Origin of the sequence: Bacillus sp. ISO11 (assembly GCF_003458115.1) — a bacterium.
In the GTDB taxonomy this organism is placed as follows: Bacteria; Bacillota; Bacilli; order Bacillales; family Bacillaceae_G; genus Bacillus_A; species Bacillus_A cereus.
Window position 1 is genome coordinate 1 of the sequence record NZ_QXCO01000011.1, and the last position, 57671, is coordinate 57671.

The window sequence follows — 57671 nt, forward strand, 5'->3', positions numbered from 1 at the left end:
GTTTTTCCACTTTCTGTACCATCTAAATATCGTTTCACCGCTTGGATTTTTTCTTTTGAAGAAAATTTAGCCATAAAAAATGCACCTCCAATTGTTAGACTGTGTCTAACAATTGGGGTGCACTTCAGTGCTGAGATGCACTTTGAACGGCTTTTTTTATGAGAATTGTTTAAGTGCTCTTTCGGCTAGTAAAGCAAAGTATTCTGCACTTATAGGCAGTGCCTCTTCATTAATTGTAAAAGCAGGATGATGCCATTCATGTGTACCGCTCGTTCCCATAAAGACGAATGAACCTGGTATTTCCTGTTGGTAAAATGAGAAATCTTCTCCAGCCATTGACGGACTAGGCGAGATGATATTAAGATTCATCTTTGTGGCAACTTGAGTAGATAAGTCTGTAAGAGCTTTATCGTTGTGAACAGCAGGAGGACCTGAATAAAAACAGAATTTCGTTTTTACACCTAATGCATCAGATACACCTTTAATAATACGCTCCATGAGTGCTGGAATCTTTTCACGTGTTTCAGTTTGGAATGTGCGAATCGTTCCTTCTAACGTAGCTTTTTCAGGAATCACGTTCCACGTATTTCCTGCATGAATATTTGTAACACTAACAACTGCATTATGAGATGAACTTATATTTCGGCTTACAATTGTTTGCAGTGCCATCACAATTTGAGAGGATGCGACAATAGGATCTACTCCAGCATCTGGTACAGCCGCGTGTGTACCAACTCCGTGAATTTCAATTTCAAATCGATCAACTCCGGCCATCAGTGGACCATCTTTAATGCCAATTGTACCTACTGGTAAATCAGGTTTATTATGCATGCCGAAAATCGCTTGCACATTACGTAAATGTCCAGCATCAATAACTTTGCAAGCGCCATTACTACTTTCTTCAGCTGGTTGGAATATGAAGCGAACCGTTCCATTTAGGGAAGATTCTCTTTCTTTTAATAAGAAAGCAGTACCTAAAATAGCAGCTGTATGAAAATCGTGTCCACAAGCATGCATTTTCCCTCGTACTTTAGATGCATAGGACAAATGTGTTTCTTCTTGAATAGGAAGGGCATCAATATCAGCACGAACTGCTACAATTGGTCCGTTTTTATTACCAGACACTTCAGCGATAATTCCTGTTTCTAAATTGGAATCAATGATAGTAATGTTTTTTTCTTCTAACCAATTTTTTATTGCTTTTGTTGTTTCGAACTCTTCATATGATAGTTCTGGATACTCATGTAAATGTCGACGGATGGAAATAAGTTTTTCTTTTAGTTGATTTGAAATAGATACCATGTAGTATGCCTTCTTTCTTCAGCAAAATATTTATCATAAGTATACAACAATAAAAGAGAGGATTCTCAAATGAAAATCCTCTCTCGTTTATCCCATAAAAGCCCGATTGGTTCAACTAATTAAAGTTTCACTTTATGCTGCGACTTTTTTATGCGTATGATGTTTACGATAACGTCCACGCATTGCGTATGCAATTTGCGGGATTGCAATCCCAATTAATATAAGTGATACACCGAACCATTGTGAAGATAGTACAGCCTCTTTTAAAACGAATACTGACATAATTGTTGTAACTGGTAGTTCCGCTGCACCAAGAATAGTCGCTAAGCCAGAACCGATTTTTGGAATCCCGATTGTAAAGGCAATAGATGGAATAACGATACTAAATGTTCCTAATCCTAAACCGTATTTCCAAAGACCTTGAGAAATGGCACCATTAAAAATAAATGTTGGTGGGAATACAATCATGACTAAAGTTAAAGCACCAGTCATTAAGAGAACACCGCGCGGTAATGAAGGTACTTCAACAGCAACTTTTCCGCTTACGAAAATGTATGTTGCGAATGTAACAGCAGATAATAAACCTAAAATGACCCCAGTCGTATCGAAAGCACCTACTGATTGTTCAAGTAAACCACTTGATAAAAATGTTCCTACAAGTAAGAAAATAACAGAAATAACTTTTTCTCTTGAAGGTAATGTTTTTGTTGCGACTGCTTCAATGATAATTCCGACCCAAACGAATTGGAATAAAAGAATAATTGCAATAGAAGCTGGTACAGTTTTTAATGAAGCATAATAAAAAATTCCGGTAAAACTTGCAGATGTTCCTGCAACGAATAAAAGTAATGCTTGCTTTAAAGGAACGCGATGTCTAGAAAATAGAAGTGTAATAGCAAGCAAAATAATCCAACCGAACAAATATTGGCTGCCAATTACCTCTCCAAGTGAAAATCCTTCTGCATATGCAAGCTTAACAAAAATAGCTAAAATTCCATAACTACACGCTCCTAATAAAACTAAAAGAGAATAACGAAGCATGAAAAATTCCTCCCATCTATATGAAGTTGTTCCGTATCGAAAATATATAACTAGAGGGAAGTATACAAAATTAGAAATAAAGGGTCAAATGAAAGAAAAGTATGACATTTTATAGAATAATAATAAAAGTATGATATTTATGCATAATCTTGAAATTTTTAATAGTAGAAGTATTATAAAATAAACTTTGCATTGTATAGAGATAGCATTTGAAAAAAATATTTTTTAAACCAATATGTATATAGACGTACTAGTAACGTGCTAATTATTTGAGAAACTATGTTACCTTTGTTATGGTAATAACAATTAAAGGAGTTTTATAATCCATTTGGGTTTTTTCTATATAATAGAAGGAAATGAAAACGTTTTATTAGAAACTGTGAGGAAGTGCGGTTTTTCTTATTGCCACGTTGTAAAAGTGATTTCACGAATTGTTCATAGTATTTTTATGTGTTTTTGTTACAATATTTAGGGAGAGGAGTGGAATGATGCAAGATATTAGTATTTTTTTAGCGTTTGGCGCCGGGTTCTTATCATTTATTTCCCCATGTTGCTTACCGCTTTATCCGGCATTTTTATCGTACATAACAGGTATGTCGGTTTCTGAATTGAAAGAAGAAAATGCAATGCTTCGCAAAAGAAGTATGATACATACAGCGTTTTTCTTACTTGGATTTTCAATTATATTTATTGCAATTGGATTTGGTACAAGTTTTATTGGAGGAATCTTTACTGACTATAAAGATTTAATCAGACAGTTAGGTGGTATATTTATCATCGTGTTCGGCTTAATTATTGTCGGGGTGTTTAAGCCGAAATTTTTAATGCAAGACCGTAAATTTACATTTAAAAATCGTCCAAGTGGCTATTTTGGATCAGTACTAATCGGATTAGCTTTTGCAGCAGGGTGGACGCCATGTACCGGACCAATTCTAGTGTCTGTAATTGGATTAGCAGCAACAAATCCAGAATCAGCAATGATATATATGATTGCTTACATACTTGGATTTGCAATCCCGTTTTTCGTACTGTCATTCTTTATTACGAAAATGTCTTGGATTAAAAGAAATAGTATGGCCTTCATGAAAGTCGGAGGATATATTATGATTGTTATGGGTGTCTTCCTATACTTTAACTGGATGACGAAAATTATCGTATATTTCTCAAGTTTATTTGGTGGTTTTACTGGTTTTTAGTATTATTCTGCGAAAATGTTGGAAATACTAACGGAAAAGCATATAATGAAAGTATATTTTGCATATAGCCACAAAAAAGGATGAGAAAATATGAACATAGTTCTTTTATCAAGTATCGTTGCTGTTTGTATGGCTGTCGGTGCGATGTTTATTCGTTTAAAAGCAGCTAAGAAACCTGCAACATTGAAAAAAATTATACTTCCACCATTTTTTATGAGTACGGGTGCATTGATGTATGTTTTTCCTGAATTTCGATTAACTCCAGCAGAAATGTTAGAAGCAATTGGTGTCGGTTTGATTTTCTCTATTTTTCTTATTAAAACATCTAAATTTGAAATTAGAGGACAAGAGATTTATTTGAAGCGTTCAAAAGCCTTTGTTTTCATATTAATTGGATTACTTGTAGTGCGGATTGTATTTAAAACCTACTTAAGTCAATCTCTTGATTTAGGACAACTTAGTGGCATGTTCTTCTTACTTGCGTTTGCGATGATTGTGTCATGGAGAATTGCAATGTATCGTTCCTTTACGAAATTACAGAAGGAAATGGAAAAAGAAGATGGTTTTTATAATGAAAAAGATATGAAGCTAACTTAAAAACTGTATATGTACCAAATAAAAAGACAGCGTCAAAGGCGCTGTCTTTTTTATCGAAAATAATATGAAGTTACTTTGCGAGTAAAGATCGATAGTTAGAATAATCAATCTTTTTTTCTTGTAGTTTTTTTATTAAAAATTTATGATCACGCTTTGGTGTGGCAATGATATATCCTTTAATAATTAAGTCTTGTGTAATTTGAGAGGCATTTTCTTGTAATGCAAGTTCCCCGATTTTTCCAGCGATCTTTGATTTTGCAACATCGCGAAATAGTTCTGGAACAGGACTTACAAGCTCTTCTAACAATTGTTTTTGTTCGTCAGCCCATAAATGTCTCGTTTTATTTATGTAGTGTTCTTCCCAATCCAAAATGGACATGCCGTCTTCTTTTGGTAAACGTTTTAAAAATTTTCTGAACATAAAGTATCCACCGATAGACATAAGCCCTAATAAAATAACCGTCCATAATACAATGAACCAACTGAACCATCCTTCGAGCACGCATATCCCCCCTTAATGATAGCGGTTTTCTTTTATTCATATTATATACAGTGAGATTCATAGAAAGCAAGAACGCTTGGTCATTTTGACCAAGCGTTATAGTTTAAACGAAGTATAGTTGTTCAACACATAAATTATTATTATCGTCTTCAACATACTCAATAATAAGTGTGCCAACTTTACGATCTTTATCTTCAGTTGTGAAAATAGAGTAAGAAGTAAAACGTGTTTTTGATAGGCCGCTTATATGTGTAGGTAAAGAAATGTAGTCGTTATCGCGGAAGAATTCCATCAGTTCAATATCCTCAAATTCTTTTCGGTCAACTTGTTTGTTTGTATAGCGGCGTTGAAGTTGTTTTAAAGATTCATTCCAAGAAATTGCTTTTGTGTCGTATACCATTGTTCTATCTCCTTACTGTATGTAATCACTAAGAACATACGTTCTAATCTAGTATACTCTTTTTATTAGAAAAGGGAAAGCAAAAAATAATGTAAGCTTGGATTTCCAAGCTTACATTATTGATGCGTCCGTCATAATCTCTATTTTTCATTATAAGTTAGATATGAATAAGAAACAAGATGATATATATAATGTTGAGAGTTTTCAAGATTCTGTATATTATAGGTGTACTAAAGTGTAAGGGAATGAGAGGTGTGGCATACGTAATTTCACTGCAAGGGCCGATGGCTAGCGGAAAAACAACATTAGCAAAAAGGTTAGAAAAGAGAGGGTTTCGAGTTATATATGAAAATCCATATCCAATTGTAGAGAAGCGAAAAAAATTGAATTTAGATATGAATTCAAAAGTAGGGTTTATTATGAATCAAAAAATGTTTATGGAAGCAAAAATAAAGGAGTTTCAAAATGTGAAAGATTCAGTCGTAATTTTTGATCGCGGACCAGAAGACATTGAGTTCTTTACACTCTTTTATCCAACGATTATAGGAGAAGAGTGGGATATAGAAACTGAATTGAAAGATGAATTATATAAATTAAGAGCATGCCGTTCGGATGTGATTTTTTACTTAGATGTTACGAAAAAGAATGTATATGATAGAAAAAATAATGATAGAACAAGAAACAGAAGTACGTTTGAAGAGCAATTTAAATTAGTAGAAACTGAAAAAGACTGGTATAAACAATTTCCTGTAACTTATGTGGACACGAATAGATTAACAGTGGACGATTTAGAGGTATATTTTATGGACTGGTTAAAGGAGAGAGAGCTATGAAAAAAATACTTTTATTTGTATACTCAACATTTGCAGAGTTTGAAATAACAGTAGCAACGGCATTGCTGAAAAATAAATATGAAATCATTACAGCGGGCTTAACTAAAGAATTGGTTATAAGTGAAACTGGATTGCAAGTGCAGCCGCATATAGAAGTAAGTGAAGCACGTGTAGATGAGTATGAGGGGATACTTATTCCAGGTGGAGAAGAAGGACAGTTGGAAGATGCAAAACCTCTTTTTTCAATCATTCGTCAATTTCATGAACAAGAAAAATTAGTGGCGGCAATTTGTGCTGGACCGTATGCACTAGCAAAAGCAGGGTTATTTAAAGGGATTTCTTATACTGCGACTATAGATTATCAAAAATTTGATTGTTTTCCAGTAGAAAATTTCGTGTATGAAGAAGTTGTGAAACACTCAAATATCATTACAGCACAAGGGCATGCATTTGTACCATTTGGAATAGCAATTGCCTCTTATTTTGGAGTGGCAGACGAACATAATACAGATTTTTATTGTGGTAAAGGTAATGTAGTAATGGAGAAACTTTTACGAGAAAACGTGTAAAAGCTAGCAAATGCTAGCTTTTTTCTTTTTGACATCGATAAATGGCTAACGTTTTTGGGTCACGCCATATACCGTTATGGAGAGATAATTCCTGGTTGATTTCTTCTGTTAGCCATTCTTTCATCTCGGCTTGAAGATACATATTATCGGGTATATTTAGCGACGGAAACATGCTAGAAATATAGTTTACAATCGGAGTAGCATGATGAAAAACGAGAGCATTATGAATAACTGTTTCTTCAACAGTTGGAAAAACAGATTGTAATATCTCTTTACCGTTTTCTAAACAAAATGGAGTGACTGATGATGTTGTTTTCGGTAAATCAAATGCGTCTAACATACGGTTACACATTTCAACTATACGAGGTAGTGTAACGCTAGAATTTGTTGTAGCTAAAAGTGTTCCGCCAGGACGAATTACTTTATGGAATCCTTGAATCGTTTTTTCAACATCTTTCACATGGTATAACATATGTCTTGCAATTATTAGGTCATAACAATTTGTTTCGAAAGGAAGTTTACTAGCATCCCCTCGTTTCCATTCTATTAAGTTATTTGTTTTAGCAGCTTCAGCAAGCATAGCTTCGGATTGATCAAACCCGGTTAATGGGCCTTTATGACCATTTGTTTGTAAAAGGGAAAGGAATTTTCCACTAGCGCACCCAACCTCTAATATATTTTCTTCCCCTTGAAGTTGTAAATGTTCAATGACGATCTTATCTAAATCTACGTGTTTTTCTTCGTAATGTGTATGTGTGTCGATGCGTGTTTGTAAATGGTTGCTAACGTTATATTGACGTTTTACATCATTCATTTTGTCACATTCCACCTTTGTGCAAAATTGTTGGATTGCATGTGTTAATACATCTGTTTTCTTTAAACCTTCGTAATGGAGTGCTGATTCAAACCTTTTAAGTAATTTCTCTTCAATTCGAAAATGAATATCTTTTCGTTTTGTCACTGAAATTTCGCCCCTTTGCATCTGTTAGTGAGACTATAGCATGCTTGGAAATTTTGTGTAAATCATTTGTGTACACAAAATTATGGGGATGAAAAAAATGTTTGAATATGATTTTAAACTATTGACGATTTAAACGTTTTCATATATTCTTAAATTAAGTAATATTCAAATAATTCAAAAGAAATGAGAGAGTCACATGCTTCTTCAAGGAACACATCGAATTGGTCGTATGGCCATGCTGTTGGCACTTGCGGATGAGAATGAAAGTCCTGTATTATCCATTCCAAAAGGTTGGAAGTATTGTACGGGGAAAGTGGGTTCGATGAATTCGCAAAAGGTTGTCGCAGCAATGGAAACAGCGGCTAAAAGCAACCAAGTTATTGAAACAGACGTTTACAGAGAAACACATGCACTTTATCATGCAATTATGGAAGCTTTGTACGGAGTGACGAGAGGTCAAATTCAGTTAGCAGACGTTCTTCGTACAGTAGGACTTCGTTTTGCGATTGTGCGCGGTACACCATACGACGGAAAAAAAGAAGGCGAATGGGTTGCTGTTGCATTATATGGAACGATTGGTGCACCTGTAAAAGGATCTGAGCATGAGGCGATTGGTTTAGGAATTAATCACATATGATTTGCCCATAGTCTATTAGTTAGAAGGGGGCCTTACTTTTTTAGGACAGAAGTCTGTCTTAAAAAGATAAGGTCCCCTTTTGCCTTTTTAAGGAGGAAAAATGATGATTACGTTAACAGGACATACATTGACAGTTGAAGAAATGAAGAGGTTATTACTGGAAGGAGAAGGTGTAACAGCTTGTCCAACTAGTATGCAAAAGGTAGCGGAGTGCCGCGAAGTAGTTGAGAAAATTGTAGAGGACGGAAAAGTCGTTTACGGAATTACAACTGGATTTGGAAAGTTTAGTGATGTGCTTATCCAAAAAGATGATGTAAAGGCACTTCAACATAATTTAATTCAGTCACATGCATGTGGGATTGGTGATCCATTCCCGGAAGAAGTATCGCGTGGAATGTTAATTTTACGAGCGAACACGATGCTTAAAGGAGTATCTGGTGTTAGGCCGCTTGTTGTAAATATGCTTCTTGAGTTTGTAAACCGTAAAATTCATCCAGTCGTTCCGCAACAAGGTTCACTTGGTGCAAGTGGCGATTTAGCACCTTTATCTCATCTTGCGCTCGTATTATTAGGCGAAGGTGAAGTGTTCTATAAGGGGAAACGCGTTCATGCAATGGTTGCTCTTACAGAAGAAGGGCTTGAGCCAATTGAACTTGAAGCAAAAGAAGGTCTTGCGTTAATTAATGGTACGCAGGCGATGACAGCACAAGGAGTTCTTTCTTATATAGAAGCAGAAGCAACAGCGTATCAAGCTGAACTAATTGCTTCGATGACAATTGAAGGGTTACAAGGCATTATTGATGCATTTGATGAAAATGTTCATAAAGCACGTGGTTATAAAGAGCAAGTGGAAGTAGCGAGCAGAATTCGTGACATTCTTCATGATAGTAAATTAACAACAAAACAAGGAGAACTACGTGTACAGGATGCCTATTCACTTCGCTGTATCCCGCAAGTACACGGTGCTTCTTGGCAAGTTTTAAATTATGTGAAAGAAAAATTAGAAATTGAAATGAATGCAGCAACAGATAATCCGCTTATCTTTGATGGTGGGGAAAAAGTAATTTCGGGCGGGAATTTCCATGGTCAACCGATTGCGTTTGCGATGGACTTCTTAAAAGTAGGAATGGCAGAACTTGCAAATATTTCGGAGCGCCGTATTGAGCGTTTAGTGAATCCGCAATTAAATGATTTACCACCATTTTTAAGTCCAGAACCAGGACTTCAGTCTGGTGCAATGATTATGCAATATGCTGCAGCGTCACTAGTTTCTGAAAATAAAACGTTGGCACATCCGGCGAGTGTAGATTCAATTCCGTCTTCTGCTAACCAAGAAGATCATGTAAGTATGGGAACAATTGCTTCACGCCATGCACATCAGATTATTCAAAATGCAAGACGTGTTCTTTCTATTGAGATGATTTGTGCGATGCAAGCAGCAGAATATCGCGGAATTGAAAACATGAGTACAGTGACGAAGAGCTTCTACCATCAAGGTCGTCAGCAGGTGCCATCTATTAAAAATGACCGTATATTCTCAACAGATATTGAAAATATTGCGCATTGGTTAAAAACGAATTATTCGATAAAAGAAAGATTAGATGTAAACGCAGCACTATAAAATGAGAAAAGGGAGAGATTGAAATGGAAAAAGTACAACAAACAATTCGCGCGCCAAGAGGTACAGAGTTACAAACGAAAGGGTGGGTGCAAGAAGCTGCACTTCGTATGTTAATGAACAATTTAGATCCTGAAGTTGCTGAAAAACCAGAAGAATTAGTTGTATATGGCGGAATTGGCCGTGCAGCTCGTAACTGGGAAAGTTATCAGGCGATTGTAGATTCATTAAAAACGTTAGAAAGCGATGAAACGTTACTTGTTCAATCAGGAAAGCCAGTTGCCATTTTTAAATCACATGAAGATGCACCTCGCGTTTTGTTAGCGAACTCAAACTTAGTACCAAAATGGGCAAACTGGGATCACTTCCGAGAACTAGAGAAAAAAGGTCTTATGATGTACGGACAAATGACAGCTGGTAGCTGGATTTACATTGGAACGCAAGGGATTCTACAAGGAACATATGAAACATTTGGTGAAGCAGCTCGTCAACATTTCGATGGTTCATTAAAAGGTACATTAACACTTACTGCTGGTTTAGGTGGTATGGGTGGTGCACAACCTCTTGCTGTAACGATGAACGGCGGTGTTGTCATTGCTATTGATGTTGATAAGCGCAGCATCGATCGTCGTATTGAAAAGAGATACTGTGATATGTATACAGAATCATTAGAAGAAGCGTTAACGGTTGCGAACGAGTATAAAGAGAAGAAAGAACCGATTTCTATTGGTTTATTAGGAAATGCGGCAGAAATTTTACCAGAACTAGTGAAGCGCAATATTACACCAGACTTAGTTACAGATCAAACATCTGCTCATGATCCATTAAACGGTTATATTCCAGTAGGCTACACGTTAGAAGAAGCAGCGAAACTTCGTGAAGAAGATCCAGAACGCTACGTACAATTATCAAAAGAAAGTATGACAAAACATGTGGAAGCAATGCTTGCTATGCAAGAAAAAGGCGCAATTACATTTGATTACGGAAATAACATTCGCCAAGTTGCTTTCGATGAAGGTTTGAAAAATGCATTCGATTTCCCAGGATTCGTTCCAGCATTTATCCGTCCATTATTCTGCGAAGGAAAAGGACCATTCCGCTGGGTAGCACTTTCTGGTGATCCAGAAGATATTTATAAAACAGACGAAGTAATTTTACGTGAGTTCGCTGATAATGAACATTTATGTAACTGGATTCGTATGGCACGTCAACAAGTTGAATTCCAAGGGCTTCCATCACGTATTTGTTGGCTTGGTTACGGTGAGCGTGCGAAATTTGGTCGCATCATTAATGAAATGGTTGCAAATGGTGAATTATCAGCACCAATCGTTATCGGTCGTGACCATTTAGATTGTGGATCAGTAGCATCTCCAAATCGTGAAACAGAAGCGATGAAAGATGGTAGTGATGCAGTAGCTGACTGGCCAATTTTAAATGCATTAATTAATAGTGTAAACGGTGCAAGCTGGGTATCTGTTCACCACGGTGGTGGCGTTGGTATGGGTTATTCACTTCATGCGGGAATGGTTATCGTTGCAGATGGAACAGAAGCAGCAGCAAAACGAATTGAGCGCGTATTAACTTCTGACCCTGGTATGGGTGTTGTTCGTCACGTGGATGCAGGGTATGACTTAGCTGTGGAAACTGCGAAAGAAAAAGGCGTTAACATTCCGATGATGAAATAAGGAGGAGAAAACATGCTGGACACTTTACTAATAAATATCGGTCAATTACTAACAATGGATCAAGAAGATGGCTTGTTAAGACGGGAAGCGATGAACACGCTTCCTGTTATCGAAAACGGTGCGGTTGGAATTGAAAATGGTGTAATTACTTTCGTTGGAACAGCGGAAGAAGCGAAAGGATTACAAGCGAGAGAAGTTATTGATTGCGGCGGGAAAATGGTTTCTCCTGGTCTCGTTGACCCGCATACTCATCTTGTATTTGGTGGATCTCGTGAAAATGAAATCGCACTAAAACTACAAGGAGTTCCGTACTTAGAAATTTTAGAACAAGGCGGAGGCATACTTTCAACTGTAAATGCAACGAAACAGGCGTCGAAAGAAGAACTTGTTCAAAAAGCGAAATTCCATTTAGACCGTATGCTATCTTTCGGAGTTACTACTGTAGAAGCGAAGAGTGGTTACGGATTAGATGATGAGACGGAATGGAAACAATTAGAGGCAACAGCACAATTACAAAAAGAGCATCCGATCGATTTAGTTTCAACATTTTTAGGTGCTCATGCAGTTCCGAAAGAGTATAAAGGTAGATCGAAAGAATTTTTACAATGGATGTTAGACCTACTACCAGAAATGAAAGAGAAGCAATTAGCGGAGTTCGTTGATATTTTCTGTGAAACAGGTGTGTTCTCTGTAGAAGAATCAAAAGAATTTTTATTAAAAGCGAAAGAGCTTGGCTTTGATGTGAAAATTCATGCAGATGAAATCGACCCTCTTGGTGGTGCGGAAGCAGCGGCAGAAATCGGTGCAGCATCAGCGGACCATTTAGTTGGTGCTTCTGATAAAGGAATTGAAATGCTTGCAAATTCTAATACAGTAGCAACTTTATTACCAGGAACAACTTTCTATTTAAATAAAGAAAGCTTTGCTCGTGGACGTAAAATGATTGATGAAGGTGTTGCAGTTGCGTTAGCTACAGACTTTAACCCAGGTAGCTGTCCAACTGAAAATATTCAGCTTATTATGAGCATTGCGATGCTAAAATTGAAAATGACACCAGAAGAAGTTTGGAATGCCGTAACGGTTAACTCATCATATGCCATTAACCGTGGTGATGTAGCTGGGAAAATTAGAGTTGGTCGTAAGGCAGATTTAGTTTTATGGGATGCTTACAATTATGCTTACGTACCGTATCATTACGGCGTAAGTCATGTGAATACAGTATGGAAGAATGGTAATATTGCATATACAAGAGGTGAACAATCGTGGAGCACGGCCACTATTTAAAGAAAAATGCAAAGTTTATTGATCGTGAAGTGACGAAATGGAGTGAGATGATTAAAGATTGGGAGGAAGGTGTGGAAATATTCGGTGCTGCCTTAATTGGAGCACCCCTTTCTAAACCGTCTATTAGTCATTCAGGAGCGAGTTTTGCGCCAAAAACAATTCGTGCGATGTTAGATGCATATAGCACATATGCAATTACAGAAGAACACGATATGAAAGAAAGTGTCTTATATGATTGCGGCGATATTACGATGCATGTGACGGATATAAAAGAAAGTCATAAACGAATTGCGAAAACAGTTGGGCATGTAACGAAAGTAAACCCGAACATGATACCAATCGTTCTTGGCGGTGACCACTCGATTAGTTTTCCGAGTATAACAGGTTTTGCAAACAGTAAAGGAAAGGTCGGAATTATTCAATTTGATGCTCATCATGATTTACGTAATTTAGATGATGGAGGCCCGTCAAATGGTACACCATTCCGTAGTTTACTAGAAAATGATGTCATTACTGGAAAACAACTTGTTCAAATTGGAATTCGTAATTTTTCTAATGCACGTGCGTACCATGAATATGCAATAGAGCATGGTGTAACAGTGTATACAATGAAAGACGTACGAGAGCGAGAAATAAAAGATATTATCACGGAAAGTATTGAAATATTAAGAAATCAAGGTGTGACTTCTATTTATATTTCTCTTGATATGGATGTGCTAGACCAAGCGTTTGCACCAGGTTGTCCAGCAATTGGGCCTGGTGGGATGGATAGTACGACTTTACTAGATGCGATTGAATTCCTTGGTAAAGAACTGCTCGTTCAAGGGATGGATATAGTAGAGATTGATCCAACTCTTGATTTCAGAGATATGACGAGTAGAGTAGCAGCACAAGTGATTATGAGTTTTCTTTTAGCGAGGGAAACGGTTAGTAAGCAGGTTAGTATATAGACGGAAAAGTAGATATTTATGCTTTATCAAAAACACATCACTACTGAAATGTAGTGATGTGTTTTTGTGTTAAAGGAGAATGAATGTATGTGGAACCGTTAATGGAATTGCGATTTTTATAGTGTATTGTGTAAATTTAATTTCTTGCTTCTTAAGTATTGACGCGTAAAATAATTTTATGATAAAATAAAAATTTTGATAAAAAACTAAAAGTGTGTTAAGCTTGAGAAGGTTACCATATATGGAGGTGGATTATTTGTTTCAAATTGGCGATAACATTGTTTATCCAATGCAGGGAGCAGGTATAATTAAAGCCATAGAAGAGAAGGAAATCTCAGGAGAAAAACAACAGTATTATGTTATAAAAATGTCGGCTAGTAATATGGAACTAATGATTCCAGCAGGGAGAATATTGAATTCGAATATACGACCAGTTACGGATATAACCGCATTAGCACACATAATGGATATTTTTCAACATGGGGAATCAGATAGATTACTTACGTGGAAACAAAGGTATAAATTGAACACTGATAAAATAAAGACGGGTAAAATGCAAGAAGGTGCTGAAGTTGTACGTGATTTAATGCGTATACAGAAAGAAAAAGCACTTAATGCAAGCGAAAAGAAGATGTTAGATAACGCATATGAATTTTTGATTAGTGAACTGGGATTAATTGAAGGTATCACAGAAAATCAGATAAAAAGCTTTTGTTAAGGTTCATTACAAATAATGTATTATATCCCAAAAAAGATCTTGAATTTTTTGGGAACATAATTATAGAAAATTTATCATTTCAAAGACATTCAACTCTTTCAAACCACTTTTAGAGCATTACCTCTATTGTTATTACTACAATCAAATCCATTTTTATTTTTTAATTTCATTTATGAATGTTCGAAGTTTAATTGAATACTTCGATAAAATAGTTACTTGATTTTTGCAATCCTGATTCACACTGGCACGGACGAGGAGCCGTAAGGATGAAAGAGAGGTAGGGCTTTCATTGTTTTAGGTATATAAGTTATTATTTTTAGAAGAATACCGAACCATTTTCACTTCTATTGATAAGGTGTTTTTTATTAAAGAGATAAACGAATTGACAGCCATATATGGTCAACAAAAAAGGTTTCCTCCTAAGGAAACCTTTTTAATATTATTTATAGCATTTTGTTTTTTGGATATTCGAATTTTTTATTGTAAAGTCGTAAAAATTGACGTTACTATCTAAAAGTAAGTATGATGCGATTATAGTAAGATTTTTTAGGGGGAAGAAAAATGACAAGTTCAAGTAATAAAGCAGCGAGTATTTATGAAGGAACAAATGTAAATGCTGGGGGATTTTTTGAAAACGTTGAAGAAACAAAGTTGTTTGATCCAATTCAAGTTGGAACTTGGTCTCTTCGTAATCGTATAGCGATGGCACCGATGACAAGATGCTTTGCAGATAATGAGACTGGAGCAGTTGGTGCTGATGTAGTGGAGTACTACAGAAAACGTGCTGCGGATGGAATTGGACTAATTATTACAGAAGGAATTGTCATTAGTCCGAGAGCAAAAGGAAACCCAGGAGTACCAGGTATTTATACACAAGAACAAATCGATTCTTGGAAACCTGTTACAGAGGCAGTACATAAAGAAGGCGGGACGATTATTGCTCAAATATGGCATGTTGGGCGTATGAGTCATCATGAAATAATTGGTGGTCAAATGCCACAAGCACCATCGGCTATCGCTGCAGAGGGAAATGTTCCACGCTTTCGTAAACCGTTTGATACGCCAGAAGCAATGACGTTAGAAGAAATACAAGAAGTGATCGGTCAATACGCACAAGCTGCGAAAAATGCGATCGAAGCTGGATTTGATGGAGTAGAAATTCACGGTGCACACGGATATTTAATCGATCAATTTACGTATGAGTTTGCGAATAAGCGAACAGATAAATATGGTGGTGATTTAAAACAAAGGTTAACGTTTATGAAAGAAGTAACGGCGGCTGTAATAGAAGCTGTTGGAGCTAATAAAACACTTCTTCGTTTCTCTGCTTTCAAAGGTGATAATCCTACTTATATGTGGGAAAATCCTGAGTTTGCAATTGAAACGTTCATAAATATGTTTAAAGAGGTTGGGTTAACGATAATCCATCCTTCAACGATGAATTATACGCAAGAGATTGCTGATGGAAAGAATTTTCATCAACTAGTAAGAAAATATTGGGATGGTACGATTGTTGGGGTTGGTAATTTAAATCCGAAAGAGGCCGAAGAAGCGTTGCAAGAAGGAACGATTGATGTAGCGGCATTCGGAAGACCGTTAATTGCTAATCCAGACTTTGTTCATCGAATTAAACACGCTGAAAGTTTAGTTGAATATGACGCGAAAGAGCATCTTGCTACGTTAGTATGAATAAAGATAAAAGGAGAGCACGTCGAGTGTTCTCCTTTTATTATGGAACTTCATAGGGGGAAGCGGGATGAGTGAAACGCTACTCGTTATTATTAGTATATTACTATTTTTAATGTTGCTTTTAATCGTCTTTTTTATCATTACATTTTTTATAAAAAAACGAACACACCATTCTATTTTAAAATTACATCCGTACTTAGGAAGAATGCGCTACTTACTGGAAAAGATAGGGCCTGAATTTCGACAATATTGGTTTGATCATGATACGGATGGAAAGCCTTTCTCACGTTATGATTTTCAAAGTGTTATGTTTTTAGCGAAATATCGCTCTGAAATACTTGGTTTTGGATCAAAACGAGATTTTGAAGCTTCTGGATATTATATTGCTAATACATTATTTCCGATATTAACTGAGGAATTAAGTGTGAATCTCACGCAAGAGCGGGAAGGTAAAAAGTACGTGATTCATAAAGAAGGGTTATTTTCAAGAAGAGAAAAATTGACAGCGGATACAACGAATCTTTGGCTGTACGAAGAAGATGATGCAATTATAGTCGGTGAGAACCGTAAATATCCGTGGAAGCTACATGGCATGTTTGGTGCATCTGCGACTTCTTACGGTGCGATTGGAGAAAATTATATTTTAGCGAGTGGTTTTGGAGCAAAAATGGCAGGCGGATCGTGGATTAATACGGGTGAAGGTGGCGTTATTCCAGAACATTTACATACAGGAGCGAATATCGTTGCGCAAATTGGTCCAGGGTTATTTGGATACCGTGATGAAGACGGTAATTTTTCAATGGGAAAATTCATGGAGAAAGCGAAAGAAAGTAATATTAGAGCATTCGAATTGAAATTTGGGCAAGGTGCTAAAATACGTGGTGGTCATTTAGAGGGACAAAAAGTAAATGAGAAAATTGCTTTTGTTCGCAACGTCCGAAAGGGAGAGACGATTAATTCACCGAATCGATTTTCATTTTTAAAGAATGCAGCGGATACACTTTGTTTTATTCAACAGTTGCAAGAAAACAGCGGTAAACCAGTTGGAATGAAAATTGTAATTGGTCAGCAGGAGCCTTTGGAAGATTTAATAAAAACAATGAAAGAACTAAACATTTACCCAGATTTTATTACAATCGACGGTTCAGAAGGCGGGTCAGGGGCAACGTATAAATCGATGGCAGATTGTATGGGACTGCCGCTTATTCCAGCATTACTTACATTTATTGATACAGCAAACCATTATGGTGTCCGTAACAAGTTTAAAGTATTTGCATCGGGTAAATTAATCACACCAGATAAAGTGGCGATTGCTTTAGCGATTGGGGCGGATGCTGTAAGTTCAGCCCGCGGATTTATGATGGCAAGCGGCTGTATTATGGCCCTTCAATGTAATTCTGGCCAATGTCCATCTGGTGTAGCCACGACGAATCCGCATTATCAAAAAGCGTTAGATCCGTATGAGAAGAAGTGGCGAGTCATGAATTATATTATTAGTATGAGATATAGTTTATTTTCATTAGCGGCAGCGGCGGGAGTGAAGAGCCCGCGCCATTTAACTAGAGAGCATATTGTGTTTAAAGACGAGGTGGGGAGAGTAGTTCCACTTTCGGAATTGTTTCCTATAGTAAATCAAACCTAAAAGTATATTTGATATGTAAGATTTTTTAGAGGAATAATCATATTTTTGGAAAGATTAGGAGTATAATAGGGAAGTATTTTTGAAAATGACTATTTTTAGGGAGAGATTCACTTGCAGCAAGGTTCGTACAGTATTACAATTTTTTTACTCGTCATAGGGCTCGTTATATTTAGACGCATGCGCTCTATGAATCGACCAATTAATAATAAAGGAAGACGACTACTATTGCCATTATTCTTTTTATTACCAGGTTTTTCTTTATACGCAGCACCGATACAACTTGCTGGTTGGCAAATTGGTATAGCTGCTGGGATCGGACTGTTATTATCAATTCCACTTATTATTTTAAGTGGGTATGAAGTCAGAGAAGATGGTCAAATTTATGCAAAAAAAAGTATCGCTTTTATTGCTACATTTTTAGTTATCGTTCTTTTACGTGCTTATTTTAGAAGACATTTACAAGGTCTAGATCCAAAGTCAATCGGCATTCTTTTCTACACTCTTGCGGTTTGTTATATAGTACCTTGGCGTATTGGATGCTATATGAAATTTCGTAAAGTATATGTAGAGAAAGCGAAATTTGAGACATCAATAAGCTAAAAGTCATACATTTGTATGGCTTTTAGTTTTTAAAATTTATCGGGTAATGGAATGAAAATAAGGTGTGAAAAAACCCTCTTTAATTTTCTGAATATTATTACTTTAATTTCTTGAAAAATCATTGTAATCCACTGGGATAAAGGCGTTTATAAAGGTTTTCACGTGTAATGAAAAGTGCTCATTCACTTGAAAGAACAAAAAATGTTTGTTAAGGTAGGGAACCATAAGCGAAAACAAGAAAATAGAAAAAGTCATTTTTCGAAATTTTGAATGGCTTATGGACTAAGGGAGAGATTTGGTGAAGATTGAAATTATGGTTTCGCTTGCTATTTATATGGCAGGTATGTTGTATATCGGATATTGGTCTTATAAGAAGACATCCGATTTATCAGATTATATGTTAGGCGGGAGGGGACTCGGTCCAGCAGTTACAGCTTTATCAGCTGGTGCTTCTGACATGAGTGGTTGGATGTTAATGGGATTACCTGGTGCGATGTATGCAACAGGATTATCAAGTGTATGGATTGCGATAGGTTTATTAATAGGTGCGTATGCAAACTATTTAATCATTGCCCCGCGTTTACGAACGTATACAGAAGTGGCAAATGATTCAATTACGATTCCAGACTTTTTAGAGAATCGGTTTAAAGATCGTACGAAAATACTTCGTTTTGTCTCCGCTGTCGTCATTTTAGTATTTTTCACATTTTATGCGTCGGCTGGTTTAGTTTCGGGTGGACGTTTGTTTGAAAATTCTTTTAACCTTGATTATAAAATTGGTTTATTTGTAACAGTGGGTGTCGTTGTTGCGTATACACTATTTGGTGGCTTTCTAGCCGTAAGTTGGACGGACTTTGTGCAAGGTTGTATTATGTTTATTGCGCTTGTACTAGTGCCAATTGTTGCCTTTACGGATGTCGGTGGTATAACAGAAACATTTAATACCATTAAGCAAGTCGATGCATCGCATTTAGATATGTTTAAAGGAACCACAATACTTGGTATTATTTCATTTTTAGCATGGGGCCTTGGATATTTTGGTCAACCACATATTATTGTCCGCTTTATGGCAATTACCTCTATTAAAGATTTAAAAACTTCTCGTAGAATCGGTATCGGTTGGATGACGATTTCAATTATAGGTGCAATGCTTACTGGTCTAATTGGTATCGCCTATTATGCTAAAAATAATACGACATTACAAGACCCAGAAATGGTCTTTGTAACATTCTCCAATATTTTATTCCATCCGTACATTACAGGATTTTTATTATCAGCTATTTTGGCTTCGATTATGAGTAGTATTTCCTCACAATTACTTGTTATTTCAAGTGCAGTAACGGAAGACTTCTATAAAACATTTTTCCGTCGTAATGCAAGTGACAAAGAACTTGTATTTATCGGTAGATTGTCAGTATTAGTAGTAGCTATGATCGCAGTTGTTTTAGCGTATCATCCAAGTGATACAATTTTAACACTTGTCGGTTATGCTTGGGCTGGATTTGGTTCAGCGTTCGGACCAGCCATTTTATTAAGTTTATATTGGAAAAGGACGAATAAATGGGGCGTTCTTGCAGGTATGATTGTTGGTGCAGTAGTTGTTATAGCATGGGTACAAATTCCAAGTTTAAAAGCAATTATGTATGAAATGGTACCTGGATTCTTCTGTAGTTTATTAACTGTTATTGTTGTAAGTTTATTAACGAAAGAACCCGTTAAGGCAGTTCATCGTGAATTTAATGAGATGGAAGCAGTACTGGAAGAAGAAAAGAAATGATTTGCAAAAAGAGTAAACGGTGAATAGCGTTTACTCTTTTTACATGTAAAATGAAAGTAAGGACTTATTGACAATAAAAAATAAGTAACTTATAATAAATCTTAAGTTCGAGATAAATAATGTTCATAATAAAAATTTATTATGGTTATAAATCGAACAAATATTTTTTACGAATTATCTTGAATTCAAGATAATTCAATAGATTAGACACCGATACGTAATTTTGTAATTAATATCTCGAATTCGAGATAAAATTATAATGACGGATTTTACTTTGTAGCATGGACAAAATTAATAATGAACTTAAATGTAAAAGAATTTTTATAATGAAATAAAAAAGGAGTGGAAGAAATGGAAAAGAAAACAATGGGAATCCATCATATTACAGCGATTGTAGGGCATCCACAAGAAAATGTAGACTTTTATGCTGGTGTATTGGGGTTACGTTTAGTGAAACAAACAGTGAATTTTGATGATCCAGGTACGTACCATCTTTATTTTGGAAATGAAGGAGGAAAGCCTGGAACAATTATTACGTTTTTCCCATGGGCAGGTGCTCGTCAAGGTATTATTGGAGATGGTCAAGTAGGAATTACGTCTTACGTTGTACCAAAAGGTGCAATGGAGTTTTGGGAAAATAGATTAGAAAAATTCGATGTTTCGTATACAAAAATGACTCGTTTTGGAGAGCAGTATTTAGAATTTGATGATCCGCATGGTTTGCATATAGAATTAGTTGAAAGAGAAAAAGGCGAATTAAATAATTGGAGTTTTGGAGAAGTTACACCAGAAGTAGCAATTAAAGGGTTTGGAGGTGCTGTTCTTTTATCTACACAGCCTCAAAAAACAGCTGAATTGTTAGAACATATTATGGGTCTTGAAAAAATTGGAGAAGAGGGTGAATTTGTTCGATTCCGTTCTTCTGCTGACATTGGAAATATTATTGATTTGAAATTATCAACAATCGGTCGTGGCCAAATGGGCGTTGGCACAGTTCATCATATTGCCTGGAGAGCGAGTGACGATGCTGATCAGCTAGACTGGAAAGAGCATGTGTCGCGTTTTGGATATCACGTAACTCCTGTACAAGATCGAAATTATTTTAACGCGATTTATTTTAGAGAACATGGTGAAATCTTATTTGAAATTGCAACAGATCCTCCTGGTTTCGCTCATGATGAATCGTTAGAGACGATGGGTGAGGAATTAAAGTTACCGGAACAATATGAACAACATAGAAAACAGATTGAACAAACGCTTTTACCATTTGAAGTGAGAAATTTAGATTAAAGTGATTGAAGGGGGAACAGGATTATGATGAAACATGTTTTTCAAAAAGGAAAAGATACGTCAAAACCAGTGTTGTTATTACTTCATGGCACAGGTGGTAATGAATTAGATTTACTACCACTTGCAGAAATAGTTGATCCGGAAGCGTCGGTATTAAGCGTTAGGGGAAATGTGTTAGAGAATGGGATGCCGCGTTTCTTCCGCCGATTAGCAGAGGGCATTTTTGATGAAGAGGATTTAATTTTCCGTACGAAGGAATTAAATGAATTTTTAGATGAAGCGGCTAAAGAATATAAATTCGATAGAAATAACATTGTAGCTATCGGTTATTCGAATGGGGCAAATATCGCAGCAAGTTTATTATTCCATTACGAAAATGCATTGAAAGGTGCTGTGCTTCATCACCCAATGGTACCAAGAAGAGGAATGCAATTAGCAAATTTAGCAGGGAAATCTGTGTTTATTGCTGCTGGGACAAATGACCCAATTTGTTCATCAGCAGAGTCAGAGGAATTGAAGATACTATTAGAAAATGCAAACGCGAATGTAACAATGCATTGGGAAAATCGAGGGCATCAATTAACGATGGGTGAAGTAGAAAAAGCAAAAGAGTGGTATGACAAAGCATTTTAAAAAAGAAGCATCTGCTAACGATTAGCAGATGCTTCTTTTTTATTTAAGACTGGATTGCAAGATGAGATGAAGAAAGTGGTAGCTCAATATCAACAATTGTACCTTCATTTAATTCGCTTGAAATGTGTAATTTACCATGATGTTCTTCAATTATTTTGTAACACATCATTAATCCTAGTCCTGTGCCTTTTTCTTTTAAACTATAAAAAGGTTCGCCTAGACGGGAGATACGATCTTCTGGAATGCCACAACCTTCATCGATAATTCGTATTAAGATGAAATTATCCTCTAATGGTTTTGTTTGGATGAAAATATTTCCGCCATTTGGCATCGCTTCTATCGCATTTTTTAATATGTTTATAAAAACTTGTTTTAATTGGTTGCCGTCACATTGAATATCATATACGTAATCAAAATGATCCATGATGATATGAACGCTATGCATAATTGCAGTCGGTAAAATAAATGTAACTACCTCTTCAATTAAAGTTTGTATGTTACAAGTTTGGATAGATAATACTTGTGGCTTAGACATCGCCATAAATTGACTCGTGATGGATTCCATTTGTGAAATCTCACTTAACATAACATCGATATACCATTTTTGCTCCTCATTTATTTCAGGGAGGAGCAATGTTAGAAAACCCTTTAGGGAAGTGAGTGGATTTCGAATTTCATGGGCAATTCCAGCTGTCAGTTGTCCGACTACTGCGAGCTTCTCAGATTTTCGTAGTAACTTTTCAGTTTCTTTTAGCTCAGTAACATCTCTCCCCATCACGATAAGACCTTTGCGAGAACCATCAGGATGATAAAGCGGAACTTTTGATATACTTAAGATTAAATCGAAATCATCTCTATGTATAATAAATTCCTCGCCATGAAGAATTTGTCTTTGTTGCCATGCTAGTTCATCGACTTCTTCACAATGTAAAAAAGCTTCTCGGTATGCTTCATTATATTGAATGAGTTCGCTATCTTTTTTCCCGTGGTAAGGTACATGATGGAAGTTGAAGCAAGAAAGTGCGTAGTCATTTGCCTCAAGCCAGCGCCCTTCATGATCTTTAAATATAACAAACGCAGGCATGGAGTTTACTAATGTACGTAATCTCTTCTCACTTTCTTTTAGCATATTCTCAATTCTTTCTGATTTTTCAAGTGGCTTCATAATAGCGTATACACCAGTAAGACGATTTTGAACAAAAATAGGAACTAGTTTTGTCACAACATCTAATAAGAATCCATTTTTATGATAAATAGATAAGATATACTCTTGTTGATTATCCGCTTCAGTATTCTTTATATTTTGTAATACTTGCTCAGAAATATGGGCTCCTAAAATGGAGGTAATATTTTTCTGTTCTAATTCTAAAGAAGTGTAACCTAATATTCTTTCGGCAGAAGGATTTATATGTAGAATAACTCCTTCTAAGTTTAATGAAATAATACTATCAGGATTATGTTCGAACAGAGATGCGTACATTTCTGTTAATGAACGATCTTGTATATGGTTTCGCAAACGTCTAGAAATGTTCGGATGACGTTTTTTTTGAGTTGGTGAATATTTTTTACGACTCATAATAGTTCCTCCGTACAAATAGCATCTAAAAAGATTTGTCTATTCATAACTATAATATAGATGTGATGTGTATTTCTATAAAAAATGGAAGTTATAGAATAAATTTTGTTTTTTTATTTTTTTTGCAAAGTGAATGCAGGATGGTAATAAGGGGAGCTTATATTGTTTTATAAACCTTTTGTAAGTTACAGACGGCTGTTTTCCGTATAACATTAGGGTAGAGGAGGGGGAGAGAAAATGAAAAATTATATTCAAGGGATTGATCACGTGCAAGTAGCTGCACCTGTAGAGTGTGAAGAAGAGGCGCGTGATTTTTATGGGAATAAAATTGGTATGGTAGAAATTCCAAAGCCAGAAGAGTTGAAAAAACGAGGTGGATGTTGGTTTAAATGTGGAAATCAAGAAATCCATATTGGTGTCGAGCGGAACTTTACACCAGCTAAAAAGGCTCATCCAGCTTTTTATGTGAATGAAATTAATGAATTTAAGCAAACACTTATAGAGCAAGGTGTAAAAGTGATTGATGATTATGCACGGCCAGATGTAATTCGATTTTACGTATCAGACCCGTTTGGAAACAGAATTGAATTTATGCAAAATAAAGACTAGGTGTATTCCCACCTAGTCTTTAACTTCTTCTGAAAAGTCCTAACACTTCTACAGTTTCTGTAATATTAACGAATGCATTCGGGTCAATTTCAGAAATTGTAAGTTTCATACTTGCTAATTCTTCACGAGAAACGACCGTCATAAGTACACGCTTTTTCTCGCTTGAATAAGCGCCTTCGCCATCAAGTAACGTTATTCCACGTACAACAGTTGAAAGAAGCTGTTTTTTCATTTTTTCTGCTTCATTTGTTACAATCATAAGTGTAACTTTACGATGTTTTGTATGAACAGCATCAATTACTTTACCAGTTACATAAATTGAAAGTAAGCTTGTAAGTGCAACATCCCAGGTGAAGAAGAATCCTGCGATTATTACAACGACTGCATTTAAAATAATAAGGAATCCGCCAAGTTTAATGTCTCGCTTGCGGGATAAAAGCATACCGATAATATCAAATCCACCAGTGGATCCATTACAGTTAAAAACAAGACCAATACCAGCTCCGGCGATGACACCTCCGAAGATAGAAGATAACAATGGATCTGTTGCTACGACTTTTACTGGAACGTAGTATAATGCAACAGATAATACAACTACAGAGACAACTGTGTTAAAAATTACTTTTTTTCCAAGACCTATGTACCCTAAAATAAGGATAGGTAAGTTTAATACAAAGTTAATAATGCCTGTGTTTACAGGGGTTACAATCCCTAAAATAATAGCAATTCCGCCAATTCCACTACTTAAAATTTTGTGGGGGATAAGGAAAAGATTAAAGGCAACCGCAATAATAATAGAACCGATAATAACACCAAGGAATCTGACCATTTCTTTCCCGTCCTTCACTGAAAAATTCATATTATTTCAAGATTATATATGATATTGAAAGTTTTGGGTAAAAACAGTTTATTTTGGTAAATTAGATTAATCGAAAGAATTTGAGTATTTTATCATTTGAAAGGGGATACAGTTGTGAAGATAAAAACATATCAACAGAAAAGCCCGTTGAAGCAAGAATGTGAGGATTCTTATTTTTGTAATAAAGATAAAAAGATTTATGGTGTATGTGACGGTGCAACACCACTTGTCCCGTTTCGTGATGAAAATGGACATAATGGAGCATACATCGCTTCGCATTTATTTGCAAATTATTTTACTGCATTACGAGAGAATCATAGTTTACAATTTGCAGTTGCCAAAGCAAATGAAGCATTACAAAGCAAAATGTTAGAATATGAAGTAGACACGAGAAAAAAAGAGCATTTGTGGTGCACATGTATCGCGGCAGTTCAAATAGTTGGTGAGAAAATTGAATATGCGCAGCTTGGGGACTGTATGATTGTCGCAACTTTTCAAAATGGAACGATGCAAGTATTAACGAAAGACACAGTTGAAGGAATTAGTAAACGAGCAAAAAGGAAGAGGGAAGAAGATCGTAAAAAAGGGTTATCTGTACCAGAAGAATATGTTTTTCAAGATGTGCGAGAACCGTTAAAATACAATCGTTATCTTGCAAATATGCCAAATGGTTATTCAGTTGCAAATGGAATGAAAGAAGCGATACATTATTTACAACATGGTGAATTAGATATAGATGAAGTGAGTGGAATTTTTATTTGTTCAGACGGGTTATTCCACCCAGATTGGTCATTAGAACAAACTGTTGCATATATAAGAAAGAATAGTATAAACGAATATGTAGCAATCATTGAAAAGCTGGAAGGGGAAAAGAGAATAAAACCAGATGATAAAACGATTATTATGATTGATTTTTAAGAGGAGGCAGTTCAAATGGAAATTAAATATGTCAATCTAACATTTCAAGATGAATTAGTTCCTTTAGAAAAAGTAAATCAACTGATTATCCACCATACAGCTGAAGATGGATGGGACGTGTATAAAACGCATGAATTTCATCAAACTGTAAGAGGGTGGAGCGGGATTGGTTACAACTATTTTATCGAAAAGGACGGAACTGTAGTGGAAGGGCGAGGTTTACATATTGGAGCGCACGCGAAAGACCATAACCGCCATACAATTGGAATATGTATGACGGGAAATTTCGATAAATACGATCCAACTCCTGCACAAGTGAATGCATTATATTCTTTATGCAAAATGTTTATGAAGCAATTTGCTATAAAGAAAGAAAATATACTAGGTCATAGGGAGTTAGAAGGAGTTACAAAAAGCTGTCCTGGTAATCGTTTTTCTATGGTAGAGTTAAGGAAGGTATTATCTTAAATATAGAGGAGTAACAACGATGATGAATATAAAAATAACAAATGATAAAAAAGAAGAACTTGTAGCGCAAATTCAGCAATTTTTCGTTGAAGAAGATTTAGATGAAATTGGACGTTTCCAAGCAGAGCGTTTAATAGAAGAAATGGTTAAATTAGTTGGACCATTTGCATACAATCAAGCAATTGGAGATGCAAGAAAGCTTGTAAGTGAGAAATTAACGAATATCGAAGAAGATTTATACGTGTTAGAGAAGAATGAAGGAAAATAAAAAAAGAGCCGATGGGCTCTTTTTTATTTTTCTTTCTTATGTTCTTTATATTCATGTACTTTTTCTTTCACATTACCAACTGTATCTTTAGCAGTGCCTTTCACCTTATCCCATTTTCCTTCAGCTTGTAATTTCTTATTGTCAGTTACTTTCCCGACAACTTCTTTTACTTCACCTTTTACCTTATCAATGGCACCTTCTACTTTTTCTTTTAAACCATGATCATGTTTAGTCATACATTTCTCCTCCTTGTAGTTTGATTAGAATTCTCTTTTCATATTGCAAGTTGAATGATGTATCTAGTAATAGCGTAACAAATCTAGTTGGAATATTCAAATGATTAATAGGATAGAAAAGGAATTGTCATAAAATGTTTAAAAATGTAACGGAAGGAGAAAGAAAGTAAATTATAATATGTCTTTTGCGGTCCATATTGATTTTGTATAAGCAATTTTCATGTGGGCACGTTCCATGTTATTTTGACTGCCGCTACCAAAGCGGGCTTGGCCAACTATTAAATGACAATTTGTCGCTATAGCTTTTTCTATTCTTTTTTGAATTAATGCAGTATGACAGCCGTTACGTTGAAATTCTGGCAAAGTAGCAGAAGCAGCTAATGATGCGACACCCTTATTTATATACAGGACACCAATACTAGCAGGGATATTTTGAACTTCAGCTATGAAAAAATGCCATCCTGGTTCATTGTAAAGAATTTCATTATTTTGGCGCACACCATCTGTTGTAAAGGATGGCATATTAAATCCACGTACATAAATGTCTGCAAAAATATCAAAATCATTTTCTTTTAGTTTTCGTATTGTAATATTAGAAGGAAGAAGTGATGAACCCTCTCTCGGTATACTATACAAAGCAGTATGGAAGCTAGATTGATAAAACCCTTTTTGAGATAAGTATTGAAATAATTCAGTTGTACCTTGTGCTGGGGTAATTTCAAAACGACAAGTGATTTGTAGTGATTGATAATAAGAGATAATTTCATCTAACTCATCTGTATTTGTAAATGTAATACCTTTTACCGTATTAAAAGCAGGACCAGCAATTATTTTTGATGAAAAGGCAGTGGCACTACCGAATTTTTTCATTTGCACTTGCATTGGGTTTCCGCTCATTGTTTGTAGTCTCTCTAATTTAGAAGAGAGCATATCAATTTCTGCATTTTCAATTTCTGTTGCCATATCGAGTGTCATAACAGTAGTCATAAAATTCCTCCGTTAATAAATATATTTCATAGTACATATACGATTTTTGTTTTGAGATTCCTGTTGAAATGTGAGAGAATAAGAGGTTTTTTGGAAGGGAAATGGAAGTGAACTGTCGAAGGGAGTAGAAATAGATTAAAGGTGGTGCTCTCATGAAACAAAAAGCCGTGCAGACATGCTCTAATTGTGGTTCTCAAAATATAGGAGAAGGTGAGTTTGTCGGATATGCACAAATACGGAAAAAGGAAACGATGTTCACATCTTCGCCGGTGGATGCTTATATTTGTACAGATTGTGGGAATATCCTTTTATTAAAGGTAAGGAATTATGAAAGGTTTAAACAGAAACCGTTATGATTATTGAGAAGTGGTCATATCCAACTTTGTATACGAAACGACTTATGTTAAGGAAAATGAATATGAGTGATAGTTTACATATATATGAGTATGCTACAGATAAAGAGATGACAACTTTTACTGTATGGGATGCTCATCGATCGTTATGTGACACATATAACTATATAGAAGAAATTGTGGGTCAGTACAATGGAGGGCAAGTAGCACCTCTTGGAATTGTATTAAAAGAGGAAAAAAAACTTATAGGCACGTGTGGATTTATAAAATATGATTTGGTCACACATACAGCAGAAATTGCATACGCCTTATCTCGAAAATATTGGGGAAGAGGATTAGCTACGGAGGCTGTGTTAGCTTTTTTCTACTATGGTTTTCATGAATTGCATCTTAATAGTATTGAAGCGGGATGTGATTCAGAAAATGAAGCATCTGAAAAATTAATGAAACGTTTGAATATGGAGTACAAATATACAATTCAGAAGGATATGTTTATTAAAGGTAAGAATCGTGATACAAAAAGGTATTTTATATCTAGAGAAAGATATATGAACCAATGAAATATCTTACATTGAAAACTCCTTTAAATGAATTAAGGAGTTTTTTTATTTTGATAACAACAAATGGACTATTAGGAAGCGCTATTTTTATTAACGTTCTAAGTATAGAAAAAAAACGCTATATAACACAATCGCAACCGCAAGTTGACAAAGTGCAACCGCAGGAAGATAGAGATAAGGGCAATGTTTACATACAATTTAGGTAAGAAAACAAAGGGGGACACACATATGGGATTTGGTGAAAAGCTTTTTAGATTAAGAAAGGAAAAGGGCCTTTCTCAAGAAGCATTAGCTGAAAAATTAAATACCACAAGGCAAGCAGTTAGTAAATGGGAAAACGGTCAAGGTTTTCCTGAAACTGAAAAATTAATAATGATTGGAAATGTATTTGAAGTATCACTCGACTATTTATTAAAAGAAACTGCAGAGCAAAGTAACGAAAAGGAAAATGGTTACTATGTAAGTAAGGAAATGGCAGAAGGGTATGTAGTGTATGGACAAAAAATTTCTAAATATATTGCGTTAGGATTTAGTTTGCTTATTTTATCTACAATACCGTACTTATTATTTAAAGAAAATGCGACAATGTCTACGTTTCTTGTCATTATCATTGCAGTGCTTGGGATTGGAGCAATGATGGCATCTGTAACGATAGAAGAGAGTCGATACAATGTATTGAAAAAGGAAGAACTACTATTTGATCAAAACTTTCTAAAAGAATTGACCAAAAGATATGCGACTATTAAGAAGAAGTATACGGCAGTAGTGATCGTTGGATTTTGTTTTATTGCAGCAGGAGCGATACCGTTTTTATTTGAGAAAAAACGAATTACCTCAGGAGAACTCGTACAGTATTATCCTTATTGTGTTGTACTTATTGCTATCGGAGTTTATCTTTTTGTTCGTGTGTTAGGGGTGTTAGAGACGTATCGGATTTTAGTAGAAAATAAGGAATACAGTAATCGTTTTATTTTTAAATTGAAAAAGAAAGTAAGGAAAAAGGTAGATAGTTTATAAAAAATAAAAAACATGTTTCGAATCAATGTATTCAAAACATGTTTTTTATCGTTCTGAATTATTTCCAAAGAAATAATTCAGAAAATACAGAAAAATATCGTAATCATTTGTAGAAGTCTGTTATAATAAACGGAAAATGAAAACGTTTTAAAGGGGGACATAACCAATATGATGATGAATGTACCGCTAACAATTAGTTCTATGATGGAAAGAGCAGAGAAACTGTTTTCGAAGAAAGAAATTGTTTCACGGACGCATGATACAGTTACAACGTTAACGTATAAGCAATTAGGGGAAAGGACGAGAAGACTTTCCAGTGCGTTGAAAAGGCTTGGAATTAAAGTAGGTGAACGTGTAGGAACATTAGCGTGGAACCATCATCGGCATGTGGAAGCGTATTTTGCTATTCCAGGTATTGCTTCTGTTTTGCACACAATTAACATTCGTTTATCTCCTCAACATATTTCATACATTATTCAGCACGCAGAAGACCGAATTCTACTTATAGATGAAGATCTCGTACCGCTTGTTGAAAATATTCAATCACAATTATCAACTGTACAAGCTTACATTATTATGACTGATAAAGATGAACTCCCAAATACTACGCTGAAGCCTGTATATCATTATGAAAAGCTATTAGAAGAAGGCGATCCAAATTTCCAATTTGTAAAAGATATTGATGAAAATACACCAGCTGGTATGTGTTATACGTCAGCGACTACAGGAAATCCGAAAGGTGTTGTATATACGCATCGTAGTACTGTATTACACTGTATGGCACTCGGTTTAGCTGATACAGCTGCTTTATCGGAAAGTGATGCAGCAATGGCAATCGTCCCGATGTTTCATGTGAACGCTTGGGGACTTCCTTTTGCGGCTACTTGGTTTGGATCAAAACAAGTTCTTCCTGGACCGATGTTTACTCCGAAAATTTTATTAGAAATGATTCAATCAGAAAAAGTGACGTTAGCTGCGGGTGTGCCGACAATTTGGCTCGGCGTATTACAAGAGTTAGAAAATAATAGTTACGATTTATCTAGTATGACGAGAATACTATGCGGAGGTGCAGCGGCGCCGAAAAGTGTTATTAAAGCATTTGAACAGAAACATAATGTTCCGTTCATACATGCATATGGTATGACTGAAACGAGTCCACTCGTAACACTTGCACGTTTAAAAAGTTATGAAACGGAATTATCGTATGAAGAGCAACTAGAAATTCGCTCCAAACAAGGATATCTTGTACCTGGTGTCGAGATGAAAGTAGTCGGTACAAATGGTGAAGTGAAGTGGGATGGTACTGAGATGGGAGAATTATGTTTACGAGCACCTTGGATCGCTGAAAGCTATTATAACGATGATCGTACTGTTGAAGTTTTTCGCGATGGATGGTTATATACTGGTGATGTTGTCACAGTGGATGAGGAAGGTTGCGTGAAAATTGTTGACCGTACGAAGGATGTTATTAAAAGCGGGGGAGAATGGATTTCTTCGGTCGATCTTGAAAATGCTTTAATGGCACATGATGCTATATTTGAAGCGGCTGTCGTTGCAGTTCCTCACCCTCAGTGGCAAGAGCGACCAATTGCCTGCGTTGTTCAAAAGAAAAATAGTACGGTTACAAAAGAAGAAATATATGAGTTTTTAAAACCACAGTTTGCGAAGTGGTGGTTGCCAGACGATATTGTCTTTATGGAAGAAATACCGAAAACATCTGTTGGGAAGTTTTTAAAACAGGCGCTTCGGAAAGAACTGGAGCATTTGCATAGAGAGAAATAAGTGAACTCCTATTTGTAAACTCTAATACGTTAACGGTTGACAAAAGAGGAGTGGAAAGATAATATAATTTTTATGATATGTTATCTAAAAACAATTTTAAGTTTACAAATAGGAGAAGCAAATATGAATACAAAAAATTTAGTTTTCGTCGCTTTATTTAGTTCTATTATGGGAGTGTTAGGGTTAATACCTCCGATTGCTCTTTCTATTACACCAGTTCCGATTACATTGCAATCACTCGGTGTTATGCTTGCGGGTGGGTTGTTAGGGTCACGCCTTGGTGCATTAAGTCAGCTTATTTTCTTACTTATTGTAGGAGTTGGAGCACCATTACTTGCTGGTGGCCGCGGTGGCCTTGGTGTATTTGTTGGGCCAAGTGCAGGATATTTACTTGGTTACATCATTGGAGCGTTTGTTATTGGTTATTTAATTGAGCGTTTACGTGAAGTTTCTATTATAAAAGTATTATGTATTAATATAATTGGTGGTATTTTCGTAGTTTATGTATTTGGTATTATTGTACAAGCGTTTTTAATGGATGTTTCTGTATGGGAGACAATGAAAGTGAGTGCTGTGTTTTTACCAGGGGATTGTATAAAAGCAATTATTGCGGCAGTTCTCGTAACAAAATTACATCGTTCATTGAAACATATTATTACACCCGCTTTAAAGAATGGAAAATATACAAATGCGGGATGATAAAGGGAAGAAACACGTACATTGCGTGTTTCTTTTTATTATTTTTGTAAAGAAAGGACGTCTCATATGGGTGTTACAAAAAAATACAAAAAGCAAGCCTCTTTACAACCAAATAAAATAGCGATAAAGGAAAATGATAGAGTTTTAACATATAAAGAGTGGTTCGAATCAGTTTGTAAAGTAGCCAACTGGTTGCATGCAACAGAATCAAAAAATAAAACAATAGCAATCCTATTAGAAAATCATATAGAGTTTTTACAACTATTTGCTGGTGCTGCTATGGCCGGGTGGGTTTGTGTTCCGTTAGATATAAAGTGGAAACAAGATGAGCTCAGAGAAAGAATTGAAATCAGTAATCCGGATATGATTGTGACAGAAAGATATAAGGTAAATGATTTACCGCATGAAGAAGGAAGAGTAATTGAAATTGATGAGTGGAAAAGAATGATGGAGAAATATCTTCCTACACATTCCACTGTAGAAAGTTTACGAAATGCTCCCTTTTATATGGGATTTACATCAGGATCAACTGGAAAAGCAAAAGCATTTTTACGCGCACAGCAATCGTGGGTTCATAGTTTTGATTGTAATGTACATGATTTTCATATGAAAATGGAGAATTCAATTTTAATAGCTGGGACGCTCGTTCATTCTCTTTTCTTATACGGGGCAATAAGTGCATTATATGTAGGACAAACGGTGCACATTATGAGAAAGTTCATTCCGAATCAAGTATTAGATAAGTTAGAAACTGAAAATATATCGGTTATGTATACAGTTCCGACAATGCTTGAATCTTTATATAAAGAAAATAGATTAATAGAAAATAAAATGAAAATTATTTCATCAGGAGCGAAATGGGAAGCTGAAGCGAAAGAAAAAATAAAGAATATATTTCCTTATGCGAAAAGATATGAATTTTATGGTGCATCAGAGTTAAGTTTTGTAACAGCACTAGTCGATGCAGAAAGCGAAAGAAGGCTAAATTCAGTAGGAAAACCTTGTCATAATGTGCAAGTTCGAATATGTAATGAAGCAGGCGAAGAAGTACAAAAAGGCGAGATAGGAACTGTTTATGTGAAAAGTGATCAGTTTTTTATGGGATACATAATAGATGGGGTTTTAACACAGGAGTTGAATGCAGAAGGCTGGATGACAGTGCGAGATGTAGGCTATGAAGATGAAGAAGGCTTTATATATATTGTTGGTAGAGAGAAGAATATGATTTTATTTGGAGGAATCAATATTTATCCAGAAGAAATAGAAAGTGTATTACATGAACACCCAGCTGTTGATGAAATAGTTGTAATTGGTGTGAAAGATAGTTACTGGGGTGAAAAGCCCGTCGCGATCGTAAAAGGAAGTGCTACGAAACAACAATTAAAGAGTTTTTGCTTACAACGATTATCCTCGTTTAAAATACCGAAAGAATGGCATTTTGTAGATAGAATACCTTATACAAATAGTGGGAAAATCGCTCGTATGGAAGCAAAAAGTATGATTGAAAACAGGGAGAAAATATATGAATAGAGCAGTTATTGTAGAGGCGAAAAGAACACCTATCGGTAAGAAGAATGGGATGTTAAAAGAGTATGAAGTTCAGCAATTAGCAACACCGCTTCTTACGTTTTTAAGTAGAGGAATTGAGAGAGAGATAGACGATGTTATATTAGGTAATGTTGTTGGGCCAGGAGGGAATGTTGCGAGACTATCTGCTTTAGCGGCAGGACTTGGCTATCATATTCCTGGTGTAACGATTGATCGGCAATGTGGTGCTGGTTTAGAAGCAATTCGAACTGCGTGTCATCTCATTCAAGGAGGGGCAGGTAAGTGCTATATCGCCGGAGGAGTAGAGAGTACAAGTACGTCACCTTTTCAAAAAAGAGCACGATTTTCACCTGAAACAATTGGTGATCCTGACATGGGAGTAGCGGCTGAATATGTTGCGGAGCGTTATAACATAACGAGAGAAATGCAAGACGAGTACGCTTGTCTTAGTTATAAGCGGACACTGCAAGCGTTAGAAAAAGGCTATATACATGATGAAATATTTTCTTTTAATGGATTATTAGATGAATCTATAAAGCTAGAAATGAATTATGAACGAATCATTAAAAGAACAAAACCCGCATTTTTACAAAATGGAACAGTGACGGCAGGTAATTCATGTGGTGTAAATGATGGGGCATGTGCTGTTCTTGTAATGGAAGAGGGACAAGCCCTAAAGTTAGGTTATAAACCTGTCCTTCGTTTCGTTCGTAGTGCTGTAGTGGGAGTGAATCCAAATCTTCCAGGAACTGGTCCGATATTTGCGGTGAACAAATTATTAAATGAAATGAATGTAAAAATAGAGGACATCGATTATTTTGAAATAAATGAAGCATTCGCCTCAAAAGTTGTTGCTTGCGCAAAAGAGTTACAAATTCCGTATGAAAAATTAAATGTAAATGGTGGGGCAATTGCGCTCGGTCATCCGTACGGTGCATCTGGGGCTATGCTTGTAACACGTTTGTTTTATCAGGCACAAAGAGAGTCTATGAAATATGGAATTGCTACATTAGGAATTGGAGGCGGGATAGGGATTGCGCTATTATTTGAGAAAGTAGAAAATTAGAATGTTTGAAGTGTAGGGCAGGCGTATTCATTTATATCTATCTTATTTTAATTCTCATTGAAAGCCTCTTATCAAATATAGAGAATAATAGGAGGTTTGGATGTTTTATTGTCTACAATTGATATGAAACTGTGATGCAAAATTCACCTTGATGTAGACCAGATCCAGTTGTTATTTGGATACTAGTAAAATTTTTTATTGTAAAATTACTAGTACTTCCAGGTTGAATTATGATTGAGTTTAAGACATTTGTATCTTGAAAGAAAGTAACAACTATTTCTTGAACACCTGTCTCGTATTTGATATATCCAGTTGAAGAAATATAATTTAACAAATTGTTAGTATATATAGTCTGTATTCCCATCTCTCCACCTGTGATAGACCAAGGAATGCAAATTTTATCTTTTATTATTGCTGATGGAGTGCAACAAATAACTTTATTCATGGTATATCCCAGCCTTTCATATAAAGGTATATTTAAATATATGTTGTTGTTTATGAGTATGCTTGTATGTTTTTGCTATATAGGATTATGTCCTTAATTTTAGAAGCTGTATTTGCTAATAAGGAGCATACAAATGGAGAATAAATACTTCTCTTCGTCATTGGAGGAGAAAAAGTTTGGAGAAGATAAAGGACTTAAGGTATTAGAGAAGATATGTGATGAGAAAATGAAGAAAGGGAAGGATAGTGCACCGGATAAATCGATTTGTATGATTAGTTATATTGTATATTCACTCCTAAAACATATATATAATGTCCTAGGAGTAAATTTAAAATTTGTTTTAGAATTTGATTTTTAATGAATTCACTCTAGTTTTCTACTTTTTGAGGAACATAAGCATTGCTACCAGGTTTTGTTTTTATTTCATTCCAAGCAGCAATCGCATCAGCTTTTGCTTTTCCTTTATTATTTGGATCTTCGAAAAAGTCCCGAGTAAAGCGATTGTATTCAAATTGCGCGCTGATCGTTGTTTTATAAGTAGGATCTTTTTTTCGTTCGTTTTCTTCATACCAAAATGTTATCGCGTCTTCATATGTTTTTCCAACATTCTCTTTAAAAAACTTTTGAAGAGCTACTGTAAAGCGGAAGTTTGTTCCGATTTTTTCTTTGAAAAAAGCACGAACACCTTCGCTACAGCGGTGATTTTTAGTAATAATCGTTTGAAGAGAAAGGTCTTTATAAGAGAGGGGAGCTTTGCTCACTTTTTGCACAGAGCTGTTTTTTAAGACTTTCCCCGTAGTTAAATAATGTGAGATACGCTCGGTTATTTCGGTCTTAGAGCCACTAGCTGGCAAACCATGCTCGCGACAAAATGTTTGCAGTTCTGCTTTTAACCAATAATAGTTTTGAAAATCTTCAAGTGATATAGATTTTATTAAAGGTGGACGCATGAATATAACAACTTCTTTCTTCCATAATTTTCTTTAATTATAAAACGTATGTTCTCTTTGTGGAAGGATTAATTTGTAAATATAACAGGAAGAGGAGATTACATATGGAAAATGTAATGCAAGTTCGTGTTACGGGAATTTTAATTGAAGATGAAAAAGTATTGCTAGTAAAGCAAAAAGTGGCTAATCGCGATTGGTCTTTACCTGGAGGAAGGGTAGAGAATGGTGAAACGTTAGAAGAAGCGATGATTCGAGAAATGAGAGAAGAAACGGGATTAGAAGTTAAAATTAAGAAGCTACTCTATGTTTGTGATAAACCAGATGCTAGTCCATCTTTGTTACATATTACGTTTCTGCTTGAAAGGATTGAAGGTGAAATTACACTACCTTCTAACGAGTTCGATCATAATCCGATTCATGATGTGCAAATGGTACCGATTAACGAATTAAGTTATTATGGTTTTTCGGAAACTTTTATCAATCTTATAAGTGGCGGTTTTGCAAATGCAGGAAGTTATCAAGGGTTGAAACAACATATAGGCCTGTAAATATAGTTGAAGGATAGCCGTTAGCTATCCTTCATAAACATGTTTTACACTGCTGACTGTAAAGAAGAGACAAGCTGATTTAAAAACTCGTCCCCGTTCATCACCGATTTTCCGCCGCCGCGTGCACTCTTTTTATTTCCGCCACCTTTTCCTTCAATTGCAGGAAGAGCATCTTTTAAAAGAGCATTCATATCGAGCGTTACTGTTTTTCCGCAAGCGAGAATACATTGTAGTTTGTCATCATTTTCGATGACGAAATACGTAATTGCATGCTCTTGTTGTTCTGTAATGATAGCTGATAGTTTTGCAATTTCTTGCATAGAACGATCTGTAAATGCTTTAGAAATAAGTAACCCAGCATGTATTTCGGTGGGCTGTTGCAGTAATTCATTTGCCTCTGCAAATAATAATTTTTCATTCATTGTTTGTATTGTTTTTTCGTTTTCCTTTTGAGAGGTAAGAAGCTGTGCTACTTTTGCTGGGATATCAGTTTCGCTACTGTTTAATTGTTTGGAAACATCTTTCATAATTTGTTGCTGTTGCCCCATTAATTTAAGTGTACGCCAACCAGCGATAAAGGTTAAGCGTATACCACCTTTATTGCGCTCCCATCCTAGTACTTGAATAGAACCAACTTCACCAGTGCATTTCGGATGGGTTCCACCACAGCCATTGTAGTCGTAATTTTCGATAATAACAACACGTATATTCTCTGTCATAGTTGGTTCTTTACGAAGAGGTAATGTTTTTGCTTCTTCTAAGTTCATCCACTCTATACGGATTGGGTGGTTTTCAAAAACGATTTTATTGGCAATTTGTACTGCCTTTTCAACCGTTTCTGCATGCAGATTTTCTGTTTCTAAATCAATTGTTATCGTTTCTTTTCCAAGATGGAATCCAATCGTAGGTATGTTGAAATAGTCCCAAAAAACAGCAGATAAAATGTGCTGAGCTGCATGTTGCTGCATATGATCAAACCGGCGCTCCCAATTGATTTTACCTTCTACGTCTTCTGTGTGTAATTGTTCTGCAATGAAGTGGCGGATTTCTTCGTCGACTTCTTCAACATCAAGTACAGCAATACCATTTAAAGTTCCAGTGTCATGTGGTTGTCCGCCACCAGTCGGATAAAATGCGGTTTCGTTTAAAACAACGTATAAGTTACCGTCTTTATCATAATCTTGCTTTATAATTTTAGTAGTAAATTCTTGCTTATAAGCGTCAGTGTAATATAATTTGTGCTCCAATTTTCTTTCTCCTCTCGCATTAACTAGTTTCATTGTAAAGCAATTGAAATTAGTTTCCTAATATTTCAGAAGAAAGAAACTATTTTTAGAATTTTCTTGCTATAATAAGAAGAAAATGCGGGGGTGGAATAAATATGTTATATGAAAATGGCGTAGATAAACTGCTTAGTTTAAGCAAAAATATTTCTGAATTGTATCGAGAATTAAATGAAATGACCCGGATTTTAACGGATTGTAATCGAGAAAGTGTGAAGTTTGATCGGTTATATGTAAAAGAGTTACTTTGGAAGAAAGAAGATGTAATAGAGAAATATGACCAGCTACTTGTACAACTTTGTATTAACGAATGCTTTGATCTAAAAAGTGTCATTACAGGCGAATATAAGTATACATATGAAGAAGTGGAGAACATCGTTTTACAATTTAATGAGAAGTATAATGTTGCAATATTAATTAAAGATGTTTGTAAAGAATTACAGTTTACATATGGCATAGATATGGATATAACGAGAACAGCGCGGGTATCAACAGCGCAAGTATAAAAAGGGAAAAGAAAGCAGATCCTTTGCTTTCTTTTTTTATGTAAGAACAGGGAGAGTAGGTTTTTAAGATGAAGGGGAAGTTGCAAAATATTCATCCGTTAGGAATGACAATTATAATAGGGACTTTATTTGCGAGGTTCGCCACGTCAATGAGTATTCCTTTTTTAGCAATTTATTTAACGACTGTGAAAGGTGTATCAGCTGGAATGACAGGTGCTATTATCGGAACGAGTGCACTTGTTGGAGTGTTTGCTAGTTTTATCGGAGGGAATTTATCAGATCGATTCGGTCGAAATATGATTATAATATGGTCCATGATCGTTTGGGTCTTTGTATTCATTGGTTTTTCACTTGCAGATCATGTTTTAAGTTTCTTTTTATTAAATGCTTTGAATGGATTATGTAGGTCATTTTTTGAGCCAACATCAAGAGCGTTATTATCAGATTTAACGAAACCTGAGTATCGTTTACTCGTATATAATTTGCGTTACGGTGCAATCAATGTTGGAGTAGCGATTGGCCCACTTGTCGGGTTACAGATTGGAAGCGCAAAATCAACAATTCCGTTTTTAGTAGCAGCTGGAGTATACATTTTATATACAGCTATATTAGCGTTCCAATTTAAGAAGTATCCGATTGAAAAAGAGAAAGTAAATATAGAAAAGCCTGTCACAATGTTAAAGGCAATTCGTATTTTGAGAAAGGATGTCGTATTTTTAGTTGCACTAGTTGGTATTATTTTGAGTAATTGTGGTTTTTCTCATTTAACGACAACAGTATCTCAATATTTTGCAAATGCACATATATTTCAGGATGGAGTGAAATTATTTTCATATATGCTAGCTTTAAATGCGATTGTTGTAGTCGTAATTCAATACCCTGTTATTCAAATTTGTAAAAAGTATACACCGTTAGTATCCATTATGGTGGGAACTTTATTTGTGAGCGGAGGATTATTTGGATTTGGAGTAGTAGAATCTCTACTAGGTGCTGCCGTTTGTACAATTATTTTTACAATTGGAGAAGTCTTAATGTTTTCAATGACGGATGTATTTATTGATGATATTGCTGTTGCGCATCTAAAAGGAACATACTTCGGTGCGATGGGTTTTTCGGGAATTGGAGCAGTAATAGGTCCGTGGTTTGGAGGAGTACTTCTCGATTACTACGGGTACCAAAATGGGTTTGCAGTATTTTCAGCACTAGCTATATTTTCAACTGTGGCATTTCCTGTGCTTTTAGTTACAAAAGGTTTATCGAAAAAAAGATATGATAGAAATTCTAATATAGAGATGCATGCGAAATAACATAAGCCCCAGTAACCAACTGGGGCTTATGTTTGTATTATATTAATTCTTAATTTGAAAAAAGAACTTTCTTTTCATGTTTATCAGCAACTTCATTTTTGGAAATATGAATGGCCAAAAAACCATTCTCTAAGCAGGCTAGCATCTTCTTATAAATAACATTAGCGGGTAAAGGAATAGTTCGCTGCAAAGAAATGTTTTTATGAAGTATGCAAATGTTTAGGCCTGTCTCCATCTTTTTAATGACTACATTTTGTTCATTGGCATTTGGTACATCAGTTTCCAAAATGTATTCTTGTTCAGTTTCGCAAAGGTCAATATGAATTTGATTTGGGAAACTAAAGTTACTACAAGAGTCAGAACAAAACTGATCCATCCATTCTTCGAAACCATCAACATGAAAAAGACAATCCTTCTTTTTCTTGCCCATGTAAGACACCCTCCGTAAAATCTCAATTCATACTATGTTATGCATGAATGAAGTAGGGGTGAAGAATAAATGGAAAAATATAAACATTGTATGTGGTAAAGGCAGCTATTGTGAACCTTTTGTTTTACATATCATGATGTGCATGATGTTTTTGGCGTGAATGGTTACGATTTTTTACTTTATGAGATCCGCTTAATGGTTCAGGTTGTCCCTTTTTTTCTTTTGCTTCACGATTGTTTTTGCTCATTGTATGTGACACCTCCTCTTTCTCTTTAGAATGAGAGAAGTTTGCAAATTTATACGAGAATGTTTTTAGAAAAAAAGGTAAAGATAATTGGGACTAACTATTATGGAAAGGGGATTATATAATGCCATATCATAAAGATAAACAGCAAGCTTTTCAAGCAGCGCAGCAAGGAGTTACACAAGCAGAACATGCATATAACAACATTGTGAAAAATGATCCAAACTACGGTCATGATTTAAAAGAGTTACGCCAAGAGGTTCAGGAGGCGTATGAACAGATTCAAAATGCGTTAGAAGTAGCTTCGGAAACACAACGCCCACAACTTGAGCAATACGAAAATAATCTCCAAAATATTATGCAACATGTAGATCAATTAGAAAAGTAAATGAGGTTGTTGTGTATTTGACAACCTCTTACTTTAATGAACATTATGCGAAAACAGAAAATTTTTCTATTCGTTTTTTCTTTATTATGCGCAGTACATATATTTCAAGTTGAAAAAGTGGAAGCGAAAATGTTGCTCAGAAAAGAGCTAGAACCAACTGGCTATGTAACGTGGGAAGTACCTAATAATGAAAAGATTATTGCCATTACATTTGATGATGGCCCAGATCCAACTTATACACCGCAAGTTTTACATTTATTACGTCAATATAAAGCAGAAGCAACATTTTTTATGATTGGATTTCGAGTGCAGCGCAATCCATATTTAGTGAAACAGGTGTTAAAAGAGGGACATGAAATTGGAAATCATACGATGAATCATTTGTATGCGAGTAATTCATCAGATGAAAAATTAGAAAATGATATTTTAGATGGAAAGAAATTTTTCGAAAAATGGGTGAAAGAACCTTTGCTATTCCGTCCTCCTGGCGGATATATTAACGATGCTGTATTTAAAACAGCGAAAGAAGCTGGTTATCAAACCGTTCTATGGTCGTGGCATCAAGACCCGCGTGATTGGGCAAATCCAGGGGTTGAATCTATCGTAAATCATGTAGTAAAAAATGCTAAAAGTGGCGATATCGTATTGTTACATGATGGAGGAAATGATCGTAGTCAAACAGTAGCAGCGCTAGCAAAAATTTTACCTGAGCTAAAAAAACAAGGATATCGATTTGTAACGGTTTCGGAATTACTACGTTATAAACATTAGAAAAAATCCCAAAAGGAAAATGAACCTTTTGGGATTTTTCGTTACTGATTCTTTTTACGTTTCTTATTATTTTGTCGCTCTGCCGGAGTTAAAGGCTCATTTGCAAACTCTTCGTTATAACCAGCACCTTGTCCTTGTGCGGATGCTGCATTCATTCCTGAAATAGTATGATTTGCTTTTCTTTTACCCATTTTATTTCACCTCTATAACATTTTTTTGTATGTTGAATGATGAGCAGTTCATAGTGTGTATGAACTATAAGTAAAGCGCTAATAGAGCACTTTACTTTATGGTAATAGTATTCATAAGGAGCATAAACACTATTCAAATTTAGAAACATAAAGAAAACTTATGATAATCTATAAGTTTCTTATTATTTACTTATTTAGAAAGTTGTAATAAGATATTATCGTAAGGTATTGAAAAGTTTGTCTACATTTTATATTCAGACAACTTAGTCACGTTTAACAGGGGGGAAACATAATGGTCAAACATAATCCATTTCAATCACGTGCAACTTTTGAAGTAGATGGAAAAACGTATCATTATTATGATTTGAAAGCGCTTGAAAATGCAGGGGTTGGCAACGTATCTCAATTACCATATTCCGTGAAAGTTTTACTTGAATCGGTACTTCGTCAAGTAGACGGACGTGTAATTACAGAAGAGCATGTTACAAATTTAGCGAAATGGGGAACGAAAGATGTGCAAGATATCGATGTTCCATTTAAACCATCTCGTGTAATTTTACAAGATTTCACTGGTGTACCAGCTGTTGTTGATTTGGCTTCGCTTCGTAAAGCAATGGCAGACATGGGTGGAGATCCTGATAAAATCAATCCAGAAATTACTGTAGATCTTGTAATTGATCACTCTGTACAGGTTGATAGAGCGGGTACGGCAGACGCGCTTGCATTCAACATGGACTTAGAGTTTAAACGTAATGAAGAACGTTATAAATTTTTAAGCTGGGCACAAAAATCATTTGATAACTATCGTGCAGTTCCACCAGCTACAGGTATTGTACACCAAGTAAACCTTGAATATTTAGCACCAGTTGTTCATGCTGTGAAAAATGCTGAAGGTGACTTAGTTGCATACCCAGATTCATTAGTTGGAACAGACTCACATACAACAATGATTAATGGTATCGGTGTTCTTGGATGGGGCGTTGGTGGTATTGAAGCAGAAGCAGGAATGCTTGGACAGCCTTCATACTTCCCAGTACCTGAAGTAATCGGTGTGAAATTAACCGGTACACTTCCAAGTGGTACTACAGCAACTGACGTTGCATTAAAAGTAACGCAAGTATTACGTCAAAAAGGTGTAGTTGGTAAATTCGTTGAGTTCTTCGGTAACGGACTAAAGAGTATGCCTTTAGCTGACCGTGCAACAATTTCAAACATGGCACCAGAATACGGTGCAACTTGTGGATTCTTCCCAATCGACGATATTTCATTAGAATACTTACGTTTAACAGGTAGAGATGAAGAGCAAATTCGCGTTGTTGAAGAATACTGTAAAGCGAACGGTTTATTCTATACAGCAGACAGCAAAGATCCAATTTACACTGATCTTGTTGAAATTGATTTAAATACAATTGAATCAAACCTTTCTGGACCGAAACGCCCACAAGATTTAATTCCACTTTCAGATATGAAAGATGCGTTCCACAAAGCTGTTGTAGCACCAGTTGGAACACAAGGACTTGGATTTAATGAGCAAGAGTTCGATAAAGAAGTGAAGGTTACATTAGAAGATAAAGAAGTAACGATGAAAACAGGTGCAATTGCAATTGCTGCAATTACAAGTTGTACAAATACATCAAACCCATACGTATTAATTGGGGCAGGTTTAGTTGCGAAGAAAGCAATTGAAAAAGGACTTAAAGTACCTGAGTACGTAAAAACATCATTAGCACCAGGATCTAAAGTTGTTACTGAGTACTTAGATAAATCAGGTTTAACAACATATTTAGATCAATTAGGTTTCCAAACAGTTGGTTACGGCTGTACGACTTGTATCGGTAACTCTGGCCCATTAGCGCCAGAATTAGAAGAAGCAATCGCAGCAAACGATTTACTAGTAACATCTGTTTTATCTGGTAACCGTAACTTTGAAGGTCGTATTCACCCGCTTGTAAAAGCGAACTACTTAGCATCACCACCACTTGTTGTGGCATATGCACTTGCAGGTACTGTTGATATTGACCTGAAAAATGATGAAATTGGTAAAGATGCAAATGGCAATGCTGTTTACTTCAACGATATTTGGCCATCAGCTAAAGAAATTGAAGATGTAGTTCAAAGCGTTGTTACATCTGAACTGTTCAAGAAAGAATATGCACAAGTATTTAATAGCAATGAGCGTTGGAATGAAATCCAAACTTCAAATGAAGCTTTATATACTTGGGATAATGATTCAACATACATTCAAAACCCACCATTCTTTGAAGGATTATCTAAAGAGCCAGGTGAAGTTGAAACGTTATCAGGCTTACGCGTAGTTGGTAAATTTGGTGACTCTGTAACGACAGACCACATTTCACCAGCAGGTTCAATCGGTAAGCACACACCAGCTGGACGCTACTTATTAGAAAACGGCGTACAACCAGTTGACTTCAACTCTTACGGTTCTCGTCGTGGTAACCATGAAGTTATGATGCGTGGTACATTCGCGAACATCCGTATTAAAAACCAAATCGCACCAGGAACAGAAGGCGGATATACAACATATTGGCCAACTGGTGAAGTAACATCTATCTATGATGCTGCTATGAAATATAAAGAAGATGGCACAGGCCTTTTAGTTGTTGCTGGTAAAGATTACGGTATGGGAAGTTCTCGTGACTGGGCTGCAAAAGGTACAAATTTATTAGGTATTAAAGCAGTAATCGCAGAAAGCTTCGAGCGTATTCACCGCAGTAACTTAGTGTTAATGGGTGTGTTACCACTTCAATTTAAAGATGGCGAAAGCGCTGAAACGTTAGGTCTTGTTGGTAACGAGTCATTTGAAATTCAAATTGACAAAACAGTTAGACCACGCGATCTTGTAAAAGTAGTTGCAACTGATCTAGATGGCAACGAAAAACAATTTGAAGTAGTAGCTCGTTTCGATAGTGAAGTTGAAATTGACTACTACCGTCACGGTGGTATTCTGCAAATGGTTCTTCGTGAGAAAATTGAAGAGTCTAAAGTGTCGAACTAAATAATTGAAATGAATGATAAGGAAGCTAACAATTGTTAGCTTCCTTATTTTATGGAAAGGGATGAAACCATTTGGTTTCATCCCTTTCTTTTTACTATAAACAATGGAGGAAACGTCATGAAAGAATATAAAAGAATTTTGTTACCGTTACAGAAAGAAAAAATATTAGTAATAGCAGCTGTATGCAGTGGGCTTTTTGCAGCTATTTTAAATCTCTCCCGTCCACTATTCATGGGACTAATTGTAGATAACCTGATTCAACGAGAGCTGAAAGGAGCGTATCTTTACATTACTTTGTTTACAGCTAGCCGTTTGTTGATGTGGGTGAACAATCTTTCATTTGATTATGTAAGCTCAAAAGCGAGTCAGCGAATATTACGAGAGAAGCGTATAGATGTATTGCGCCAATTTTTCCTATTACCGTTTGAAGAGAGTGAGAAAATCAAACAAGGAGAGTTAGAAACTTTGGTCGTGTCTGATATTCCGAACTGGGTCAGATTATATGGCTCTATATTAATAGAATATATACACGCTATTGCCCAATTTATTGGAGCTTTCATAGCACTACAACATATAGATATACAGTTTATATTGTGGGTAACTCCGTTTTTATTTTTAAGTACAATTGTTCCAATACTGATGGGAGAAAAGGTAAGAGATATTGCAAGCGTTTCTCAAAAAAATCACTCAAGTGTTGTAGAGATGGTGTCACAGTTTGTAAAGGGGATACAAGATTTGCGGAGTTTACAAAAAGAAAAATGGGCAATTCGCTTATTTAAAAGAGTAACGGCACAATCGTATAAATGAGAAGTAAAGAAGACGATGATGCAACATTGCATTGGAGTAGTTGGAACGGTGATTGAAACAGGAGCATATATTGTTGTTCTCATTATAGGTGCACAAAAAATAATGAGGGGAGAAATAGAAGTTGGTTCACTCATTGCAGTGTTAGCGACAATTGAGATGCTCTTTTTCCCTGTCCGTTATGTGGGCGATTTATTAATAATGACACAAGTTGCAGTCGCTTCGGCAAATAGAGCTTTTTGCTTTTTAAATAAACGAGCAGTAGATAGCAATGTAGAAAGAGCGATGGGAATCAGGATAACAAATGTTTCATTTCAGGAGAATGACGAAGAGAAATGCAGAATTCATAATATTGATTTGCAAATTCGTCCTGGTGAACTCGTTATGATTGTGGGAGAAAGCGGTGCAGGAAAAACAACGCTTTTAAAGTTAATAACGGGCTTGTATAAACCATCTAACGGTAGCATTGCTTATTATGGTAATGAAGCTCGTATGACTACAGTGTGGCAAGAACCACGTTTTTTCCGAACGACGGTAACAGAGAATATGTATTTCGGGGAAGAGGGTTTAGAAAATCAGTTAGAAAAAAATAGTGAACTTATAAATGTAACGCCGATTATTAGAGGGTTACCTGAAGGGAGTCAAACTGTGCTACATAAAAGCGGTGAAGAGTTTTCGGGAGGCGAAAGAAAACGTCTTGCATTATTGCGCGCGATTGTATCAAATCCAACTCTTATTATTTTAGATGAACCGACGGCTGGGTTAGATCCGGGCAATCAAGAACTGGTTTGGAATATGATTGAAGGGATAGGAAGAGATGTAACGAGAATTGTGGCAACACATGATGTAGAGAGGGTGGTACTAGCAGATCGTATTGTCATAATGAAAGAAGGAAATATTGTTGCATGTGAGGGTCCAGAAAAATTAATACATAGTCATTCATTTTTTAAGAGATGTGAATAAAGATAAGAGCAATGCTCTAATCTTTATTCAGTGTCATTTAGTTGATTCTCGATAGATTCGGAGTGATTTAGATCAACGTTAAAAGTAGCAGTCATAAGGAAAGTGGCAATTCCAAGAATTAAGAAAAGGACGAATGAGACTAGAGAGACGTAGAGACAAATACGTCCTATTTTCTTTTTTTCAAGATCTTTACTAAAGAGTGAAATGATCCATGTAATAATACCGACTGGGTATAAAAGAAAACTAAGAATATATAATGTTGTTTTTTCGAATGAATTCATAAACAATCCCCTTTTGTTGTAGGTTTATAACTATGAGAGGAAAAAGGTGAATGGGTCCATAATTAGATAAGCAACACTTCATCTGCTTTTCTAATTATATGATAAAATTGCACTTTTAATAAGAATATTCTAATTATTTCGATTGTGAATATTTCCAAGCTTGTCCGTATAAGCTAAAATAAGGTATATAGTATTTTGATGAATGTGTTAAAAGAAGATAATACGTTAGGGTGATATAAAATGTGGCGGAAGCTTACGATTATTGTAGTGTTACTTTGTTTAGCGGGATATGCAGCTTATGAACAGTTTGGTCATAAAGAGCAGGCGGTAAAAGTGAAGCAAGAAAAAAGTGAAGCTGCTATGAAAGAGATGATTGCAAGTAATGGTATTGAAATAGGGAAGAGTGCACCAGACTTTACATTAACGAATTTAGATGGAACGAATGTAAAGTTATCAGATTTAAAAGGAAAGAAAGTGATTGTAAACTTTTGGGCAACGTGGTGTGGACCATGTCAGCAAGAAATGCCGGATATGGAAGCTTTCTATAAAGAACATAAAGAGAACGTAGAAATTTTAGCAATAAATTATACGCCTTCAGAAAAAGGTGGGGGAGTAGAAAAGGTAAGCAATTTTGCTAAAGAAAAAGGAATTACTTTTCCTATTTTATTGGACAAGAACATTGATGTGACAACAGCTTATAAAGTAATTACGATTCCAACTTCGTATTTTATAGATACAAAAGGTGTCATTCAAGATAAGTTTATTGGGCCGATGACGCAAAAAGAGATGGAGAAAAGAGTTGCTAAATTAAAATAATGGTGAAAAGGTAGAGGTGGAGAGTTCCCATTTCTGCCTTTTCTTTTTCAAGTAGTAATAACTTCATGATATGATGTAAGAAATATAAACGTTTAGAGATAAAGGAGTGTATGGAGTGGGGAATGTATCCTTACCGTTAGATTATGTTGTAATTGATTTTGAAACAACAGGATTTAACCCTTATAATGATAAAATTATTCAAGTTGCAGCAGTGAAATATCGTAATCATGAATTAGTAGATCAATTTGTTTCATACGTGAATCCAGAGCGGCCAATTCCGGACCGAATAACGAGTTTAACAGGTATTACTAATTATCGCGTTTCAGATGCACCGACGATTGAAGAAGTGTTACCTTTATTTTTAGCATTTTTACATACAAATGTTATTGTGGCCCATAATGCTTCTTTTGATATGCGCTTTTTGAAAAGTAATGTAAATATGCTTGGGTTGCCTGAACCTAAAAATAAAGTAATTGATACTGTATTTTTAGCAAAGAAATACATGAAGCATGCGCCTAATCATAAACTTGAAACGTTAAAACGAATGCTGGGAATTCGTTTAAGCTCTCATAATGCATTTGACGATTGCATTACGTGTGCTGCTGTTTATCAAAAGTGTGCAGCTATTGAAGAAGAAGGGAAACGAAAAGTAAATAAGGCTATGCTTGATGAAACTGCGGTATATGAAGCGGTCAAAGAAATACTTGCATGTAATAAACGTAATGTAGAATGGCTACGTTGTATGAACGTAGGAAGTTATTTAGATATAAAAGCTTTTTATCCAGTTATGAGATTAAAGGTAAAAGGGCGAAAGAAATATGTATTAACAGAGATATTAGAAGAAGATGTGAAAGAAATATGTACAAGTTTAAAATGTGAACCGGCGTTAAAAAGTGAAGTTGGTAATACGAGAATTATGCTTAATAGCTTAGAGGATGTTATGAAATTAGAAAGTTATATTTTAGAGCAGTATGATTTTGTATTACAGGCGCTTCATGATTATAAAGAAAATGAAATGAATGCAGATGAAAAGTTGAAAGAGTATTTAAATATTATGGTATAAAAAACTCCGTGTGCAATATATTGTACACGGAGTTTTTTTAGGAGTACTAAAACATAAAATTTTCTTGCAAATCTGATTAAAGAGTTTTTTGTTTGCTCATACTATGTAATAAGAAAGCGAAGGAGAGAGGGTGAACAACATGAGAAGAAGTCGCCGTAAATCGTTTGAAGAACTTGTAAATGAAAATAAACAACAATTATTAAGCGATCGTGAGGCAATTGATCGCATTGAAGAGCGCATTGAAAAACGTTATGAAATGAAACTTTTTAAGCAAGCTGAATAATTCTTAACACTAGTACGATACTAGTGTTAAGGAGGCGATAGTAATGGGTAATCCGAAAAAAAATTCAAAAGACTTTGCACCGAATCATATTGGAACACAATCAAAAAAAGCTGGTGGAAATAAAGGAAAGCAAATGCAAGATCAAACAGGTAAACAACCGATTGTTGATAATGGTTAAAGAAAAGGAGAATATTACATTCTCCTTTTTTATGTATAAATTTGAGGAAAGATAGGTAATTTAAGATGGTGTGTATATACAATATTAGGAGGGAAGTACATGCCAAATCCAGATAATCGAAGTGACAACGCTGAAAAGTTACAAGAAATGGTGCAAAATACAGTTGATAACTTTAATGAAGCAAAAGAAACAGCGGAACTTTCTAATGAAAAAGATCGTGCTGCTATTGAAGCAAAAAATCAAAGACGTTTAGAAAGTATTGACTCATTAAAAAGTGAAATCAAAGATGAATCTTAACAAAATGTACAAAAAGGGCTGACTTTTGTCAGCCCTTTTTCGTAATCGTAAAGTTTTCAACAAGTAAACGCCAATTTTGTGGAAATGGCAAGCCAATCTTCCAATAACTAATACCGCCAATGCCCTGCTCTTTCATTAAATTGAATTTACTTTGAATAGACCTCGCATCTTCAAACCAAACTTCATGTTGTACGCCATTTTCGTCAAAGTAATTAAAATGTGGAGCTTGAGCTGTGAAATCATAGCGGATAGGAACATTATATTTACGAGCAAGTGCAACAGCTGCGACAGAGCTAACTGCTTTTGCTGGTGGATTCCCTTGTTTGAACGGAAGTTTCCAATCGAATCCGTATAAGTTTTGCCCCATCATAATTTTTTGGGGAGGCATTTGAGATTTTGCGTATTGAAGTACTTCTTTTACAGGACCGATAGGAGAGATTGCCATTGGTGGCCCGCCCTGCCAACCCCAGTCATATGTCATAATGACGACGAAATCAACAATTTGCCCTTGCGCTTTATAATCATGGGCTTCGAAAAACTTTCCCTTTTGATTTGAACTTGTCTTCGGTACGAGAGTTGTGCTTAATGTGTACCCGCTAGGTAAGCGTGTTTTTACATTTCGTAAAAAGCGATTATACGCCTCGCGGTCTTCGGGTGCTATACTCTCGAAATCGAAATGAATGTCTCGCATGCCATATTTTTCAGCTGTTTGCAAAATGTTAGTAATAAATTTGTTTTGAATCGTTGCGTCGCGTAAAATAACCGATGTTAGATCGGCACTGAAATTACCATTTTCAATATTTGTAATAACGAGCATAGGGATTGTTTGCCCTTGCGTTGCAATATTAGCAATTTTAGCTGTTTCAGTAGGTTCTTTTAATGTGCCATCTCTTTTTGCCTCAAAACTAAAATAAGCTAAATATGTTAAAAATGGATTGATGGCACGTGTAGCATTAACTAAACTCTCTTTAATCGGTATAGTGGAAGGTTGTAAATAAGCGATGGATTCTACAGCCCGTTTTGTGCCTTTTGGTACATATAATTGTTGTCCGACATGGAGAATAGATTTTAAAGATAAATTATTAACTTTAGCTAAACTAGCGAGGGGGACATTATATGTTTGAGAAATCCGATAGAGGCTGTCACCAGGCTGTACATAATAATTATTTCCTTTCGTATTAACGATAAGTGCCTGACCAACAACGAGCGTTTCAGCGGGATTTAGTCCATTGTCTTTTACTATTTCGTCAGGTGTTGATCCATATTTTGATGCCAAGCTATATACGCTATCACCGCTACGAACCGTTACAATTTGAATCATATGCTTGCTCCTTTCGGGAAAAGATTCACTATTTTTATTTTATTTTTGATGTCACTGTATTATGATTAAATGTATGCAAGGTAGCAGAAGTGAAAGAAGGCGAATATACATATGTTTGTAGCAGAACATGAAGTTGAAATCCGTTATGCGGAAACAGATCAAATGGGTGTTGTTTACCATTCAAACTACTTAGTGTGGCTTGAGTTAGGTCGCACGAAACTTATACAAGATTTAGGTTTTTCATATGTTGAAATGGAGAAAGAAGGAATTATTTCTCCTGTGTTAGATTTACAAATTTCATACCGTAAAGCGATGCGTTACGGAGAAAAAGCAATCGTAAAAACATGGGTAGATACTGTCAGCCCACTTCGCGTTGTATATGGATATGAAATATATAATGGTGATGGTGAACTTTGTATTACTGCAAGTACGACGAATATTTGTGCGAAAAAAGAAGGGTTCCGCCCTGTATCATTTAAAAAGTTATATCCTGAGTGGTATGCGAAATATGAGGAAATTAAGAAAAAATAAAAAAGCGTGGCAGAAGCCACGTTTTTTTATTTTTCATAATTAAATTGTGGGAAGTCGTCACCTTCGTTAAGTGTAACAGATAAATTATGTCCATCGAAGAACCATTCATCATCGCCTTCAATAAAGAAGTTAATACCTTCTTCTTGAATTTGAACAGCAGGATGTGCAGGATCATCTTTACGAATCCCTAAAGAAAGTCCTTTTTGCACAGTACTGCAACCACCGTATTGTACGAAAAAGCGTAGTGTTTCATTTGATTGTAAGTTTAATTCATTTTTATACCATTGTGCTGCTTCTTTTGTTACGGAAAGATTCATGTATAGTTCCTCCAAATTATGTTGCTTTTTCTTTAGTATAAAAAATAACGCAAAAAGACGCTATTAATATGCTTCACGTTTTCTTTTTGCGTTATGTGGGTTACGATCTTATTTTTGCTTTTTTGAAAAGTTTGCTTTTGGTTCAGTTTTATTTATAATTCGTCCGATATTTGCACGGTGTTTATAAATAACCATACCTGCTAATAAACACATCGCAATAATGAAGATTTTATCCCCGCTAACAATGGATGCAATAACAGCAACAACTGCTGTTACCATAGAAGAAAGTGATACGTATCTTGTTGTAAATAAAAGGGTGAAAAATACAACAGCCAATATTGCAAAAACAACTGGTGAATAGCATAATAGCACCCCAGCAGAAGTTGCAACTGCTTTACCACCGCGGAATTTCGCGAAGATTGGATAGACATGTCCAAGAACAGCCGCTAACCCGAACCATAGTGGATGAATATCTAATCCGAAAATCATTGGTAGACTTGTTGCTAATGTCCCTTTTAAAATGTCAGCAATTGTAACGGTAAAACCTGCTTTTTTCCCTAATGTGCGGAATGTGTTTGTTCCGCCTAGATTACCGCTCCCGTGCTCACGAATATCGATTCCGTAGCCGATTTTTCCAACAACTAGTGCAAATGGAATCGAGCCAAGTAAGTAGGCAACGATAAATAAAAGATATGTAGTAACCATAAGTTCAGTCTCCTTTATTCAAATGTGTTGATAAAGGGTAAAAAGAGTTTTTCCCGTATATTGTACCATACATTTGTAAAGAGCACATTTCTTTTTTGTAAATGAAAAATTCATTATTTCGTGAAAAAAATTTCACAGTAATGTTACATTTCTCACAGAAACAGTAAGACTATATGTAGTAACATTTTAATCAAAAGATAACAACATATTGGTGGAGGGTTATAAATGTTACAAAATAATACACGTGGAGAAGAAGAATTAATGAAAGTGTTCGAGACAATAGTCCACGGCAATGAACAAGATTTAATGCAAGAAAATGCAAATGTAGACGGCCGCTCTCCAATGGGCGTAATGGGAACATTTGCATCTGAGAGTGCAAAATATTATGCTGTTGAGAATTTATTGTCAGATCAAGTGAAAAAAGCGATAAATGAAAATATATTATATCCACATGATTTAGATTTTTATGCGACAGGAACGACGACTTGTTCACAAATTCCGTTAGCGCAAATGCTTGCTAACGGTTTTCATACTGGACATGGACATATGAGACAACCGCAAGACATTAAAAGTGCATTGGCTCTTTCGTCTATTATTTTTCAAGCGAATCAAAATATGCAGCATGGTGGTCAATCGTTTGCACTCTTTGATATTGATTTAGCACCTTATGTACGAAAAACAATTGAGAGACATAAAAAACGATTACAATCATATCCGCTTACGAAAGAACAAATAGAAGAATTCGCATGGAAAGAAACGGAAAATGATACGTATCAAGCGTGTGAGGCTTTCGTTCATAATTCAAATAGTATGCATAGTAGGGGCGGAGGACAAGTACCGTTTATTTCTATTAATTACGGAACAGATACATCAAAAGAAGGAAGAATGTTAATTAAACAACTTTTAAAAGCGACACAAGCTGGACTTGGTAAAGGAGAGACACCGATTTTTCCGATTCAAATTTTCAAGATGAAAAAAGGTGTGAATTTTGAAGAAAGTGATCCGAACTACGATTTATTTGAATTAGCATTAGAGACAACGGCTGAACGATTGTTCCCTAACTTTTCATTTTTAGATGCTCCGTTTAATGCAGTACATTATGATGGAAGACCAGAAAGTGAAGTATGTTACATGGGATGTCGTACCCGTGTTATGTCTAATATACATGGAGAAGAAACAGCGATTGGTAGAGGGAATTTATCATTTACGTCTATTAATTTAGTGAAATTAGCGTTAATTAGTGGTTCAAAAGAAGCGTTTTTTGAAGCGCTAAACTATTATTTAGATTTAGGAATTAAGCAGCTATTAGAAAGATATGCGTATCAATGTACGAAGCGAGCAAGAGATTTTCAGTTTTTATATTCACAAGGTGTATGGCGTGGTGGAGAAACGTTGCAGCCTGAAGACTCCGTAGCCTCGATTTTAAAACAAGGGACGTTAAGTATTGGTTTTATCGGTCTTGCGGAATGTTTAGTAGCTTTAACAGGAAAGCATCATGGGGAAGATGGAGAATCATGGAAACTTGGGTATGAAATTATTTCCTTTATGAGAGATAGAATGGATAAAGCGACAGAAGAACATCAACTGAATTTCTCAGTAATTGCAACTCCAGCAGAAGGATTATCAGGGAAGTTTGTGAAAAAAGATAGAGAAGAATTTGGTGAAATTAACGGTATAACGAACCATAATTACTATACGAATTCATTCCATATTCCAGTTTATTATAACATTCAAGCGATAAATAAAATCCGTTTAGAAGGCCCGTTCCATGCTCTCTGTAATGGAGGACACATTACTTATATTGAACTAGATGGAGCAGCAATGCATAACAAAAAGGCATTAAAACAAATTGTACAAGCCATGGCAGAACATGGCGTTGGATACGGTTCAATTAATCATCCTGTTGACCGTTGTAAGTGCTGTAGTTATCACGGGGTTATTGGGAATGAATGTCCAAGTTGCGGGAATAAAGATGAGGCTAATATAGAAAGAATTCGCCGTATAACAGGCTATCTTGTAGGAGATATGTCGAAGTGGAATAGTGCGAAACGTAGTGAAGAGATAGATCGGGTGAAACATAAATGAAAGTGATGAATATTATTCATGATAGTGTAGTAGATGGAGAAGGATTGCGGACAGTCGTGTTTTTTGCGGGCTGTCCGCATCGTTGCGTTGGTTGCCATAATCCGAAATCGTGGAATATTTGCAATGGAACGGAAATGACAGTAGAAGAAATTGTGAAAGAGATTGCAAGTAATCCATTAACTGATGTAACATTTTCAGGTGGAGATCCATTTTTTCAAGCTGCTGAAGTGAAAAAGGTAGCAAAAATCGTAAAAGATTTGAAAAAAAACCTATGGATGTATACAGGTTATACGTTAGAAGAGATACAGAGTTCTCAAAATAATGATATGATAGAGTTGTTACATTATGGGGATGTTTTAGTCGATGGAAGGTTTGAAATTGAGAAAAAAGATTTAGCACTTCCATTTCGCGGAAGCTCCAATCAACGTATTATTCGATTGAAAGAGTAAAAAGGCGGGATAGATTATATGAATAAAACAGTATTGCTTGTTGAAGATGAAAGAAGATTACGTGAAATTGTTAGTGATTATTTTCGTAATGAAGGCTTTGAAGTAATCGAAGCAGAAGATGGAAAAAAAGCGTTAGAGTTATTTGCAGAGCATGAAATTGATTTAATTATGTTAGATATTATGTTACCGGAAATAGATGGATGGTCTGTTTGTAGAAGAATTAGAAAAGAATCAGCAGTACCAATTATTATGTTGACAGCACGTTCGGATGAGGATGATACATTGCTAGGTTTCGAATTAGGTGCAGACGAGTATGTAACGAAACCATTTAGCCCGAAAGTATTAGTAGCTCGCGCAAAGACGTTATTGAAACGTGCGGATGGTGCGGTAGGAGTAGCGGAAGAAAATGCTATGTCTTTAGCTGGAATAGAAGTAAATCGTCTATCTAGAACTGTTTTAGTAGATGGAGAAGAAATTATATTGACACATAAAGAATTTGAACTTCTTGTGTATTTAATGGAGAACAAAGGAATCGTGTTGTCACGTCAACATTTATTAGATCAGTTATGGGGATATGACTATTACGGTGATGACAGAACGGTTGATACCCATATTAAAAAACTTCGAAATAAGCTAGGAGATAAAGCAAAGCATATCGGTACTGTTATTCGAGTTGGTTATAAATTTGAAGAATAATCTAGAACGATTTGTGTAATTTAGCCTAGGGAAATGGCGATTTTATACTCTCTTTTGAAGGTAGAATGTACAAAAAATACTTTTTTTGTCTACAATGTTAGATAGGAGTATTTTTTTAATTAGATTTCACGATGAGTTCACAAGAAGGACACAAAACGTGACTATACTGAAAATACGAATTCACCAGAGAGGGGAAATAAAACATGGGATATTACGACGGACCAAATTTAAATGAAGAGCATAGTGAAACGAGAGAAGTGAGAAAATCAGGTAGTAAAAAAGGCTATTTCTTCACAGGTTTAGTGGGGGCTGTAGTCGGAGCGGTTTCGATTAGTTTTGCAGCACCATATATGCCATGGGCTCAAAATAATGGAGCGCCAGTATCATCATTTAGTTCGGATTCAAAAGTAGAAGGTACTGTAGTTCCTGTTGTAAATAAAGCGAAAAATGAAACTGATTTACCTGGTATGATTGAAGGGGCGAAAGATGTTGTTGTAGGTGTTATTAATATGCAACAAAGTGTTGATCCATTTGCAATGCAACCGACAGGTCAAGAACAACAAGCTGGTTCAGGATCAGGTGTTATTTATAAAAAAGCAGGGAATAAAGCATATATCGTAACAAACAACCACGTAGTAGATGGTGCAAATAAACTTGCTGTAAAACTAAGTGATGGTAAAAAGGTAGATGCAAAGTTAGTAGGGAAAGATCCTTGGTTAGACTTAGCTGTTATTGAAATTGACGGGGCTAATGTGAATAAAGTTGCAACTTTAGGTGACTCAAGTAAAATCCGCGCGGGTGAAAAAGCAATTGCAATCGGTAACCCACTAGGTTTTGATGGAAGTGTAACGGAAGGTATAATCAGTAGTAAAGAACGTGAAATTCCAGTTGATATTGATGGCGATAAACGACCAGATTGGCAAGCACAAGTTATTCAAACAGATGCAGCGATTAACCCTGGTAACAGTGGTGGTGCATTATTTAACCAAAATGGTGAAATAATTGGGATTAACTCAAGTAAAATTGCACAACAAGAAGTTGAAGGAATTGGATTTGCTATTCCAATTAATATCGCAAAGCCAGTTATTGAATCACTTGAAAAAGACGGAGTAGTGAAACGTCCAGCGCTTGGAGTAGGTGTCGTTTCATTAGAAGATGTGCAAGCTTATGCAGTCAATCAATTGAAAGTACCGAAAGAAGTAACTAATGGTGTTGTATTAGGTAAAATTTACCCAATATCACCGGCTGAAAAAGCTGGTTTAGAGCAATATGATATCGTAGTAGCGTTAGATAATCAAAAAGTAGAGAATGCGCTTCAATTCCGTAAATATTTATATGAAAAGAAAAAAGTAGGCGAGAAAGTAGAAGTTACATTCTACCGTAACGGTCAAAAAATGACGAAATCGGCTACTTTAGCAGATAATTCAGCTACAAAGAATCAATAATTGAAATAAAAGAAAGTCTCTTTCATATTGAAAGAGACTTTCTTTATCGGCTATACTAAAGGAATAGGAGGGATTAATTATGACAATTGAAAACCCAACTCGTACGGAAATTGGTGAAGTGTTAAAGAAAAGCAAAACAATTGCGGTTGTTGGATTATCAGATAAGCCAGAACGTACATCGTATATGGTTTCAAAAGCAATGCAAGATGCTGGATACCGCATTATTCCAGTTAATCCAACAGTAGATGAGGTGCTTGGAGAAAAGGCAGTTTCTTCACTAAAGGATATTAAGGAACACGTTGACATAGTAAATGTATTTCGTCGCTCAGAGTTTTTAATGGATGTTGCAAAAGAATTCGTAGAGATTGATGCAGATGTTTTTTGGGCACAATTAGGAGTACAAGATGAGGATACATATAAATTTTTAAAAGAAAAAGACTATACTGTAATAATGGATCGTTGTATTAAAGTAGAACATGCGATGACAA

Annotated in this window: 65 protein-coding genes and 1 pseudogene (1 of these 66 running past the window's edge); 47 read left to right on the forward strand and 19 right to left on the reverse strand. The window is 35.6% G+C overall.

The window, feature by feature from the left end:
* Window positions 1–156: 156 nt before the first annotated feature.
* Both D1166_RS13835 and D1166_RS13840 read right to left on the reverse strand, forming a co-directional pair.
* Complete coding sequence (locus D1166_RS13835) at window positions 157–1302, reverse strand: M20 peptidase aminoacylase family protein (protein ID WP_097855725.1); 1146 nt, start codon at window positions 1300–1302, stop codon at window positions 157–159.
* 132 nt (window positions 1303–1434) lie between these two features.
* On the reverse strand, window positions 1435–2343 hold the full coding sequence (locus D1166_RS13840; protein WP_000947046.1) for an EamA family transporter: 909 nt from the start codon (window positions 2341–2343) through the stop codon (window positions 1435–1437).
* Between the two features lie 322 nt (window positions 2344–2665).
* On the opposite strand from D1166_RS13840, the gene D1166_RS32355 reads away from it, so the two are divergent.
* The 3 genes from D1166_RS32355 (at window position 2666) to D1166_RS13855 (ending at window position 4136) form a co-directional block, all read left to right on the forward strand.
* Window positions 2666–2815, forward strand: a complete 150-nt coding sequence (locus D1166_RS32355; RefSeq protein WP_071686460.1) for a peptidase T — start codon at window positions 2666–2668, stop codon at window positions 2813–2815.
* Between the two features lie 16 nt (window positions 2816–2831).
* Entirely contained in the window at window positions 2832–3539 is a 708-nt protein-coding gene (gene ccdA, locus D1166_RS13850) for a cytochrome c-type biogenesis protein CcdA (RefSeq protein ID WP_001152676.1), read from the forward strand.
* Between the two features lie 90 nt (window positions 3540–3629).
* Entirely contained in the window at window positions 3630–4136 is a 507-nt protein-coding gene (locus D1166_RS13855) for a CcdC family protein (protein ID WP_001028440.1), read from the forward strand.
* 70 nt (window positions 4137–4206) lie between these two features.
* On the opposite strand, the gene D1166_RS13860 is transcribed toward D1166_RS13855, so the two are convergent.
* Together D1166_RS13860 and D1166_RS13865 are read right to left on the reverse strand one after the other, a co-directional pair.
* The gene (locus tag D1166_RS13860) at window positions 4207–4638 is read right to left on the reverse strand and encodes a DUF2621 domain-containing protein (RefSeq protein ID WP_000889373.1); all 432 of its coding nucleotides are present in this window, start codon (window positions 4636–4638) and stop codon (window positions 4207–4209) included.
* A 103-nt stretch (window positions 4639–4741) separates the two neighbouring features.
* Window positions 4742–5038, reverse strand: coding sequence for a hypothetical protein (locus D1166_RS13865; protein WP_000262400.1), 297 nt, complete (start codon window positions 5036–5038; stop codon window positions 4742–4744).
* 245 nt (window positions 5039–5283) lie between these two features.
* Between D1166_RS13865 and D1166_RS13875 the strand changes: the two genes are divergently transcribed.
* The gene (locus tag D1166_RS13875) at window positions 5284–5871 is read left to right on the forward strand and encodes an AAA family ATPase (RefSeq protein WP_002196801.1); all 588 of its coding nucleotides are present in this window, start codon (window positions 5284–5286) and stop codon (window positions 5869–5871) included.
* Window positions 5868–6440: a DJ-1/PfpI family protein gene (locus D1166_RS13880; RefSeq protein ID WP_000722227.1), complete on the forward strand. Its 573-nt coding sequence runs from the start codon at window positions 5868–5870 to the stop codon at window positions 6438–6440. Before D1166_RS13875 ends, D1166_RS13880 begins: the two co-directional genes overlap by 4 nt.
* A gap of 13 nt (window positions 6441–6453) precedes the next feature.
* Here the strand turns inward: D1166_RS13880 and D1166_RS13885 are convergent, their stop codons facing one another.
* Window positions 6454–7401, reverse strand: coding sequence for a class I SAM-dependent methyltransferase (locus D1166_RS13885; RefSeq protein ID WP_000166777.1), 948 nt, complete (start codon window positions 7399–7401; stop codon window positions 6454–6456).
* Between the two features lie 196 nt (window positions 7402–7597).
* On the opposite strand from D1166_RS13885, the gene hutP reads away from it, so the two are divergent.
* From hutP to D1166_RS13945, 12 genes are all read left to right on the forward strand, one after another.
* Window positions 7598–8038 (forward strand): hut operon transcriptional regulator HutP, encoded by a 441-nt coding sequence (hutP, locus tag D1166_RS13890; protein ID WP_000926516.1) that lies wholly within the window; start codon window positions 7598–7600, stop codon window positions 8036–8038.
* A gap of 103 nt (window positions 8039–8141) precedes the next feature.
* Complete coding sequence (gene hutH / locus D1166_RS13895; protein WP_000631875.1) at window positions 8142–9659, forward strand: histidine ammonia-lyase; 1518 nt, start codon at window positions 8142–8144, stop codon at window positions 9657–9659.
* Window positions 9660–9682: 23 nt separating this feature from the next.
* The gene (gene hutU, locus D1166_RS13900) at window positions 9683–11341 is read left to right on the forward strand and encodes a urocanate hydratase (protein ID WP_000416946.1); all 1659 of its coding nucleotides are present in this window, start codon (window positions 9683–9685) and stop codon (window positions 11339–11341) included.
* A 12-nt stretch (window positions 11342–11353) separates the two neighbouring features.
* Window positions 11354–12625 (forward strand): imidazolonepropionase, encoded by a 1272-nt coding sequence (gene hutI, locus D1166_RS13905; protein ID WP_000887540.1) that lies wholly within the window; start codon window positions 11354–11356, stop codon window positions 12623–12625.
* A complete protein-coding gene (hutG, locus tag D1166_RS13910; RefSeq protein WP_000399827.1) occupies window positions 12604–13575 on the forward strand; it encodes a formimidoylglutamase in 972 nt (323 codons plus the stop codon). Before hutI ends, hutG begins: the two co-directional genes overlap by 22 nt.
* Before the next feature lie 256 nt (window positions 13576–13831).
* On the forward strand, window positions 13832–14293 hold the full coding sequence (locus D1166_RS13915) for a CarD family transcriptional regulator (protein WP_170317877.1): 462 nt from the start codon (window positions 13832–13834) through the stop codon (window positions 14291–14293).
* A 561-nt stretch (window positions 14294–14854) separates the two neighbouring features.
* Window positions 14855–15982 (forward strand): alkene reductase, encoded by a 1128-nt coding sequence (locus tag D1166_RS13920; protein ID WP_000204589.1) that lies wholly within the window; start codon window positions 14855–14857, stop codon window positions 15980–15982.
* A gap of 67 nt (window positions 15983–16049) precedes the next feature.
* Window positions 16050–17624, forward strand: coding sequence for an FMN-binding glutamate synthase family protein (locus tag D1166_RS13925; protein WP_000005161.1), 1575 nt, complete (start codon window positions 16050–16052; stop codon window positions 17622–17624).
* A gap of 111 nt (window positions 17625–17735) precedes the next feature.
* Window positions 17736–18224 carry a cytochrome c biogenesis protein CcdC gene (locus D1166_RS13930; RefSeq protein ID WP_001183922.1) on the forward strand — a complete coding sequence of 163 codons (489 nt, stop codon included), beginning with the start codon at window positions 17736–17738 and terminating at the stop codon, window positions 18222–18224.
* 298 nt (window positions 18225–18522) lie between these two features.
* Window positions 18523–20001, forward strand: a complete 1479-nt coding sequence (gene putP, locus D1166_RS13935) for a sodium/proline symporter PutP (protein ID WP_000687597.1) — start codon at window positions 18523–18525, stop codon at window positions 19999–20001.
* A gap of 351 nt (window positions 20002–20352) precedes the next feature.
* Entirely contained in the window at window positions 20353–21291 is a 939-nt protein-coding gene (locus D1166_RS13940; RefSeq protein WP_000412731.1) for a ring-cleaving dioxygenase, read from the forward strand.
* Window positions 21292–21315: 24 nt separating this feature from the next.
* Window positions 21316–21924: an alpha/beta hydrolase gene (locus D1166_RS13945; protein ID WP_000975484.1), complete on the forward strand. Its 609-nt coding sequence runs from the start codon at window positions 21316–21318 to the stop codon at window positions 21922–21924.
* Window positions 21925–21967: 43 nt separating this feature from the next.
* Here the strand turns inward: D1166_RS13945 and D1166_RS13950 are convergent, their stop codons facing one another.
* Window positions 21968–23500, reverse strand: a complete 1533-nt coding sequence (locus tag D1166_RS13950) for a BA3702 family sensor histidine kinase (RefSeq protein WP_000087657.1) — start codon at window positions 23498–23500, stop codon at window positions 21968–21970.
* 237 nt (window positions 23501–23737) lie between these two features.
* Here D1166_RS13950 and D1166_RS13960 point away from each other — a divergent pair, with 237 nt between their 5' ends.
* Window positions 23738–24109, forward strand: a complete 372-nt coding sequence (locus D1166_RS13960) for a VOC family protein (RefSeq protein ID WP_000800767.1) — start codon at window positions 23738–23740, stop codon at window positions 24107–24109.
* 19 nt (window positions 24110–24128) lie between these two features.
* Here D1166_RS13960 and D1166_RS13965 read toward each other — a convergent pair whose 3' ends face one another.
* Entirely contained in the window at window positions 24129–24938 is an 810-nt protein-coding gene (locus D1166_RS13965) for a YitT family protein (protein WP_000251344.1), read from the reverse strand.
* Window positions 24939–25064: 126 nt separating this feature from the next.
* Here D1166_RS13965 and D1166_RS13970 point away from each other — a divergent pair, with 126 nt between their 5' ends.
* Genes D1166_RS13970 through D1166_RS13980 form a run of 3 tightly spaced genes read left to right on the forward strand, consistent with a single transcriptional unit; the run spans window position 25065 to window position 26622 of the window.
* Entirely contained in the window at window positions 25065–25886 is an 822-nt protein-coding gene (locus tag D1166_RS13970) for a protein phosphatase 2C domain-containing protein (protein ID WP_118043337.1), read from the forward strand.
* Between the two features lie 15 nt (window positions 25887–25901).
* Window positions 25902–26354: a peptidoglycan recognition protein family protein gene (locus D1166_RS13975; protein ID WP_000404193.1), complete on the forward strand. Its 453-nt coding sequence runs from the start codon at window positions 25902–25904 to the stop codon at window positions 26352–26354.
* A gap of 19 nt (window positions 26355–26373) precedes the next feature.
* A complete protein-coding gene (locus D1166_RS13980) occupies window positions 26374–26622 on the forward strand; it encodes a DUF2164 domain-containing protein (protein ID WP_000981079.1) in 249 nt (82 codons plus the stop codon).
* A 23-nt stretch (window positions 26623–26645) separates the two neighbouring features.
* Here the strand turns inward: D1166_RS13980 and D1166_RS13985 are convergent, their stop codons facing one another.
* Both D1166_RS13985 and D1166_RS13990 read right to left on the reverse strand, forming a co-directional pair.
* Entirely contained in the window at window positions 26646–26858 is a 213-nt protein-coding gene (locus D1166_RS13985; protein ID WP_000160410.1) for a CsbD family protein, read from the reverse strand.
* 171 nt (window positions 26859–27029) lie between these two features.
* Entirely contained in the window at window positions 27030–27845 is an 816-nt protein-coding gene (locus D1166_RS13990; RefSeq protein ID WP_000214348.1) for a GNAT family N-acetyltransferase, read from the reverse strand.
* Window positions 27846–27997: 152 nt separating this feature from the next.
* Here D1166_RS13990 and D1166_RS13995 point away from each other — a divergent pair, with 152 nt between their 5' ends.
* From D1166_RS13995 to D1166_RS14030, 7 genes are all read left to right on the forward strand, one after another.
* The gene (locus D1166_RS13995) at window positions 27998–28201 is read left to right on the forward strand and encodes a hypothetical protein (protein ID WP_000810193.1); all 204 of its coding nucleotides are present in this window, start codon (window positions 27998–28000) and stop codon (window positions 28199–28201) included.
* Window positions 28198–28758, forward strand: a complete 561-nt coding sequence (locus tag D1166_RS14000) for a GNAT family N-acetyltransferase (protein ID WP_000582841.1) — start codon at window positions 28198–28200, stop codon at window positions 28756–28758. Before D1166_RS13995 ends, D1166_RS14000 begins: the two co-directional genes overlap by 4 nt.
* 228 nt (window positions 28759–28986) lie before the next feature.
* Window positions 28987–29775 carry a helix-turn-helix domain-containing protein gene (locus D1166_RS14010; RefSeq protein WP_000505637.1) on the forward strand — a complete coding sequence of 263 codons (789 nt, stop codon included), beginning with the start codon at window positions 28987–28989 and terminating at the stop codon, window positions 29773–29775.
* Window positions 29776–29943: 168 nt separating this feature from the next.
* Complete coding sequence (locus D1166_RS14015) at window positions 29944–31557, forward strand: long-chain fatty acid--CoA ligase (protein WP_000980212.1); 1614 nt, start codon at window positions 29944–29946, stop codon at window positions 31555–31557.
* A 123-nt stretch (window positions 31558–31680) separates the two neighbouring features.
* Window positions 31681–32256 carry a biotin transporter BioY gene (locus D1166_RS14020; protein ID WP_001093332.1) on the forward strand — a complete coding sequence of 192 codons (576 nt, stop codon included), beginning with the start codon at window positions 31681–31683 and terminating at the stop codon, window positions 32254–32256.
* A 66-nt stretch (window positions 32257–32322) separates the two neighbouring features.
* Window positions 32323–33786, forward strand: a complete 1464-nt coding sequence (locus D1166_RS14025) for an acyl-CoA synthetase (RefSeq protein ID WP_000539234.1) — start codon at window positions 32323–32325, stop codon at window positions 33784–33786.
* Window positions 33779–34870, forward strand: a complete 1092-nt coding sequence (locus D1166_RS14030) for an acetyl-CoA C-acyltransferase (protein ID WP_001078002.1) — start codon at window positions 33779–33781, stop codon at window positions 34868–34870. Before D1166_RS14025 ends, D1166_RS14030 begins: the two co-directional genes overlap by 8 nt.
* Window positions 34871–34982: 112 nt before the next feature.
* Here D1166_RS14030 and D1166_RS14035 read toward each other — a convergent pair whose 3' ends face one another.
* A complete protein-coding gene (locus D1166_RS14035; RefSeq protein WP_061661792.1) occupies window positions 34983–35315 on the reverse strand; it encodes a DUF3992 domain-containing protein in 333 nt (110 codons plus the stop codon).
* Window positions 35316–35448: 133 nt separating this feature from the next.
* On the opposite strand from D1166_RS14035, the gene D1166_RS14040 reads away from it, so the two are divergent.
* Complete coding sequence (locus D1166_RS14040) at window positions 35449–35673, forward strand: hypothetical protein (protein ID WP_000428982.1); 225 nt, start codon at window positions 35449–35451, stop codon at window positions 35671–35673.
* Window positions 35674–35683: 10 nt separating this feature from the next.
* On the opposite strand, the gene D1166_RS14045 is transcribed toward D1166_RS14040, so the two are convergent.
* Complete coding sequence (locus D1166_RS14045; protein ID WP_001247720.1) at window positions 35684–36265, reverse strand: DUF6434 domain-containing protein; 582 nt, start codon at window positions 36263–36265, stop codon at window positions 35684–35686.
* 104 nt (window positions 36266–36369) lie between these two features.
* Between D1166_RS14045 and D1166_RS14050 the strand changes: the two genes are divergently transcribed.
* On the forward strand, window positions 36370–36813 hold the full coding sequence (locus D1166_RS14050) for an NUDIX hydrolase (protein ID WP_000432562.1): 444 nt from the start codon (window positions 36370–36372) through the stop codon (window positions 36811–36813).
* A 44-nt stretch (window positions 36814–36857) separates the two neighbouring features.
* Here the strand turns inward: D1166_RS14050 and D1166_RS14055 are convergent, their stop codons facing one another.
* The gene (locus D1166_RS14055) at window positions 36858–38060 is read right to left on the reverse strand and encodes a serine-tRNA(Ala) deacylase AlaX (RefSeq protein WP_000400391.1); all 1203 of its coding nucleotides are present in this window, start codon (window positions 38058–38060) and stop codon (window positions 36858–36860) included.
* A 134-nt stretch (window positions 38061–38194) separates the two neighbouring features.
* Between D1166_RS14055 and D1166_RS14060 the strand changes: the two genes are divergently transcribed.
* Window positions 38195–38602 (forward strand): hypothetical protein, encoded by a 408-nt coding sequence (locus tag D1166_RS14060; protein WP_000965133.1) that lies wholly within the window; start codon window positions 38195–38197, stop codon window positions 38600–38602.
* 68 nt (window positions 38603–38670) lie between these two features.
* On the forward strand, window positions 38671–39909 hold the full coding sequence (locus D1166_RS14065; protein ID WP_000676827.1) for an MDR family MFS transporter: 1239 nt from the start codon (window positions 38671–38673) through the stop codon (window positions 39907–39909).
* A 49-nt stretch (window positions 39910–39958) separates the two neighbouring features.
* Here D1166_RS14065 and D1166_RS14070 read toward each other — a convergent pair whose 3' ends face one another.
* Complete coding sequence (locus D1166_RS14070) at window positions 39959–40339, reverse strand: Hsp20/alpha crystallin family protein (protein WP_000516730.1); 381 nt, start codon at window positions 40337–40339, stop codon at window positions 39959–39961.
* A 124-nt stretch (window positions 40340–40463) separates the two neighbouring features.
* Window positions 40464–40586, reverse strand: coding sequence for a small acid-soluble spore protein P (locus D1166_RS14075; RefSeq protein ID WP_000042141.1), 123 nt, complete (start codon window positions 40584–40586; stop codon window positions 40464–40466).
* Between the two features lie 121 nt (window positions 40587–40707).
* Here D1166_RS14075 and D1166_RS14080 point away from each other — a divergent pair, with 121 nt between their 5' ends.
* Window positions 40708–40971: a hypothetical protein gene (locus D1166_RS14080; RefSeq protein ID WP_001146293.1), complete on the forward strand. Its 264-nt coding sequence runs from the start codon at window positions 40708–40710 to the stop codon at window positions 40969–40971.
* A gap of 45 nt (window positions 40972–41016) precedes the next feature.
* Window positions 41017–41742 (forward strand): polysaccharide deacetylase family sporulation protein PdaB, encoded by a 726-nt coding sequence (gene pdaB / locus D1166_RS14085; RefSeq protein WP_030027157.1) that lies wholly within the window; start codon window positions 41017–41019, stop codon window positions 41740–41742.
* Between the two features lie 41 nt (window positions 41743–41783).
* Here pdaB and sspO read toward each other — a convergent pair whose 3' ends face one another.
* Window positions 41784–41933, reverse strand: coding sequence for an acid-soluble spore protein SspO (gene sspO, locus D1166_RS14090; protein WP_000518053.1), 150 nt, complete (start codon window positions 41931–41933; stop codon window positions 41784–41786).
* A 292-nt stretch (window positions 41934–42225) separates the two neighbouring features.
* On the opposite strand from sspO, the gene acnA reads away from it, so the two are divergent.
* Together acnA and D1166_RS14100 are read left to right on the forward strand one after the other, a co-directional pair.
* A complete protein-coding gene (gene acnA / locus D1166_RS14095; protein ID WP_000238561.1) occupies window positions 42226–44949 on the forward strand; it encodes an aconitate hydratase AcnA in 2724 nt (907 codons plus the stop codon).
* A gap of 117 nt (window positions 44950–45066) precedes the next feature.
* Window positions 45067–46716: pseudogene (locus tag D1166_RS14100) on the forward strand (ABC transporter ATP-binding protein).
* 23 nt (window positions 46717–46739) lie between these two features.
* Here D1166_RS14100 and D1166_RS14105 read toward each other — a convergent pair.
* On the reverse strand, window positions 46740–46997 hold the full coding sequence (locus D1166_RS14105) for a hypothetical protein (RefSeq protein WP_001083886.1): 258 nt from the start codon (window positions 46995–46997) through the stop codon (window positions 46740–46742).
* Between the two features lie 240 nt (window positions 46998–47237).
* Here D1166_RS14105 and D1166_RS14110 point away from each other — a divergent pair, with 240 nt between their 5' ends.
* From D1166_RS14110 to tlp, 5 genes are all read left to right on the forward strand, one after another.
* A complete protein-coding gene (locus D1166_RS14110) occupies window positions 47238–47813 on the forward strand; it encodes a peroxiredoxin family protein (protein ID WP_000269055.1) in 576 nt (191 codons plus the stop codon).
* A 115-nt stretch (window positions 47814–47928) separates the two neighbouring features.
* Window positions 47929–48876, forward strand: coding sequence for a 3'-5' exonuclease (locus D1166_RS14115; RefSeq protein WP_000528755.1), 948 nt, complete (start codon window positions 47929–47931; stop codon window positions 48874–48876).
* A gap of 139 nt (window positions 48877–49015) precedes the next feature.
* Entirely contained in the window at window positions 49016–49159 is a 144-nt protein-coding gene (locus D1166_RS14120; RefSeq protein ID WP_001254703.1) for an FbpB family small basic protein, read from the forward strand.
* Between the two features lie 43 nt (window positions 49160–49202).
* Window positions 49203–49337: an acid-soluble spore protein SspN gene (gene sspN, locus D1166_RS14125; protein ID WP_000527987.1), complete on the forward strand. Its 135-nt coding sequence runs from the start codon at window positions 49203–49205 to the stop codon at window positions 49335–49337.
* Window positions 49338–49436: 99 nt separating this feature from the next.
* Entirely contained in the window at window positions 49437–49634 is a 198-nt protein-coding gene (gene tlp, locus D1166_RS14130) for a small acid-soluble spore protein Tlp (RefSeq protein WP_001133511.1), read from the forward strand.
* Window positions 49635–49662: 28 nt separating this feature from the next.
* On the opposite strand, the gene D1166_RS14135 is transcribed toward tlp, so the two are convergent.
* A complete protein-coding gene (locus D1166_RS14135) occupies window positions 49663–50955 on the reverse strand; it encodes a glycoside hydrolase family 18 protein (RefSeq protein WP_000614861.1) in 1293 nt (430 codons plus the stop codon).
* A 111-nt stretch (window positions 50956–51066) separates the two neighbouring features.
* On the opposite strand from D1166_RS14135, the gene D1166_RS14140 reads away from it, so the two are divergent.
* Entirely contained in the window at window positions 51067–51486 is a 420-nt protein-coding gene (locus D1166_RS14140) for an acyl-CoA thioesterase (protein ID WP_000495812.1), read from the forward strand.
* A 26-nt stretch (window positions 51487–51512) separates the two neighbouring features.
* Here D1166_RS14140 and D1166_RS14145 read toward each other — a convergent pair whose 3' ends face one another.
* Window positions 51513–51803: a HesB/YadR/YfhF family protein gene (locus D1166_RS14145; protein ID WP_001054453.1), complete on the reverse strand. Its 291-nt coding sequence runs from the start codon at window positions 51801–51803 to the stop codon at window positions 51513–51515.
* Window positions 51804–51911: 108 nt separating this feature from the next.
* On the reverse strand, window positions 51912–52508 hold the full coding sequence (plsY, locus tag D1166_RS14150) for a glycerol-3-phosphate 1-O-acyltransferase PlsY (RefSeq protein WP_000258974.1): 597 nt from the start codon (window positions 52506–52508) through the stop codon (window positions 51912–51914).
* Window positions 52509–52733: 225 nt separating this feature from the next.
* Here plsY and D1166_RS14155 point away from each other — a divergent pair, with 225 nt between their 5' ends.
* The 5 genes from D1166_RS14155 to D1166_RS14175 form a co-directional block, all read left to right on the forward strand.
* Window positions 52734–54593: an anaerobic ribonucleoside triphosphate reductase gene (locus tag D1166_RS14155; RefSeq protein WP_000940073.1), complete on the forward strand. Its 1860-nt coding sequence runs from the start codon at window positions 52734–52736 to the stop codon at window positions 54591–54593.
* Window positions 54590–55042, forward strand: a complete 453-nt coding sequence (gene nrdG, locus D1166_RS14160; RefSeq protein WP_000867077.1) for an anaerobic ribonucleoside-triphosphate reductase activating protein — start codon at window positions 54590–54592, stop codon at window positions 55040–55042. The genes D1166_RS14155 and nrdG overlap by 4 nt, the downstream gene beginning before the upstream one ends.
* Window positions 55043–55060: 18 nt before the next feature.
* Window positions 55061–55738, forward strand: a complete 678-nt coding sequence (locus tag D1166_RS14165) for a response regulator transcription factor (protein ID WP_001044679.1) — start codon at window positions 55061–55063, stop codon at window positions 55736–55738.
* 203 nt (window positions 55739–55941) lie between these two features.
* Window positions 55942–57183, forward strand: a complete 1242-nt coding sequence (locus tag D1166_RS14170) for a S1C family serine protease (RefSeq protein ID WP_000542640.1) — start codon at window positions 55942–55944, stop codon at window positions 57181–57183.
* 79 nt (window positions 57184–57262) lie between these two features.
* Window positions 57263–57671 carry the 5' portion of a CoA-binding protein gene (locus D1166_RS14175; protein ID WP_000151387.1) on the forward strand. 5 nt of this gene lie beyond the right edge of the window, so only the first 409 of its 414 coding nucleotides appear in the window; the start codon lies at window positions 57263–57265; its stop codon lies off the right edge, out of view.

Excerpts from the sequence above, each read along its gene's own strand:
- hutP (WP_000926516.1), top strand. The coding sequence starts at position 7,598 with ATGCTTCTTCAAGGAACACATCGAATTGGTCGTATGGCCATGCTGTTG.
- D1166_RS14050 (WP_000432562.1), top strand. The coding sequence starts at position 36,370 with ATGGAAAATGTAATGCAAGTTCGTGTTACGGGAATTTTAATTGAAGAT.
- D1166_RS13925 (WP_000005161.1), top strand. The coding sequence starts at position 16,050 with ATGAGTGAAACGCTACTCGTTATTATTAGTATATTACTATTTTTAATG.
- ccdA (WP_001152676.1), top strand. The coding sequence starts at position 2,832 with ATGCAAGATATTAGTATTTTTTTAGCGTTTGGCGCCGGGTTCTTATCA.
- sspN (WP_000527987.1), top strand. The coding sequence starts at position 49,203 with ATGGGTAATCCGAAAAAAAATTCAAAAGACTTTGCACCGAATCATATT.
- nrdG (WP_000867077.1), top strand. The coding sequence starts at position 54,590 with ATGAAAGTGATGAATATTATTCATGATAGTGTAGTAGATGGAGAAGGA.
- D1166_RS14045 (WP_001247720.1), bottom strand. The coding sequence starts at position 36,265 with ATGCGTCCACCTTTAATAAAATCTATATCACTTGAAGATTTTCAAAAC.
- plsY (WP_000258974.1), bottom strand. The coding sequence starts at position 52,508 with ATGGTTACTACATATCTTTTATTTATCGTTGCCTACTTACTTGGCTCG.
- D1166_RS13980 (WP_000981079.1), top strand. The coding sequence starts at position 26,374 with ATGATGAATATAAAAATAACAAATGATAAAAAAGAAGAACTTGTAGCG.
- D1166_RS13985 (WP_000160410.1), bottom strand. The coding sequence starts at position 26,858 with ATGACTAAACATGATCATGGTTTAAAAGAAAAAGTAGAAGGTGCCATT.
- D1166_RS14035 (WP_061661792.1), bottom strand. The coding sequence starts at position 35,315 with ATGAATAAAGTTATTTGTTGCACTCCATCAGCAATAATAAAAGATAAA.
- D1166_RS14170 (WP_000542640.1), top strand. The coding sequence starts at position 55,942 with ATGGGATATTACGACGGACCAAATTTAAATGAAGAGCATAGTGAAACG.
- D1166_RS14040 (WP_000428982.1), top strand. The coding sequence starts at position 35,449 with ATGGAGAATAAATACTTCTCTTCGTCATTGGAGGAGAAAAAGTTTGGA.
- D1166_RS14020 (WP_001093332.1), top strand. The coding sequence starts at position 31,681 with ATGAATACAAAAAATTTAGTTTTCGTCGCTTTATTTAGTTCTATTATG.
- D1166_RS14155 (WP_000940073.1), top strand. The coding sequence starts at position 52,734 with ATGTTACAAAATAATACACGTGGAGAAGAAGAATTAATGAAAGTGTTC.
- D1166_RS13950 (WP_000087657.1), bottom strand. The coding sequence starts at position 23,500 with ATGAGTCGTAAAAAATATTCACCAACTCAAAAAAAACGTCATCCGAAC.
- D1166_RS13835 (WP_097855725.1), bottom strand. The coding sequence starts at position 1,302 with ATGGTATCTATTTCAAATCAACTAAAAGAAAAACTTATTTCCATCCGT.
- hutI (WP_000887540.1), top strand. The coding sequence starts at position 11,354 with ATGCTGGACACTTTACTAATAAATATCGGTCAATTACTAACAATGGAT.
- D1166_RS14065 (WP_000676827.1), top strand. The coding sequence starts at position 38,671 with ATGAAGGGGAAGTTGCAAAATATTCATCCGTTAGGAATGACAATTATA.
- D1166_RS14080 (WP_001146293.1), top strand. The coding sequence starts at position 40,708 with ATGCCATATCATAAAGATAAACAGCAAGCTTTTCAAGCAGCGCAGCAA.
- D1166_RS13965 (WP_000251344.1), bottom strand. The coding sequence starts at position 24,938 with ATGGTCAGATTCCTTGGTGTTATTATCGGTTCTATTATTATTGCGGTT.
- D1166_RS13960 (WP_000800767.1), top strand. The coding sequence starts at position 23,738 with ATGAAAAATTATATTCAAGGGATTGATCACGTGCAAGTAGCTGCACCT.
- hutH (WP_000631875.1), top strand. The coding sequence starts at position 8,142 with ATGATTACGTTAACAGGACATACATTGACAGTTGAAGAAATGAAGAGG.
- tlp (WP_001133511.1), top strand. The coding sequence starts at position 49,437 with ATGCCAAATCCAGATAATCGAAGTGACAACGCTGAAAAGTTACAAGAA.
- D1166_RS13945 (WP_000975484.1), top strand. The coding sequence starts at position 21,316 with ATGATGAAACATGTTTTTCAAAAAGGAAAAGATACGTCAAAACCAGTG.
- acnA (WP_000238561.1), top strand. The coding sequence starts at position 42,226 with ATGGTCAAACATAATCCATTTCAATCACGTGCAACTTTTGAAGTAGAT.
- D1166_RS14025 (WP_000539234.1), top strand. The coding sequence starts at position 32,323 with ATGGGTGTTACAAAAAAATACAAAAAGCAAGCCTCTTTACAACCAAAT.
- D1166_RS14015 (WP_000980212.1), top strand. The coding sequence starts at position 29,944 with ATGATGATGAATGTACCGCTAACAATTAGTTCTATGATGGAAAGAGCA.
- D1166_RS13875 (WP_002196801.1), top strand. The coding sequence starts at position 5,284 with ATGAGAGGTGTGGCATACGTAATTTCACTGCAAGGGCCGATGGCTAGC.
- D1166_RS13855 (WP_001028440.1), top strand. The coding sequence starts at position 3,630 with ATGAACATAGTTCTTTTATCAAGTATCGTTGCTGTTTGTATGGCTGTC.
- D1166_RS14110 (WP_000269055.1), top strand. The coding sequence starts at position 47,238 with ATGTGGCGGAAGCTTACGATTATTGTAGTGTTACTTTGTTTAGCGGGA.
- D1166_RS13990 (WP_000214348.1), bottom strand. The coding sequence starts at position 27,845 with ATGACTACTGTTATGACACTCGATATGGCAACAGAAATTGAAAATGCA.
- D1166_RS14000 (WP_000582841.1), top strand. The coding sequence starts at position 28,198 with ATGATTATTGAGAAGTGGTCATATCCAACTTTGTATACGAAACGACTT.
- D1166_RS13840 (WP_000947046.1), bottom strand. The coding sequence starts at position 2,343 with ATGCTTCGTTATTCTCTTTTAGTTTTATTAGGAGCGTGTAGTTATGGA.
- D1166_RS14120 (WP_001254703.1), top strand. The coding sequence starts at position 49,016 with ATGAGAAGAAGTCGCCGTAAATCGTTTGAAGAACTTGTAAATGAAAAT.
- sspO (WP_000518053.1), bottom strand. The coding sequence starts at position 41,933 with ATGGGTAAAAGAAAAGCAAATCATACTATTTCAGGAATGAATGCAGCA.
- D1166_RS14140 (WP_000495812.1), top strand. The coding sequence starts at position 51,067 with ATGTTTGTAGCAGAACATGAAGTTGAAATCCGTTATGCGGAAACAGAT.
- hutU (WP_000416946.1), top strand. The coding sequence starts at position 9,683 with ATGGAAAAAGTACAACAAACAATTCGCGCGCCAAGAGGTACAGAGTTA.
- D1166_RS14010 (WP_000505637.1), top strand. The coding sequence starts at position 28,987 with ATGGGATTTGGTGAAAAGCTTTTTAGATTAAGAAAGGAAAAGGGCCTT.
- D1166_RS13940 (WP_000412731.1), top strand. The coding sequence starts at position 20,353 with ATGGAAAAGAAAACAATGGGAATCCATCATATTACAGCGATTGTAGGG.
- D1166_RS13920 (WP_000204589.1), top strand. The coding sequence starts at position 14,855 with ATGACAAGTTCAAGTAATAAAGCAGCGAGTATTTATGAAGGAACAAAT.
- D1166_RS13995 (WP_000810193.1), top strand. The coding sequence starts at position 27,998 with ATGAAACAAAAAGCCGTGCAGACATGCTCTAATTGTGGTTCTCAAAAT.
- D1166_RS14135 (WP_000614861.1), bottom strand. The coding sequence starts at position 50,955 with ATGATTCAAATTGTAACGGTTCGTAGCGGTGATAGCGTATATAGCTTG.
- D1166_RS13975 (WP_000404193.1), top strand. The coding sequence starts at position 25,902 with ATGGAAATTAAATATGTCAATCTAACATTTCAAGATGAATTAGTTCCT.
- D1166_RS14105 (WP_001083886.1), bottom strand. The coding sequence starts at position 46,997 with ATGAATTCATTCGAAAAAACAACATTATATATTCTTAGTTTTCTTTTA.
- D1166_RS14075 (WP_000042141.1), bottom strand. The coding sequence starts at position 40,586 with ATGAGCAAAAACAATCGTGAAGCAAAAGAAAAAAAGGGACAACCTGAA.
- D1166_RS14070 (WP_000516730.1), bottom strand. The coding sequence starts at position 40,339 with ATGGGCAAGAAAAAGAAGGATTGTCTTTTTCATGTTGATGGTTTCGAA.
- pdaB (WP_030027157.1), top strand. The coding sequence starts at position 41,017 with ATGCGAAAACAGAAAATTTTTCTATTCGTTTTTTCTTTATTATGCGCA.
- D1166_RS14030 (WP_001078002.1), top strand. The coding sequence starts at position 33,779 with ATGAATAGAGCAGTTATTGTAGAGGCGAAAAGAACACCTATCGGTAAG.
- D1166_RS14165 (WP_001044679.1), top strand. The coding sequence starts at position 55,061 with ATGAATAAAACAGTATTGCTTGTTGAAGATGAAAGAAGATTACGTGAA.
- D1166_RS14060 (WP_000965133.1), top strand. The coding sequence starts at position 38,195 with ATGTTATATGAAAATGGCGTAGATAAACTGCTTAGTTTAAGCAAAAAT.
- D1166_RS13880 (WP_000722227.1), top strand. The coding sequence starts at position 5,868 with ATGAAAAAAATACTTTTATTTGTATACTCAACATTTGCAGAGTTTGAA.
- D1166_RS13865 (WP_000262400.1), bottom strand. The coding sequence starts at position 5,038 with ATGGTATACGACACAAAAGCAATTTCTTGGAATGAATCTTTAAAACAA.
- D1166_RS14145 (WP_001054453.1), bottom strand. The coding sequence starts at position 51,803 with ATGAATCTTTCCGTAACAAAAGAAGCAGCACAATGGTATAAAAATGAA.